This is a genomic window from Bradyrhizobium sp. USDA3010, from assembly GCF_056429065.1.
In genome coordinates, this window is sequence record NZ_JBWJZD010000041.1 from 1 (window position 1) to 51,859 (window position 51,859).

A 51,859-nucleotide genomic window follows, 5' to 3' on the forward strand; every position below is an offset into this window, starting at 1 on the left:
CGCGAAAAACCATCTTGGCCAGCGGTCCGACAAGCCGCATCAATAGGCCGGACATATGGATGCAAGCGATCCGATCAAACCTCACAAAGCTCTTGTGCCACGGGGGCCGTCCACATATGGGTCCCGGGTCGCGCTTCGCTTGCCCGGGACGAGGGGGATGGAGTTAGGCGAACCCCACCTTGCAATCCCGCCGGAAGAATAGTTCTTGCTATGGCCATGACCGTTGACCTGCCCGCGCTGGAACAGACGGCCGCGCCGCGTGCGGCGTCGGCGCGGTCGTCGCGTTATGCGCGCCCCGTGCTCGGGCTCGTGCTGCCGGCCGCGCTCACGCTAGGCTGGGAGTTGGTTGTCCATCTCGGCTATTCCAACGGCCGCCACGTGCCGCCGCCGTCGAAGGTGTTCGAGACCATCGTGGCGCTCGCCGGAAGCGGCGAGCTGTCGCGCCATATCCTTGCCACGCTATGGCGCGTCGGCGCCGGTTTTGCGCTCGGCGTTGTCGCCGGCACCGTCATGGGTGCGATCTCCGGCTATTGGGGGCTGGCGCGGCGGTTGCTTGACCCGACCGTTCAGGCGTTGCGTGCGATCCCCTCGATCGCCTGGGTGCCGCTGTTCATCCTTTGGCTCGGCATCTTCGAGACCTCGAAGGTCGCGCTGATCGCGGTCGGCGTGTTCTTTCCGATCTATCTCGGCGTGATGGGCGCGATCCTGTCAGTCGATCGCAAGGTGGTCGAGGTCGGCCGCGTGTTCCGGCTCTCCGGCTTTGCGATGATCCGCCGCATCCTGTTGCCGGCGGTGCTGCCGGCCTATGTGGTGTCGCTCCGAGTCGGCCTTGGCTTGGGCTGGATGTTCGTGGTCGCCGCCGAATTCATGGGCGCCTCCGAAGGGCTCGGTTATCTCCTGATCGACGGCCAGCAGCTCGGCAAGCCGGCGCAGATCCTCGCCGCGATCGTGATCTTCGCGATCCTCGGCAAGCTCACCGACTGGCTGATCGAGGTCGCCACGACGCCGCTGCTGCGCTGGCAGGATGCGTTCGGCGCGCGGGGAGGGCAGTGATGCTGGCACTGAAGAATGTCGGCAAGACTTATCCGAACGGCGTCCATGCGCTGGAACGCTTCTCGGCCGAGGTCCAGCCCGGCGAGATCATCGCGATCATCGGCGGCTCCGGTTGCGGCAAGTCGACGCTGCTGCGCGCCATCGCCGGCCTCGATCGCGCAAGCATCGGCAGCGTGATACTCGACAATGCGGTCATCACGTCGCCGCACGCCAAGATCGGCATCATCTTCCAGGAGCCGCGGCTGCTGCCCTGGCTCAGCGTCGCCGACAATATCGGCTTCGGTCTCGCCGACCTCCCGGCTGATGTGAGGTGCCAACGGGTCGCCGCGGCGCTGGCCCGCGTCGGCCTCGCCGACAAGGCTGCGGCCTGGCCGCGCGAGCTCTCCGGCGGGCAGGCGCAGCGGGTCGCGATTGCCCGCGCTCTGGTGCCGCAGCCTGAAGTGCTGCTGCTCGACGAGCCGTTCTCGGCACTCGATGCCTTCACGCGGCGCGATTTGCAGGACCATCTGCTCGATCTCTGGGCCGACACACGGCCGACCCTGATCCTGGTCACCCACGACGTCGATGAGGCCGTGGTGCTGGCCGACCGCGTGCTGGTGATACGGCCGCGGCCGGGCCGGCTCTTCGAGGAGATCACCATCAATCTGGCGCGGCCGCGTGACCGCAAATCGGAGCTGTTCGATACCTTCAAGCGCCGCGTGCTGACCGCGCTCGACCGCTCGCTGGACCGTTCGGTGCGTGACGTCACGGACAAATCCAGCGCCGGCGAGGCGATGTGGTGGTGACATCGGCTCATTAAGGCCTTACATCGGCATAAAGAAGAACAGCCGGGAGCAGAACCATGGACTCCGCCGAACTCCGCGCAATGCAGGCTCCGATCAAGGAGCGCTACAAGTCCGATCCCCAGGCCGCCGTGATCACGCTGAAGGCCAAGGGCACGATCGACAGCGAAAGCCTCTCCTGCAAGGTCGAAACCGGCCGCGCGCTCGCGGTCGCCGGCCTGCATCCCGCCACCGGCGGCTCGGGGCTTGAGCTCTGCTCCGGCGATATGCTGCTGGAGGCGCTGGTCGCCTGCGCCGGCGTCACGCTGAAGTCGGTCGCGACCGCGGTCGAGGTGCCGCTGAAGGTCGGCAACGTGTTCGCCGAGGGCGATCTCGATTTCCGCGGCACGCTCGGCGTCGACAAGGAAGCCCCGGTCGGCTTCCGCGAGATCCGGCTCCGCTTCGACGTCGGCACCGACGCGCCGCAGGACAAGCTCGATCTGCTGCTGAAGCTCACCGAGCGTTATTGCGTGGTCTATCAGACCATCAAGAACGGCCCGAAAGTGTCGGTGACGATGCAGCGGGTGTAGCCGCTTTCACCGGTGTCGTCCCGGCCTAGTGCGCAATTGCGCACGGGAGCCGGGACCCATACGCCGTGTCATCTCGATTCAAGCTCCGCTGCCCGACGACTTCGCTCCACACGAATAGTCGTGGTTATGGATCCCGGCCTTCGCCGGGATGGCGCAGAATGTCCCCCGAACTCCACTTCGTCCTGCTCCTCGTGCTGCGCATGGCGGTTGCCGCCGCCTTCGTGGTCAGCGCGTCCATCATCACAGAACGTTCGGGGCCGGTGATCGGCGCGCTGATCGCCACCCTGCCGATCTCGGCCGGGCCGTCCTACACCTTTCTCGCGCTCGACCATGACGCGGCCTTCATCGCCGAGGGCGCGCTGTCGAGCCTGCCCGTCAATGCGGCGACGATCTTTATGGGCCTCACCTATGCCGTGCTGGCGCAGCGCTGCAGCATGTGGATCAGTGCGGGTTCCGCGATCGCGTTGTGGCTCGTGCTCGGCACCATCATCCGTCAGTTCGCGTGGACACTCGCCGGCGGGCTGATCCTCAATGCGATTGCGTTTGCGATCTGCATTCCGCTGCTCAGGCCTTATCGGCACGTCGCGAAAATGCCGCTGATCGCGCGGCGTTGGTACGACATTCCGCTGCGCGCCGCGCTGGTCGCGAGCCTGGTCGGTACGGTCGTCACCGCGTCGACCTGGGTCGGTCCGCGCGTCACCGGCGTGATCGCGCTGTTCCCGATTGTGTTCTCTTCGATGATGCTGATCCTGCATCCGCGGATCGGCGGCCCCGCGACCGCCGCCGTGCTCGCCAACAGCGCCTGGGGCCTGCTCGGCTTCGGTCTCGGCATCGCCGTGCTGCACGTCGCGGTGCTACAATTCGGCTCGCCAATTGGCCTCTGCTGCGCGCTCGTCACCTGTATCGTCTGGAACCTGGCGCTGTGGCAGATCGGGCGGCGGAATGCCGCGAAGGCGTAGAAACGTAGGGTGGGTTAGCCGAAGGCGTAACCCACCATATCTTGCGCAAGAATCGGTGGGTTACGCTTCGCTAACCCACCCTACGAATTCGTAGCCCGGATGGAGCGCAGCGCATCCGGGCTACGCAATTATTGCTTCGGCAGTTTCGCCCGCAACGCATACAGCGCATCCAGCGCCTCGCGCGGTGACATTTCGTCGGGATGCAGTGCCTTCACCGCCTCGACCAGCAAATCCGCCTCGCTCGGCGGCTTGTCCTCGCTTGCGGCGCGGGAGGGCACGGCGAACAGCGGCAGGTCGTCCGCCAGCGCGCGCGCGGTCTGGCCGCGATCCTGGGCTTCGAGTTTTGCCAGCACCGATTTGGCGCGCGTGATCACGGCGGGCGGCAGGCCGGCGAGTTTTGCGACCTGGATACCATAAGAACGGTCGGCGGAGCCCGGCAGCACCTCGTGCAGGAACACGACGTCGCCCTGCCATTCCTTGACCCGTACCGTGGCGTTGAACATCCGCGGCAGCTTGGCCGAGAGCGCGGTCAGCTCGTGATAGTGGGTGGCAAAGAGCGTGCGGCAGCGGTTGCTCTCGTGCAGATGCTCGATCGCGGCCCAGGCGATCGACAGGCCGTCGAAGGTCGCCGTGCCGCGGCCGATCTCGTCGAGGATGACCAGCGAGCGCTCGCTCGCCTGGTTGAGGATCACGGCGGTCTCGACCATCTCGACCATGAAGGTCGAGCGGCCGCGCGCCAGGTCGTCGGCGGCGCCGACGCGCGAGAACAACCGGTCGACGATGCCGAGCCGCGCGCGCGACGCCGGTACGTAAGAGCCGATCTGCGCCAAGAGCGCGATCAGCGCGTTCTGGCGCAGGAAGGTCGACTTACCGGCCATGTTCGGGCCGGTGATCAGCCAGAGCTGGCCGGACTTCTGTCCCGGCGCCGGCGACAGGTCGCAGGCATTGGCGATGAACGGCTGGCCGTCGCGTTTCAGCGCCTGCTCGACCACCGGATGGCGGCCGCCCTCGATCGCAAAGCCGAGCGAGCCGTCGACGTCGGGCCGCACGTAATTGTCGTCGATCGCAAGCTTCGCCAGCGAAGTCGCGACGTCGAGGATCGCAAAGGCATGCGCGGCGTTGCGCAGATCGTCGCTGGCGGCGAGCGCCAGCGCGCTCAGCCGCTCGAAGATCTCGAGCTCGAGATTGAGCGCGCGCTCGCCGGCGTTGGCGATCTTGGCCTCGGTCTCGCCGAGCTCGGAGGTGGTGAAACGAACCTGACCGGCCAGCGTCTGGCGATGGATGAAGGTCGCGTTCAGCGGCGGCGCGAACAGCTTGTCGCCATGCTGCGCGGTGACCTCGACGAAATAGCCCAGCACATTGTTGTGCCGGATCTTCAGCGTCTTGATGCCGGTGTCCTCGGCATAGCGTGCCTGCATCGCGGCGACGACGAGGCGCGAGGCGTCGCGGAGATTGCGGCTCTCGTCGAGCGCGGCTTCATAGCCTTCGCGGACGAAGCCGCCGTCGCGCTTGATCAGCGGAAGCTGTTCGGAAAGCGCGCGCGAAAATTCCCGCGCCAGGTCGCGCGAGGGACGTTGCAGCGACGCCATCACGGTCGAAACCTCGGCCGGCGGGTCATTGAGTTGCGCGAGCAGCTCCAGCGCCTGGTCGGCGGCAAGGATGCCGTCGCGCAGGCTGGCGAGGTCGCGCGGGCCGCCACGGCCGACCGAGAGCCGCGCCAGTGCGCGCGACATGTCGGGCGCCGCGCGCAGCACGGTTCTGATGTCCTCGCGCGCGGCGGAATCCGCGACGAAGGCCGAGACCGCGTCGAGCCGCCGCGCGATCACGGCAACATCGGTGAGCGGCGCGGCAAGGCGCTGCGCGAGGAGGCGCGAGCCGGCTGCGGTGACGGTGCAGTCGATCGCATCGAGCAGCGAGCCGCGGCGTTCGCCGGCCAGCGTCCGCGTCAGTTCGAGGTTGGCGCGGGTCGCCGGGTCGATCGCCATCGTGGTGCCGGCGGCCTCGTGCGCCGGCGGCGACAGCGGCGGACGTTTGCCGACCTGGGTGCGGTCGATATAGGTGACGGCCGCGGCCGCGGCGGTCGCCTCCAGCCGCGACATCGCGGACAGGCCGTCCATGGTCGCGACCGCGAAATAGTCGCACAGCCGCCGCTCGGCGGTGGCGCTGTCGAACACGTCGCGGGTCAGCGGCGTCACCGACGGCAGCTCGCGCAAGGTCGGCGCGAGTTCATTGTCGCTATAGAGCGCGTCGGTGACGATCGCCTCGTTCGGATTGATCCGCGCCAGCGTCGCCGCAAGCTCCGCGGTCGAACACTCGGTCACCATGAATTCCGAGGTCGAGATGTCGATCCAGGCGAGGCCGAGACGATCCGCGCCGGCCGAGCCACGGGCGCGCGCGATCGCGATCAGGTAATTGTTGGTGCGGGCGTCGAGCAGCGTGTCTTCGGTCAGCGTGCCCGGCGTCACCAGCCGCACCACGCCGCGGCGGACCACGCTCTTGTTGCCGCGGGCTTTTGCCTCCGCCGGATTTTCGGTCTGCTCGCACACCGCGACGCGGTGGCCGGCGCCGATCAGGCGATGCAGGTAATCCTCGGAGCGTTCGACCGGCACGCCGCACATCGGGATGTCCATGCCCTGATGCTTGCCGCGCTTGGTCAGCACGATGCCGAGCGTCTTCGAGGCGATCTCGGCGTCCTCGAAGAACAGCTCGTAGAAATCGCCCATCCGGTAGAACAGCAGCAGGCCGGGGTGGGCCGCCTTGATCTCCAGATACTGTTCCATCATCGGCGTGACGCGCGACGGCGCCTCGGCGGCGGGAGCGGGCTCGGGCGGAACGGGGATGGGCTGCTGAATGGTCATGAGGGAGCGGAAACTACAGAATTTCGCCATGCGGTCCTATCCGCGAAGGCGGAGTTTTCCACCCTGTCCACGGTGCCAATTATGTCAGCCCTCACGGTAACGCGTGCAGGGCGCGCAGTGCCGTCAATTGACCTGTCGCGGGCACGCTCCTAAAACTCACCCCAAGTTCCAGCCGATCCAGCGCCTAAGTCGCGGCATTCAGGGAGAGATTCAATGCGTGATGTCTATATTTGCGATGCCGTCCGGACTCCGATCGGCCGTTTCGGCGGTTCGCTCGCCAAGGTGCGCGCCGACGATCTCGCGGCGGCCCCGATCAAGGCGCTGATGGCCAAGCATCCGACGCTGGACTGGAATCAGGTCGACGAGGTCTTTTTCGGCTGCGCCAACCAGGCCGGCGAGGACAACCGCAATGTCGCGCGCATGGCGCTGCTGCTTGCCGGCATGCCGGAATCGGTTCCCGGCCAGACCCTGAACCGGCTTTGCGCCTCCGGTCTCGATGCGGTCGGTGCCGCGGGCCGCGCCATCCGCGCCGGCGAGATCGATTTCGCGATCGCGGGCGGCGTCGAATCGATGACGCGCGCGCCGTTCGTGATGGGCAAGGCCGCGGAAGCCTTCTCGCGCTCGTCCGAGATCTACGACACCACGATCGGCTGGCGCTTCATCAACCCGCTGATGAAGGCGCAGTACGGCGTCGATGCGATGCCGGAGACCGGCGAGAACGTCGCCGAGGAATTCCAGGTCTCGCGCGCCGATCAGGACGCGATGGCGATCCGCTCGCAGCAGCGCGCCGGCGCGGCGATCGCGTCGGGCTATTTCGCCGAGGAGATCGTGCCGATCCAGGTGCCCGGCGGCAAGGCCGGCCCGATCACGGTCGACAAGGACGAGCATCCGCGGCCGGAGACCACGCTCGAAGCTCTCGCCAAGCTGAAGCCGATCGTGCGCAATCCGGGCACGGTGACCGCGGGCAACGCGTCGGGCGTCAATGACGGTGCCGCCGCGATGATCCTCGCCTCCGAGGCTGCGGTGAAGAAGCACGGCCTGACCCCGCGCGCAAAGATCCTCGGCCTCGCCTCGGCCGCGGTGCCGCCGCGCATCATGGGCATCGGCCCGGTGCCGGCGACGAAGAAGCTGGTCGAGCGGCTCGGCATCAAGGTGTCGGACTTCGACCTGATCGAGCTCAACGAGGCCTTCGCCTCGCAGGGCATCGCCTGCCTGCGCCAGCTCGGCGTCAAGGAAGACGCCGATTTCGTCAATCCGCATGGCGGCGCGATCGCGCTCGGTCACCCGCTTGGCATGAGCGGCGCGCGGCTGGTTTTGACCGCGGTGCACGGCATGGAAAAGCGGGGCGGGAAGCTTGCCTTGGCAACTATGTGCGTCGGCGTCGGCCAAGGCGTCGCGGTCGCGATCGAAAAGCTGAACTAGTCCAATGGCTTGGAAGGGCTGAAAACAGCCCTTCCCCAATTTTGTTATGCATTATAATGATCTGATGTGAGCTCACCGGGCGCGTGGGCCGCGGAGGAATTCGCCATGACCCTGTTGTATCCGCTGCAATCGCTTGCGGCCCATCCGGCGCGGCTGTCGCCGGACTATCGCTCCACCGTGAAGCGCTCGCCGCAGAAGCCGCTGATCCCGATGCGGCACACGCTCTCGGAGCTGACCGGGCCGGTCTATGGCCACGAGACGGTGCGCGCGCACGACAACGATCTCACCATCCAGGCCAAGGGCGAGCCGCTCGGCGAGCGCATCATCGTGCACGGTCATGTGCGCGACGAGGACGGCCGCGGCGTGCCCAACACGCTGGTCGAGCTGTGGCAGGCCAATGCCTGCGGCCGCTACATCCATGTCGTCGACCAGCATCCGGCGCCGCTCGATCCGAATTTCACCGGCGCCGGCCGCACGCAATCCGATGCCGCCGGCTATTACAAGTTCGTCACCATCAAGCCCGGCGCCTATCCCTGGGGCAATCACCACAATGCGTGGCGGCCCGCGCATATCCACTTCTCGGTGTTCGGGCATTCCTTCATTTCGCGGCTGGTGACGCAGATGTACTTCCCCGGCGATCCGCTGTTCCCGTTCGATCCGATCTTCAACTCGGTGACGGATGAGAAGGCGCGGGCGCGGATGATCTCGTCGTTCGATCTCGAGAACACCCAACCGGAATGGGCGCTGTGCTATCGCTTCGATATCGTGCTGCGCGGCCGCAACGCCACGCCGATGGAGACCAGGTAAGTGTCGAACCCGCGTCCTGATGGAATCACGCCCTCGCAGACCGTCGGCCCCTACTTCAAGTATGGCCTGACGCCGAACGGCGAGTACGAATGGAACGACGCCTTCACCAACAACCTGCTGACGCCTGACGTCTCGGGCGAACGGATTCGCGTCGAGGGCACCGTCTATGACGGCGACGGCGCGGTGATCCCGGATTGCATGCTGGAGATCTGGCAGGCCGACAGCCAGGGCCGCTTCTCCGACCCGCAGGATGCGCGTGCGCTGCCGAACTCCTCCTTCAAGGGTTTTGGCCGCTGTGGCACCGACAAGAGCGGTGGCTATGCCTTCGACACCATCAAGCCGGGCCTGGTGCCTGACGCCGACGGCAAGCCGCAGGCGCCGCACATCGTGCTCGCGGTGTTCGCGCGCGGCATGCTGCTGCATCTCTACACCCGGATCTATTTCGACGACGAAGCCGGCAACGCCGGCGATCCCGTGCTCGCATTGGTGCCGGCCGATCGCCGCGCCACGCTAATTGCGAAGCGCAAGGCCGGCGCGGGCAACACCTACGTGTTCGACGTCCATCTGCAGGGCGACAACGAGACGGTGTTCTTCGACGTCTAGCCGCTGACCGCGCACCGCGGCGCGCAAATCCAGCATTGAAGGGACGACCCAAATCCGCTGCGCGCCCTCGCCGCAGCGGATTTCGCTTGACTATGCATAATCATTTATATAGCAAGTTAGTTATATAACTGAGATGAGATTGAGCATGCCCAACCTCGACGCCGCCTTCTCCGCGCTCGCCGACCCGACCCGCCGGGCGATCCTCGCGCGTCTCGCCCTCGGCGAGGCGACGGTGATGGAGCTGGTCGAGCCGTTCGAGCTGACCCAGCCCGCGATCTCCCGCCACCTCAAGGTGCTCGAGGGCGCGGGCCTGATCGTGCGGCGCGCTGAGGGCACCAAGCGGCCGTGCCGGCTGGCGCCGACGGCGGTCGCCGAGATCGATCAATGGCTCGGCATGCTCAGGCGGGCGCTGGAAACCAACTACGACCGGCTGGACGGAGTGCTGGCCGCCATGAAGCCTGAGAAGTGAAGGGTATCCCATGAGCAAGTTGACGCTGAAGACCGAAGGCGACCGCTATATCGTTGTCACCAGGCGCTTCGTCGCTCCTCCGGAAGCGGTGTATCGCGCGCATACCGAGCCGGAGCTGCTGCAGAAGTGGCTGCTCGGCCCGGAAGGCTGGGCCATGCCGGTCTGCATCAGCGAGCTCAGGCCCGGCGGCAAGATCCGTTACGAATGGACCGACGGCAGGGGCGGCGGCTTTCATCTGACCGGCGAGTATGTCGTGCTCGAACCGTTCAGCCGCATCGTGCATGTCGAGCGCATGCATCTGCCGGACCCGACGCCGGACAATCATGTCGAGACGCGGTTTGCGCCCGACGGCAGCGGCACCGTGATGACGATGCGGATGACCTTGCCGGATGCCGAGACGCGCGCGGCGATGCTCGCGACCGGCATGGAGCACGGCATGGAAGACAGCTATGCTCGGCTCGACCGCATCAGCTGAGCACTGCCAACGTGGGGGACAATGCGCGACCGTTTCCTGACCGGTCTGATCGGGTATCCGATCGCGCATTCGGCGGCGCCGGCGATGCACGAGCAGGCGGCCGCCGCGTTCGGCGTTCACTGTCACTACCAGCTCATCGAGGTGAAGGGCGCCGGGCGCGACGATCTGCGTGCGATGTTGGAGGGCGTCAGGCGGCTCGGCTTTGCCGGCGTCAACGTCACCTTTCCCTACAAGGAGGCGGTCGTCGATCTGCTCGATGACCTCGCACCCGATGCGCGCGCGATCGGCGCGGTCAACACCATCGTCGCCAGTGGCGCCCGGCTGATCGGACACAACACCGATGCGACGGGGTTTGCGCGTGCGATCGAACCGCTGCTTGCGTCAGCGCCGCGCGGCCCGATCGCGCTGATCGGTGCCGGCGGCGTCGGCAAGGCGATCGCCTTCGCGCTCGCCGGCCTCGGCGTCGCCGGGATCAGGATCTTCGACGCCGATGCCGCCAATGCCGCGCAGCTTGCGGCCCAGCTGCGGGATCACCACGCGGTCCACGCCAGCAGCGTCGCGATCGCGGTGGACGGCGCCGTGGGCTTGGTCAATGCAACGCCGGTCGGGATGCTGCCGAGCCGCGAGACGCCGGTGCCGGATGCGCTGCTGCATCGCTCGATGTGGGTTGCCGACGCGGTCTACACGCCGCTCTGGACGCCGCTGCTGACAGCGGCCAAAGCCAAGGGCGCAAGCGTCCTGACCGGACGGGACCTCGCGATCAACGCCTCGGCCGATGCATTCAAGCTGTTCACGGGACTGGCGCCGTCGCATGCGGCGATGGGAAATGCGTTCGACGCCGTGATGGCTGCACGCTACTCTCCGCCCGCTTGAAGGGCGGAGACATCAATGACAAAAATCAGAATCGGCCTGGCCGGCTGCGGCTTCGTGTCGGAGCTGCACATGGTTGCGTATCGGCGGGTCTATGGCGTCGATGTCGAGGTGAGGGCGGTCGCGGCGCGCGGCGATCACGTGGTCGAGTTCGCGCGCAAGCACGAAATCCCGAACGCCTATCGCAGCTTCGCCGAACTGGTCGCCGACCGTGATATCGACGTCATCGACATCTGCACGCCGCCCAACCTCCATGCCGCGATGATCGTCGACGCCATGCAGGCCGGCAAGCACGTGATCTGCGAGAAGCCGTTCAGCGGCTATTTCGGCCGCGATGGCGACAAGGCGCCGATCGGCAAGCACGTCCCGAAGGCGCTGATGTACCAGCGCGTGATGGAGGAGATGCAGCAGACCCGCGCCGCGATCGAGCGCAGCGGAAATCTGTTCATGTACGCCGAGGACTGGATCTACGCACCGGCGGTGACCAAGACAGCCGAGATCATCCGCGCGACAGGCGACAAGATCCTGTTCATGAAGGGCGAGGAGAGCCATTCCGGCTCGCATGCGGCGCATGCCGCAGAGTGGGCGATGACCGGCGGCGGCTCGCTGATCCGGATGGGCTGCCATCCGCTGTCGGCCGTGCTCTATCTCAAGCAGGTCGAGGCACGCGCGCGCGGCGAGGCGATACACGTTGCCAGCGTCACCTGCGATGTCGGCAATGTCACCGCCGGTCTCAGGCCCGAGGAGCGCACCTACATCAAGGCCAATCCGGTCGACGTCGAGGATTGGGGCACGCTGACCGCGACCTTCTCCGACGGCACCAAGGCCACGGTGTTTTCCGGCGACATGATCATGGGCGGCGTGCGCAATCTGATCGAGACCTACACCTCGGGCGGCTCGCTGTTCGCCAACATCACGCCGAACACGCATCTCGTGAGCTACCAGACCTCCGAGGAGAAGCTTGCCTCCGTCTACATCACCGAGAAGGTCGATCGCAAAACCGGCTGGCAATATGTCTGCCTCGAGGAGGAATGGACCCGCGGCTACCTGCAGGAGATCCAGGATTTCATGGAGTGCGTCGCAACCGGCCGCGCGCCGCTCGCCGGCCTTGCGCTGGCGTATGAGACGACGAAGGTGAATTACGCCGGCTATTGGGCCGCGGATGAGGGCAAGCGGGTGGTGCTGTAGGTGCGCGCGAAAAGCAGCATGATTGCTCTCGTCTCATGTGTGCATATGCCAGCCCCGTCATCCTGAGGTGCGAGCGGAGCGAGCCTCGAAGGATGAATCGGCCAGAGTGGGGCCGCGCATCCTTCGAGGCTCGCCGAAGAGGCTCGCACCTCAGGATGACGGGGCTGGTTCCCAACTCGCCCCAACAAACGCGCGAACGCTACGCCCCGTACACCGAGCCCTTCGGCAGCGGGAATACCGGATCCTGCGTCCTGATGTTGGTCGGCCACACCACGGTGATGCGCTCGCCGGCGTTCTGCATCACGACTGGCGTCGACCGCTCGTTCTGGCCGGACATCGGCGTGCCCGGGGGATAGAATTTCACGCCATAGCCCTGGATGGTGCCGCCGGGCGGGATGTCGACATCGAGCGCCGCCTTGCGGATCGCCTCGGGATCGAAGCCGCCATATTTCTCCTTGGCGACCGGCAGCACATTGTTGAGCAACACCCAGGTCTGGTTGAAGCCCATCGAGCAGTGCGGCGGCACTTCGGTGGCGCTGGTCTTCTCGCGGTAGCGCGCGACCATCACCTTGGTGAGATCGCCGACCCCCGGCGCCAGCTTGGCGGGATCGAGCAACTGCGCCGGAACGGGGTCGATGTTGCAGAAATTGTCGATGTCGGCGCCGAATGTCGTGCGCAGCTTGTCGAGCTGACTGTAGCCGGCGCCGGCACCGAACAGCATCTTGAATTTCAGTCCGCTCTCGCGCGCCTGGCGCAGGAACAGCGTGATATCGGGGTTGTAGCCGGCATGCGAGATGATGTCGGCCTTGGCGCGCTTCAATTTGGTCACCAGCACCGAGAGATCGGGCGCGGAGGCCGAATAACCCTCCTTGAGCACGACCTGCAGCCCGGCCTCCTTCGCGAACATCTCGTCGGCGGCGGCAACGCCGACGCCGTAGGGACCGTCCTCATGGATCAGCGCGACCTTGACGTCCTTCGGCTCAATGCCGAGCCTGGCCTTGGCGTGCTCGGCGAGGAAGCCGCCGAAGGCCTGGCCGTATTGGTCGGAATGGATCTGCGCGCGGAACACGTATTGCAGGTTCTTGTCCTTGAACACGGCGGTCGAGACCGCGGTCGTGATCCAGAGGATCCGCTTCTGCTGCTCGACCTTGGCGGCGAGCGGCACCGCGTGCGAGCTCGCGAACACGCCGTTGAGGATGTCGACCTTCTCCTGGTCGATCAGGCGATTGGCCTCGTTGATCGCGACATCAGGCTTGCTCTGGGAATCGACATTGACCGGGGCGATCTTGTACTTACCACCGATGCCGCCCTTCTCATTGACGAGATCGATCGCGATCTGCGTGCCGATCGAGGAGGCGACCGAGCCGCCGGCGGCAAACGGGCCGGTCAGGTCGTAGATCACGCCGATCCGGACCGTTTCGGCCTGCGCCTGCGCGCGTGTCCAATCGAAGCTGAAAGCAGCGGCGGCAGCCGCTGAAGTCTTCAGCAGCGTCCTGCGTGAAGTCGGCATCGCGTCCTCCCTGAAGCCGTCATTCGCGACGGGTATTTGTTTTTCGCGGAGTATTGGGAGGAGGCCCCGGAAAGTCAACGCGGTTGCGGCTGCGGTTCTTCACTCGTTGGTAGGGGTTCGCCACCAATCCCGTCATCCCCGCGCAAAGGCTTCGCCTTTGTCGCTGGAGGCGCGAGCTCTTGCGAGCCTCGAAGGATGCACGGCCCCGCTGGTGGCCGTCGATCCTTCGAGACGCGCGCAAGAGCGCGCTCCTCAGGATGACGGTTGGATAGTTTGCTCCGGGGCTCGGAGAGAACAGGCCGCAACCTACTCCATCACCGCGGCATGATCCGGCGGCGCCGACTGCGCGCGCAGCGTGGCCTTGGTCGAGCCGATCATCAGTGCGAGCGGGATCGAGACCAGGATGAACAGCATCACCAGCTGGTAGTCGTGCGAGAATGCGATGATCTGCGACTGCGCCGCCACCATCCTGTCGGCCATCGCGCGGCCGGCATCGGTGTTGAGGTTGATCATGCCGGATACGTCGGGCATCTGCAGCGCGTGGTTGAACGGATTGATCTGCTCCGACAGCTTTGCGTAGATCCGCCGCCCGCCTTCCGTCAGCTGCGCGATCACGATCGAGATGCCGATCGAGCTTGCGACGTTGCGGAACAGCGTCAGCATCGAGGTGCCGTCGGTACGCAGCTGGTTGGGCAGCGTCAGGAACGCCACCGTCGACAGCGGCACGAACACGAGGCCGAAGCCAAAGCCCTGGATCACGCTGACGACGATGATCTCGCTCGCCTGCGTCATGTCGGTCCAGCCGGTCATCTGGAACAGCGACGCCGCGGTCAGTGCCAGGCCGGAGATGATCAGCGTGCGCGCCTCGATGTAGCGCATCAGGCGGCCGACCAGCATCATCGCGACGAAGGTACCGGCGCCGCGGGTCGCCAGCAACAGGCCGGCGGTGATGATCGGATAGCCGACCACGTTCTGCAGATACGGCGAGGACAGCGCCATGGTCGAATACAGCACGAGGCCCATCACCGTCATGAACACGACGCCGCCGAGGAAATTGCGGTCCTTGAAGATCGCGAACTGGATGAACGGTTTGTCGGTGGTCAGCGAATGGGCGAAGAAGAAGTAGGCGCCGACCGCCGCCACAATGAACTCGATCATGATCTCGTTGGATTCCAGCCAGCCGAGCTGCTCGCCGCGGTCGAGCGCGAGTTGCAGCGCGCCGATCGCGACCGCGAGCGCGCCGAAGCCGAACCAGTCGAAGCGCAGGTTGAGGTCCTGCCTGGTCTCGTCCATGAACACCGCGAGGCCGAGCACGGTGAAGGCGCCGAACGGCAGATTTACGAAGAACACCCAGTGCCACGAATAGGTCTCGGTCAGCCAGGCACCGAGCGAGGGGCCCATGATCGGACCCATCATCACGCCCATGCCCCAGATCGACATCGCCTTGGCGCGCTCATGCAGCGCGTAGGAATCCAGCATCACCGCCTGCGACAGCGGCACCAGCGCCGCGCCGAACACGCCCTGCAACAGGCGGAACAGCACCATCTGGTTGATGTCCTGGGCCAGACCGCAGAACACCGAGGCGACGGTGAAGCCGGCCGAGCAGATGATGAAGATGCGCTTGCGGCCGAAGCGGTTGGCGATCCAGCCCACCGGCGCGGTCATGATCGCGGCCGCGACGATGTAGGAGGTCAGCACCCAGTTGATCTGGTCCTGCGAGGCCGACAGCGAGCCCTGCATATAGGGCAGCGCGACGTTGGCGATCGTGGTGTCGAGCGCCTGCATGATCGTCGCGGTCATCGCGCAGATCGTCACCATGTTCCGGCGCAGGCCGGGCACGGCGGATGGTGACGGTGCATTCATTCAGGTCGGTCTCGCTTTGTCGAATGTGTCGGGGGTCACCTCTCCCGCTTGCGGGGGAGGTCGGCGCGTAGCGCCGGGTGGGGGCTCTCTCCGCAAGGTGACTCGTGGAGAGAGCCCCCACCCCAGCCCTCCCCCGCAAGCGGGAGAGGGAGCGCACTGTCTCTGCGGTCGATTATCGACCGCATTTCATCCTACTCGTGGTCCGGGTGCGCGGAGGCTGAGCGCAGTCCGAGCAGGCCGGCCAGCGTGCGGCGGTGATTGGTGTCGATCGTCGCGTAGACGCTCATGCCGGCCTTCAGCTTCTTCACGAACGGATCGTTCTCGTCGAAGTAGATCCGCACCGGCACCCGCTGCACCACCTTGACGAAGTTGCCGGTGGCGTTCTGTGGCGGCAGGATCGCGAACTGCGCGCCGGTGCCGGGCGACAGCGAGCCGATCTTGCCCTTGAATTCGTGGTTCGGGAACGCATCGACGTCGAGCGTCACCGGCTGGCCGACCGCGACATAGGTGAAGTCGCTTTCCTTCGGATTGGCGTCGACCCAAGGATGGTCGACGTCGATCACCGAGAACACCGGCGCGCCCGCGGCGACGAAGCGGCCGAGCTGGATCTGGTCGACCTGGGTCGCCACGCCGTCCATCGGCGCGCGCAGCACGGTGTGATCGAGATTGCGCTGGGCGTCGTCGAGCTTGGCCTTGGCCTGGGCGTAGGGCGGGAATCGCTCGATCGGCAAATCGACATCGCCGAGCAATTGCGTCTTGGCGTTGGAGATCTGCTGCCTGATGTATTGCGCCAGGCTCTCGGCCGTGACCTGCGCGTTGGCGGCGTTGTCGAGGTCGAGCTGCGAGCCGAAATTCTGCTTGGCGAGCGTCGATTTGCGATCGACGTCCTTCTTCTTCAGTTCGATGCTCTGCTGGGCGAATTCCAGCATCCTGGTGTTGATCTTGATGTTGTCGACCAGATTGTCATAGGTGGTCTTGGTCTGGTCGAGCGCCGCCTTGGCCTGGTCGACCGCGAGGCGGAACGGCACCGGATCGATCTCGAACAGCTCGTCGCCCTTCCTGACGTGCTGGCCTTCCTTCACGACGATCTTGTCGATCTTGCCGGAGATTTCCGGCGTGATCAGCACCTTCTGCGCGCCGACATAGGCGTCGTCGGTGCCGACATAGCGGCCGCCATTGAGATAGAACACGCCGCCGCCGATCACCGCGACGATCGGCAGCACGACGAGCAGCAGCACCCGGCGATAGCGCCGCAGGCCCGCCATCAGGCGCCGGCGCGGCGCGCGGCTCGCCTTGCCCGACGGCGCTGATACGCCCGGATTGCTCTTCTGTTCAGGGGCCAGCTTGAGGACGGGTTCAGCCATAGCGTTGTTCCTTTCGGGAGGGCTCGCCGGCTGGGTTTTGGATGGCATTGCGAACGTTTTCCTTGATCGATTCCAATTGAGTGAGCAGGCGATGCGCGTCGGCAGGGCTGATGCCCTCGAGCGCGGTCGCGGTGATTTCGGAGCGCAGGCCGGCCAGCTTCCCGAGCAGCGGGCGCGCGGCCTTTTTCAGATAGAGGCGGTTGACGCGGCGGTCGTTCTCGTCGCTGCGGCGCTCGATCCAGTCATTGTCGCAGAGCTTGTCGATCAGCCGCGTCAGGGTGATCGGCTGCATCTCGAGCAACTCGGCGAGCTCGGTCTGTTTCAGCCCCTCCTGGCGTTCCACCTTCGACAGCACGGCCCATTGCGCACGGGTGATGCCGTAGCGCGCGGCCTCCTTGTCGGCGTAGACGCGGATCAGCCGGAACAATTCGCCGAGCGTAAACATGAAGTTCGCGTCCACGGAACTGCGCATCAATGCTGTCTCCATAAGCTTGCAATATAATAAGCTTGCTTATGAATTCTGCATGCCAGGTTAACGGGAGGCTGCCCCGCATGGTGCACATGGCTGCAAGGCGGTGAGGGACTGGCTTAGGTACCGGCCTTGGGTATTGGGCTTCGGTACCGGGCTTGGGCCGGGCTATGGGAACGGGAGCAGAAATGCTACATATCCGGGCAATGAGCCTGGCCAAGCCGACATTTCCTGCCCCCGACCACGATCACGGCCGCTGCGCCGCGGACGCGATGGCGCATGCCGAGCAGGTCTGTGCGCGCCGCGGCCAGAAATTCACCCCGATCCGGCGCCAGGTGCTGCAGGCGCTGCTGTCGAGCCATCGCCCGCTCGGCGCCTATGAGGTGATCGACGAACTGGCCAAGACGATGCCGCGGCCGGCACCGATTACCGTTTATCGCGCGCTCGACTTCCTGATGGAGAACGGCCTCGTTCACCGCATCGAGAGCCGCAACGCCTTCCTCGCCTGCGCGCACGACCACGACGAGACCTCGATGGTGGCGTTCCTGATCTGCGACCATTGCGGCTCGGTCGGCGAAATTCCCGCCGCCCCCGTCGCGCAAAGCCTGACCGCCGCGGCGCGGGCCTCGGGCTTCATCCCGAAGCTCTCCGTGGTCGAGATCGCCGGCACCTGCGCGCATTGCCAGAAGGCGTGATGCGCGGATGGTTCTGGCTCATCGGCGCAGCTTCAGAGTTACCTCGCCCCGCTTGCGGCGAGAGGTCGAAATTCGCGTGAGCGAATTTCGGGTGAGGGGGGCTTTCCACGCGCTCGCCTCCATCGAATTTGCGGAGACAGCCCCTCACCCCGACCCTCTCCCCGCAAGAGCGGGGCGAGGGAGGGCAACCAGTCGATAGCAACAACAACGGCAGCAAGCCGGCCCGCGAGGAAACATGTCGACCCAAGCGATCACAGCCCACGTCACGAGGCCCGTCAGCGTCGGCCACGGGTTGCCGCCCGGCGCCATCGCATTGATGCTGATGCTGTGCGTGAGCTGGGGTTTCAACCAGCTGGCGGTGAAGCTCGCGCTGCCTGATGTGCCGCCGATGTTGCAGGCGCTGATCCGCTCCTCAGGCGCGCTGCCGGTCATGCTGATCGTCGGCCGCCTGCGCGGCGTCAAATTCTTCGAGCGCGACGGCACGCTGCTGCCGGGCGTAATCGCCGGGCTGATGTTCGGCTGCGAGTTCGTGCTGATCTTCACCGGGCTCGTCTTCACCTCGGCCTCGCGCGCCTCGGTCTTCCTCTACACCGCGCCGTTCTTCGTCGCGCTCGGCTCGCATCAATTCCTTGGCGAGCGTCTCTCGACCGTGCAGTGGAGCGGATTGGCGTTAAGTTTTGCCGGCGTCGCGCTCGCGATCGGCGTGCCGCAGCCGAATGTCGATGCCAAGGTGCTGCTCGGCGACCTCATGGTGGTCGGCGGCGGCGCGCTGTGGGCGGCGACCACGCTGGTCGCCAAGGGCACGCAGTTGCGCAAGGCCGCGCCGGAAAAGGCGCTCGGCTACCAGGTCGCGATCTCGATTCCGATTCTCGGGTTCGCCGCCTGGATCGCCGGCGAGCGGATCGAGCACGTGCCGAGCGCGCTGTCGATCTCGCTGCTCGCCTATCAGGCGGTCTGGGTGGTGGGCTGCACTTTTGTCATTTGGTTTGCGATGGTGAAGACCTATTCGGCCAGCAAGCTCTCGGCCTTCACCTTTGTCACGCCGCTGTTCGGCGTGGTCGCCGCCTATTTCATCATGCACGACACGCTGACCCCTGTGTTCGGCGTCGCGGCGCTGCTTGTGATCGCGGGACTTTATCTCGTCAACAAGCCCGACCCGAAGGTGACACCGGATCCGAACGTGCCGGCGTGATCTCCCTATCATTCCGGGGCGCTCTCTCCATGCGTCATTCCGGTGCTCGCCGTAGGCGAGAGTCCGAAATCCATTGAGCCGCATCATTCGTGGAGAATGGATTCCGGGGCTCGTGCTTCGCGCGCCCCGGAATGACGAGTTAGAGAGCGCGCGCCCTCGCAACAAATAACCCGACGAGCAAAAGCGCGGGTGTGTGATTCACAGGGGCGCCAAACATTCAGCGTCGTCCTGGCGAAAGCCAGGACGACGAAGGAGGAGGCTTCACGCCCCATCCACTACCCCACTTCGATCGGCAAAGACTCATCCTTTGCCCATTCGCCCATCGACCCGTCATAGAGCGTGAGATTGTCGTAGCCGAGCCGATGCAGCTGGAACAGGTCGATGGTCGCGGAGATGCCGCCGCCGCAATAGGCGACGACGCGCTTGTCCCTGGTGATGCCTTGCGCGGCGAAGGTTGCCTCCGCCTCCGAAAGCGGCACGAACGTCTTGCTCTTGGGATCGATCAGGGTTGCCGCCGGCACGCTGACGCTGCCGGGGATGCGGCCGGGCCTGCCGTAACGGCTCGGCTCCAGCCCCTTATAGAATTGCGGGCCGAGCGCATTGACGATCACGGTGTCGCGCTCCGTGGTCGCGGCGAGCACGTCGCGCTTGCCGACGAACATGCCGCCCTTCGGCCGCGCCGAGAACGTCGCCTGCGGATAGCCGCCGGCAAGCCCGGTCTCGATGTCGCGTCCCTCGGCGGTCCATTTGTCGATGCCGCCGTCGAGCACTGCGGCGCCGTCAAAGCCCAGCGAATGCAGCATCCACCAGAACCGCGTCGCCCACATCGCCGTGCCGATCGAATAGAGCACCACGCGGCTGCCGGCCGAAATGCCGTGCCGGCCGAACGCGGCCTCGAACTGGGCCGTCGGCGGCATCATGAAGCGCAGCTCGGTGCGGGGGTCGGAGAACTCGGCCTGTAAATCGAGAAAATTCGCGCCCGGGATGTGGCCGGCCTCGAACGTCTGGCGGCCCGAGACGACAATATAGGGAACGCCGCTGCCGGCCGGGGCCGGCTCCAGATAGGTCGTGCAGTCGAACAGGCGTAGCTCCGGTCGGGTCAGGATGTCGGCAAGTTCCGCCGTGGTGATCAGCTCGCTATGGCCGGCCATGTCGCGCCCTCCCGGAATGATCTTAAGGGGATGCTAGAGCATGATCCGAAAAAGTGGGTACCGGTTTTTCGGAAAGATCATGTTCAAACCGGAAGGAGTCCGCCAGGTCACATGAAAAGCTGTCACTTTGCCCTTTGATTCACCCCAATTCGGCCCAATATAGCCAGAGCATGCAGGACGCCGCTGCATGGCTTGCGTTTGGCCTCAATCGGCGCCATAAGCTGTTGAATTCACTCCGAAACATCACCGTTTGGCCCGCCGCGCGCGAGGCCCATCGTCCCCTTGGTGAATGTCACCAAAACCTGATATTCGAGACGCCATGAACAAGCCCGAGATTTTGCCGCAAGACGACGTCGCCGGTCCCGCGCCGCGGCACCACACCACGCAGGTCATGGTCGGCAACGTCGCCGTCGGCGGCGGCGCGCCGATCGTCGTGCAGTCGATGACCAACACCGACACCGCCGATATCGAGGGCACCATCGCCCAGGTCGCCGCGCTCTCTCGCGCCGGCTCCGAGATGGTGCGCATTACCGTCGACCGCGAGGAAGCCGCTGCGGCCGTGCCGCACATCCGTGACGGCCTCCGCAAGCTCGGCATCACCACGCCCCTGATCGGCGACTTCCACTATATCGGCCACAAGCTGCTCGCCGAGTATCCGGCCTGCGCCGAGGCGCTCGACAAGTACCGCATCAATCCCGGCAATGTCGGCTTCAAGAACAAGCGCGACACCCAGTTCGCCGACATCATCGAGATCGCCAACAAGAACAACAAGCCGGTGCGCATTGGCGCCAATTGGGGCTCGCTCGACCAGGAGCTGCTCACCAAGCTGATGGACGAGAACACGGCGTCGGCCAATCCGCGCGATGCCCGCGCGGTGACCCGCGAGGCGATGGTGCAGTCGGCGTTGCTGTCGGCCGCCCGCGCCCAAGAGCTCGGCATGCCCAAGAACAGGATCATCCTGTCGGCGAAGGTCTCCGCCGTGCAGGATCTGATCGCGGTCTATCAGGAAGTCGTGCGCCGCTCGGATTACGCGATCCATCTCGGCCTCACCGAGGCCGGCATGGGCTCGAAGGGCATCGTCGCCTCCTCGGCCGCGCTCGGCATTCTCCTGCAGCAGGGCATCGGCGACACCATCCGCATCTCGCTGACGCCGGAGCCCGGCGGTGACCGCACGCTGGAAGTGCAGGTCGCGCAGGAATTGCTGCAGACCATGGGCTTCCGCACCTTCGTGCCGCTGGTTGCGGCCTGCCCGGGCTGCGGCCGCACCACCTCGACCACGTTCCAAGAGCTGGCGCGCTCGATCCAGGATTTCATCCGCGACGAGATGCCGGCCTGGAAGACCAAATATCCGGGCGTCGAGCAGCTCAACGTCGCGGTGATGGGCTGCATCGTCAACGGCCCCGGCGAATCCAAGCACGCCAATATCGGCATCTCGCTGCCCGGCACCGGCGAGGCGCCGGCCGCGCCTGTCTTCGTCGACGGCAAGAAGTTCCGCACCCTGCGCGGTCCGGGCATCGCCGCGGACTTCAAGGCGCTGGTGATCGACTATATCGACCAGCGTTACGGCAGCGGCGCCAAGCTGCCGGAGCCGGCGGGCGCCGCGGAGTAATTTCACTCCGCGCGTAACCCATACTCAACCGTCGTCCCGGCGAAGGCCGGGACCCATAACCACAAGACGTGGTTATGGCACGAGATGTGAGTTACCAGTCTTCGCAAAACCCGATCCTGTGGTTATGGATCCCGGATCTGCGCTCCGCTTCGCGGAGCCTGTCATCGGGCGGCGCTCCGCGCCGACCCGTTGGCTTGTCCGGGACAACGGGTATGCTTGCTGCGCGGATTGCGCTTCGCTCCATCCGGGCTACGATGCTCCCAATCAAGAACCATCGGGAGAACGCCCATGAGCTCGCTGTCCGGCAAGCAGGGTCCGCGCTACCGCCACCTCGCCGACCAATCCGAGCCCTATGAGACCATCGGCGTCGAGAAGCTGACGCCGATCATCGGTGCGGAAATCTCCGGCGTCGATATTGCGAAGCTGGTTGGCGACGATGCGCGCTCCAACCGGCAGATGGACGAGATCCATCGCGCGCTCGCCGAAAATCTCGTCATCTTCTTCCGCGATCAGCACATCAGCCCCGAGCAGCACCTCGCCTTCGGCCGCAAGTTCGGCGAGCTGCACGTGCACCCGGCCGCGCCCAACGAGGGCGATCCGGCGCTGATGAAGATCTATGCCGACAAGGATTCTCCGCGCGCCAACGGCGAGGGCTGGCACACCGACGTGTCCTGCGACCTCGAGCCGCCGATGGGCTCGATCCTCTACATCAAGCAGTGCCCGCCGCGCGGCGGCGACACGCTGTTCGCCAACATGTACGCCGCCTATGAGGCGCTGTCGGACCGCATGAAGGCCTATCTCGACGGGCTGACCGCGCTGCATGACGGCGAGCAGACCTATCGTGGGCTCTACGCCAATTACGGCGTCGCCGACAAACGGGAATATCCCCGCGCCGAGCATCCGGTGGTCCGTACCCACCCGGTGACCGGCAAGAAATCCCTCTACGTCAATCGCGGCTTCACCCGCTTCATTGTCGGCATCCCGCGCGACGAGAGCGATGCCATGCTGGCCTATCTCTACCAGCATGCGGAGAACCCGCTGTTCCAGTGCCGCTTCCGCTGGACCGAGAACGCGATCGCGTTCTGGGACAATCGCTGCGCCCAGCACCGGGCGATGTGGGACTACTGGCCGCACACCCGCTCCGGTACCCGCGTGACGGTGAAGGGCGAGCGGCCGGTGTGAGGACGGCGCTGGCTCTGCGCTGTCGCGCCGGCCGCGGCTGAGCTCGATGCTTCAATCTGCCCAAAGCGATGCGGTTAACAGGGGTAATCCTTGCGGGTCATAGTATCCGTGAGCCGGTGAGCCCTATGATGCCCGATCATAATGGGCGATATCACCATGCGGCAGGTGATACTGGACGCGCGCAGACATGAGAGCATCGTCATCCGCGTCGACGGGAACTCAGCTTGTGAAAGTGCCGGCTCGCGCGTCAGATCGGATCGAGCGCCATTTGCTCCGAGGATGATACGCCGGGCGGCTCTGCTATGGTTCGCAGCAACCCTCGCCGTGACGTGTCTTTCGGATGTGCCCGGTTCCGGCGGCGGCGCGCACGCGCAGTCCAACGGCATCGCCGGCAATTCCCTGCACCTGGCACAAGCAAAGACGAGCGCTGCGGTTAACGCTGCTGCAGCCAAACAAGCGCCAAGCGCGGACGCGCTCGCCCGCGAACGCGCGATGGCACGGCGAGATATTGAATTGCTGCAGCTCTCGACCTGGGGAACGCATGGAACGCGCGGCGATGCGACCAAGGCCCGCGATCTCTACGCGAAGGCTGAGGCCGAGTGGAATCAAGGAGGCAAAGGCGCGATTCGAGGCGCTGCGTTCGCTGCCTTTATAGAGCAAGAACGAACGCGCTGACGGGATGTCGTGCAAGGGAGCTGGTCGATGAAAAGGTCTGCCGGATTACGTCCACTGTTTCTGCTTGCGGCCCTGGTATCGCTGCTCGTCGCGCCGCAGTCGCCCACAGCGGATGCGCGGCCGCAACATGGTCAGCCTCAAAAGGCTCGCTTGATCCGGGCCGAACCGCCTCCGCCCAAGCCTGAAGTTCTGGCCATGAATGCCTGGGTCGTCGGCCTCGCCGGCGGTCTTCTCGAGGGCGCGCCGATCCGCCTGGCCGCGGAGATAGCCCGTGTGACAGATGACGGCGACAATTTGCACGTTTTGCCGGTGGTGACGCGAGGGGCCGTGGAGAATCTCAACTCGCTGCTGTATTTGCGCGGCATCGACGCGGCGATCATCAATTCCGACGCACTTGAGGAATACAAGAGCCAGGTGCCGGACATCCAGCGACGGATCGCTTATGTCCTGAACCTGTTTCCGTCCGAACTGCATATCTTCGTTCGGCCGGAGATCCAGAGCCTGAGCGATCTCGCCGGCAAGAAGGTGAACTTCAACAACCAGGGCACCGCCGCAGCCTATTCAGGTCCGCTGATCTTCAGTCGTCTCGGCATCGACGTCGAGAAGACCTTCATTCCGCACCAGATCGCACTCGAGCAGATGCGGAAAGGCGAAATGGCGGCCGTCGTCTTCATTACCTCGAAGCCGGTCGATGCCTTTGTGAAAGGTCGGTTTGAATCGGGCTTCAAGTTCCTGCCCGTGCCGTATGACAGCAAGTTCGAGGACTATTATCTGCCGGCAGCTCTTGATGCCGCCGACTATCCAAATCTGATCAAACCGGGTGACCGCATCACCACGATCGCCGTGCCGACCGCTCTCGTTGCCTTCAATTGGCCGGCCAACACCAACCGCTTCGAGCGTGTTGCACGCTTCGTCGATCATCTGTTCTCGCGTATCGACAGGCTGCAAGGACCGGGCTTCGACCCGAAGTGGAAATCGATCAACCTCGGAGCGACGGTGCCCGGTCTCACGCGCTTTCCTGCCGCGCAGGCGTGGCTCGATCGTCAGTCGGCACGGGCATCGCAATGACCAGGCTCGCCGTCCCGCTGCTTGCCGCAACCACCGCCGTCAACGGCGTTGCCCTGGCGCAAGGGATGGAAGACCCCATGGCACAGCTACGCGCCTGTTCCCAGCTGCAACGTGAAGCGCGCCTGGAATGCCTCGACAAGCTGTCGCACGCCACTGCGCCGCCCCGCCGCGAGGCGTCGAGAGCCGGTAATTGGACGATCAGCGAGACGACGTCGCCCGTCGATTATTCACCAATCGCCACTGCGACGACATTCGATTCGGTCGAATCGTCGATCAAGCTGTCGATCCGGTGTCGCGGCGGGCGGACCGAATTGTCCTTCGCGGGACCGGCTATCTCGGGCCGCGGCGACGGCTATGCGATCTCCTATCGCATCAACGACGGTCAGCCGACGCAGGTCGCGGCAACTGTGTCGGCGTTTGGTTCCGGCGTCGCCGTCGCAGGCGATGCGGTTCGCTTGTTGCAATCGCTTCCCGATAACGCGGTCCTTGTTGTCCGCCTCTCACCCGGTACCGGGGCTGCCTATGACGCAAGATTCTCGCTCGCGGGGCTGGACGCGATGCGAGCGAGGATGGCCGCGATCTGCAAATGGCCGCTCGCTGTCGCAAGGCCCAGCAATTGAGAACTGTGTTCGACGATTTTTCGAGATGGAGATGCTTGATGCGCAATTTTAGATCTGCTGCGAAATTCATTGCGATGGGTGCCATCGCTGTGCTGGCTTCGACGTCCCTGGCGGTGGCCGAGCAAGGTGGGAAATACTGGGTGCCGACCGCGCAATCCGCGACTACCCCGGCGAGCGACGCCCGGAAATCTGAAACGCCGCGATCCGCCGCCGAAACGCGCAAGCGCGCCGCATATGCGCGTATGCATGATGCGGAGGCGCCGAAAGGGAAGGAGCATCATCTGGTCCTGCAGGTGAACAGCAATGACCCTGCCGCCATGAATCTCACGCTCAACAACGCAACGAACGTCACCGAATATTACAGGGGCCTCGGCGAAAAGGTGAAGGTCGAGGTGGTCACGTTCGGCCCGGGCCTGCACATGCTCCGCGAGGATACGTCGCCGGTGAAGGCTCGCATCGAGGAAATGGCCCTCAGTTCACCCGAGGTGTCGTTCAAGGCCTGCGGCAACACGCAGGAGAAGATGCAGAAGGCCGAGAACAAGTCGATCCCGATTATCAAGCAGGCGGAAGTCGTGAAGTCCGGCGTCGTGCGCGTGATGGAACTGCAGGAGAAGGGATGGGCCTACGTGAAGCCGTGAGTCGGAGGGCCAGCTTGCCTTGAACCCCGTTGCGGGGGCGCGGACCGGCCGGCGCAGAGAACGGGTGTAAATCCATCAGCGCGCGGGACGGGGCTGCCGGCCGCGCAGCCAATCGCATTGACGCCGCGCATCCGCTACGCCAAGCTCCGGGAAAATCAAAAACAGCTACCGGGGAAACGCCATGCTCCGCGCCGAAGACAACAAATTCCTCACCGAATCCGGTGCCGGAACGGGAATGGGCGAATTGCTGCGCCGGTTCTGGATTCCGGTGCTGCTGTCGGAAGAGCTGCCGGAGCCGGACAGCGACCCGAAGAAGATCGTTGTCATGGGCGAGGAGCTGCTGGCCTTCCGCGACTCGAGGGGTGTGGTCGGCGTCATCGATCAGTATTGCCCGCACCGCGGCGCCAATCTCTGGCTCGGCCGCAACGAGGAATGCGGCATCCGCTGCGTCTATCACGGCTGGAAGTTCGACACCGACGGCCGCTGCGTCGACATGCCGACCTCCTATCCGGACCTCAACGCCAAGGACCTGATCCGCATCAAGTCCTATCCGGTGCGCGAATGGGGCGACATGATCTGGGCCTATATGGGCCCCGCCGATCAGATGCCCGAATTGCCGGCGCTGGAGATGGCGCTGCTGCCGGCCTCGCACCGCTTCGTCACCAAGAAGTGGCAGGACTGCAACTGGGTGCAGGCGGTGGAAGGCTCGATCGACACCGCGCATTTCACCTTCGCGCATCTCTCTTTCGAGAAGGAGGAGAACGAAATCCTCGACATCAAGAAGCATTTCGTCAACCCGCTGACGCGGGTCGCGACCGACCACATGCGCTGGATCGCCGAGGATCCGCGGCCGGTGATCAAGATCAATCCGCATGAGGCCGGCCTGACGGTCGCGGGCGGGCGGCTCACCGGCAGCGACAACATCTACTGGCGCATCGCCCAGTTCCTGATGCCGTTCCACAGCTATGCGCCGAGCTCGTTGCCGGGCGAGAACATGTTCGGCCAGACTTTCGTGCCGGTCAGCGACACCAATTGCTGGATCTACACCTATGCGTGGAATCCGCACCGGCCGCTGACCGAGGCCGAACGCGACGGCTATGCCAATGGCAACGGCGTGATGGCTGTCGTCGACGAGAACTACGTGCCACTGCGCAACAAGGCAAACGACTATCTGATCGACCGCCAACTGCAGCGGACCAAGAGCTACACCGGGATCAAGGGCGTCTCCGAGCAGGACGCCGCGGTGCAGGACAGCCAGGGCCCGATCGCCGACCGCACCCGCGAGCATCTCGGCCCGACCGATCTCGGCATCATGCACTTCCGCAAGCTGGTGATGGAGGCGGCCCGCGCGCTGCAAAAGGGCAAGGCGCCGCCGCACGTGGCGCACCAGGATCGCTACACCGTACGCTCCGGCGCCTGCGTCACCAGCAAGACCAAGGATCTCACCGCCGTGATGGTCGAACGGTTCGGCGATCCCGCGGGCTTCGTCGGCGGCCCCGGTCAGAACGCCGCGGCGGAGTAACTCTCGCCGTCGTCCCTGCGAAAGCAGGGACCCATAACCACCGACGCGAATTGTCGAAGCACGCTGTGGCCCCAACCTTCGCCAAACCGGCAACGGTGGTTATGGGTCCCGGGTCGCGCTGCGCTTGCCCGGGACGACATCGGGGCTACAAAGGAATCCTGCGATACTCCCGGTTGGAGAGGCTGGCCTCCTCGAGGTCTAGATCGCGTTCGATGCGCCGTCTGGTCTCGTCGGTGATCTTGCCGTCGCGCAGCAGCATGTGGATGAACTTGCGCTCGGAGGCGATCAGCTCCCGCGTCAGCGCGGTGCCGGCGGCGGAGACGTCGTGCTTGTCGGGATCGAGCGTATCAGGCAGCTGGTTGATGCGGATTTCGTGGCGCGAGCGCAGCAGTTTGATCACCTCGTCGGAGAGCTCGCGGTCGTCGGTGATGGCGTCGAGCGATTTCAGCGCGGCGTTCAGCGCCTCGCGCCGCGCCTCGATTTCCTGCTCGTGCTCGGCGATATGCTCGCTGCGGCCGTCTTTGGCGAGGCCGAGCACGCGCACCACCGGCGGCAATCCGAGGCCGAGCCCGACCAGGGTCACGAAGATCACGCCGAAGGCGACGAACAGGATCAGGTCGCGATACGGGAAGGCCTCGCCGCCGGGCAATGTCAGCGGCAGCGCAAGTGCCGCGGCGAGCGACACCGCGCCGCGCACGCCGGTGAAGGCGACCACGAACACCGCCCGCCATGACGGCAGCGGATCGCGCTCGCGTACGCGGGCGCTGATCCAGCGCGGCAGATAGGTGCCGGGGAACACCCAGAGGAAGCGCGCGACGATCACGATGACGGCGACCAGCGCGGTGGCGGTCAGGATGTCGTGCAGCGGGAACGCCTTCGACCTCTCGTACAGCGAGCGCATCTGGAAGCCGGTCAAGAGGAACAGCAGGCCCTCGATCAGATAGATGATCAAATCCCAGAAGAAGATGCCCTGCAGGCGCGTCGCGGCCGAGATCAGCAGCGGTCCGTTCCAGCTCATATAGAGGCCGCAGGCGACGGTTGCGATCACGCCGCTGCCGCCGAAATGCTCGGGGATCCAGTAGGCGAGATAGGGCGTGATCAGCGACAGCGTGATCTCGACCTGCGGATCCCTGGCGCGGCGGCGCGCGCGCAGGCTGAGCCAGCCGACCGCCGTGCCGAACGCGATCTCGCCGGCAACGATGACGAGGAACGTGCCGGTCGCCTTCGGCAGCGAGAACAGCCCGGTGGTGATGGCGGCGAGCGCGAAGCGGTAGAGGATCAGCGCGGTCGCGTCATTGGCGAGCCCTTCGCCCTCGAGCACCACCAGGATGCGGCGGGGCATGCCGAGCTTGCGCGCGATCGCGAGCGGCGCGACCACGTCCGGCGGCGCGACGATCGCCCCGAGCAGGAAGCCGATGCTCCAGGGCAGCCCGATCAGATAGTGGGTCGCGGCCGCGACCATGAAGGCGGTGAAGATCACGCAGCCGACCGAGAGCAGGATGATCGGCCGCAGATTGGCCCTGAACTCGCGCCAGCTCATCGCGACGCTCGCCGAATAGATCAGCGGCGGCAGCACCACCAGAAGCACGAGCTCGGGCGGCAGTTCCAGCGACGGCATGCCCGGCACGAAGGCGAGCGCGATGCCGACCAGCAGGAGCAGGATCGCCGGCGCGATGTCGGTCCGCCGGGCAACCAGGGCGGTTCCCGCCAGCACGCCCAGCAAAGTGAGAAAGATCTGAAACTTGGCTTCCATGACGGGCTCAATTCGCCCGGAAACCAGCGCCAGTCAATGCGGTCCGGCCGGAGCCGGACCGCCGGGGCCTGTCATAAAGCCGTTGCAGCGATGCGGTGGGGTCGCCGGTCAGTCCCGCACGTCGTAACGGTACGACTTCGAGACGATCTGCCAGCCGTCGGCGAGCTTCATCGCCACCAGATAGTCGGTGAAATAGCGCGGCGGCAGCTGGCAGCGCACCTTGATGAAGGCGGTGTTGTCGTCGGAGCGGTCGATGGTGACGATGAAGTCCTCGCGCGGCTTGCCTTCGGCCTTCGCCGACGGCCGCTTGCGCACCAAAGCGAGCCAGTCCGGCACGCTGAGGACCTTCAACTCGCCCTTGTCCACCCAGCGCAGGTCGGCGCTGGGATGAAAGGCCGTCGCGAGCTTGTCGGCATTGCTCTCGTAGAGGCCGTCGAAATAGGTTTGCACGACGCTTTCGACGCTGGATCGTTCTTGGGTTCGTTCTTGGCTCATTGGTTGGTCCTCCCGGCAGGATTTGATCTGCTAGAACTTAGCCGAACCGCCGGATTGCGCCATGGCCGGCGATAAAATTCCGCGTGAGGAGTGAGTTGTGACCGCATCTGCAAATTCGAATGCAAGCTCGAACGAAACGATCCTGACCGGCGAATGCTTCTGCCGCGACGTGCGCTACGAGGTGGCCGACGCGTTTGGCTATGCGCTGAATTGTCACTGCTCGAACTGCCGGCGGACCACGGGATCGGCGTTCAAGCCGTTCGCGGGAATCGTGCGCGAAAAATTCACCGTCACCAGCGGCGCCGAGGGTCTTTTGATCTACGGCGACGAGCTCACCCACGACGCGCATTGCGGCCGCTGCGGGTCGCTGCTCTATTCGCGCGTCCGCAACGGCGCCTATGTCCATGTCACGATGGGTACGCTGCGCGATGCGCCGACGATCCGGCCGACCGCGCATATCTTCGTCGGCTCCAAGGCGCCCTGGTACGAGATACGGGACGACCTGCCGCAATATCAGGAGCACGTCACGCAAGGCGGGGAATAAGTCCGCGCCAAGGCAATCCATGTGTCAGTTCTTGTCCGGGGCCTGGTCCGCTTGCGCGGCAACGGTCGTGAGGCGGGCTCTGCCATGCTGCGGACCTTGCCGGCCCTGGCGGATGGAACCGCCGCGCTTGTGCCCTGCATCCTCCGTGGCTCGGTTCTTGTCGCCGCGATCGTGCACGAAATCGCGTGACCAGCCAAATCCGAACCGGCGGTCTGTTTCGTCGACTAACAGTCAGGATGGCATGGTCCACGCCGTCGCGGATCGTGAGGCGCCTCACAAAGCACCTCGGCTGCTTCTGGTAAACGGACCTGCATGCTAGAGCGTTTTCGAGCGAAGTGGATACCGGTTCGCGTGAAGAAAAACGCGTCAAACAAGCAACTTGAGCTCGTCCGCAGCGCGAGCCACAGATCCCGTCCGCGGAAATTCCGCGCCCGCAGGGCCACGCAAGGGCGGAAGCCGGCGGCAGCGGTCAGATCATGTGCGATGCCTATCTGTGCCGTCCGGTCAGGCACGGCTGCCATCTCGAGTATCGCGGCGGCGGCAATGTCGAGGTCTGCAACTAGAGCAGGATTAGCTTGGGTTGAATCGGGACCGCAGACTGGGCTCACCTCTCCCCATTTGGGGAGAGGTCGATTTGCGCAGCAAATCGGGTGAGAGGCCGCGGCTCCAATGAGAAAGCGTAACCCCTCACCGGGCGCTACGCGCCGACCTCTCCCAAGGGAGAGGTGAATTTCCGCCGCGGCTCCAGATCAAGCCTAATCTCATCACCCTCTAGCGCGCAGCGGCTAGATCGCGCTCGCGGCGATGTTCACCATCAGGGCGAGCAGCGCGGTGTTGAACACGAACGAGATGATGCCGTGCACGGTCGCGGTGCGGCGGATGATCTTGTCGGTGATGCCGACGTCGGAAACCTGCGCGGTCATGCCGATCACGAACGAGAAATAGACGAAGTCCCAATAATCGGCGTCGGCATGCGCATCGCCGCTCGGAAACTGCAATCCGCCGGGCGTCTTGGCGCGGTAGAACTCGTGGGCGTAGTGCAGCGCGAACGCGGTGTGGACCGCCGTCCATGACAGCGTGATGGTGACGATTGCCACCGCCAGTCCGGCCGGGCTGCCCTTGGATGCGCCGAGTTCGAATACGATGGCCAGGAGGCTTGCCAGTGCGCCGAACGCGGTCAGCAGCAGGATCAGGAAACGGCCATCGTCCTGCAATATGGCGCTGCGCTTGATGTGGGCGACGCCACAGCGCAGCATCATCACATAGGCGAGCACGAGATACAGCGCGGCGAAGGCGTCCCAGCCGGCCAGCATGCGGGTGACGAGGCGCATCGAGCCGGGGATTAGCAGCGCGACGGCGATGCCGACCGCGACCGAAACGAAGGTGCGTGGCCGGCCCACGACGATGCGGACCGGCAACGGCAGCTTGCGGAAACGAACAAGGCGATCGTCGAGTTCCTTGCTCATTTCGCGCTTTGCTTTCAGCTAGTTCTTGCGCTCGGCGACAAAGCGGGCGGCTGCGCGCAGCACGTCGCCCCGGTTCCCGAACACCGACAGCGCGGCGTCGGCGCGCGCCAAGAGGTCGCTCACGCGCTGCTTGGCGCCGTCGATGCCGAGCTGGGTGACGAAGGTGGTCTTGCCGAGCGCGGCGTCAGCGCCGGCCGGCTTGCCGAGTGCGGCGGCGTCGCCCTCCACGTCGAGCAGATCGTCGGCGATCTGGAAGGCTTCGCCGAGCGCTTTGCCGTAATCGTCGAGCGCCTGGTATTCCTTCTGCGAGGACTGGCCGAGGATCGCGCCGGCGATGCAGCCGAAGCGGAGCAGCGCGCCGGTCTTCATCTGCTGCAGGCGCGCGACGTCGACCGGTTCGCGGTCACCGAAGCGGCCTTCGCCGGCAAGGTCGAGGATCTGGCCGCCGGCCATGCCGCCGACGCCGGCGGCGCGCGCCAGCGCGCGGGTCAAGAGCAGGCGCACCTGGGCGTCCTTGTGGATCGCATCGCGGGTGATGATGTCGAAGGCAATCGTCAGCAGCGCGTCGCCGGCGAGGATCGCGGTGGCGTCGTCATAGGCCTTGTGCAGGGTTGGGCGGCCGCGGCGCAGATCGGAATTGTCCATCGCGGGCAGATCGTCGTGGATCAGCGAGTAGCAGTGGATGCATTCGAGCGCTGCGCCCACCAGCAGGGCGGATTCGCGCGGGATGCCGAACACCGCGGCGCTCTCGACCGCGAGGAACGGCCGCAGCCGCTTGCCGCCGCCGAGGCTCGAATAGCGCATGGCCTCGATCAGCCGCTTCGGGCGCACGATCTCGTCGCTCTCGGTCGCATCGGACAGCAGTTTGGCGAGCAGGGCTTCGGTATCCTCCGCGGTCTGGTCCAGCCGCTTGGAAAACTCTGCAGTACCGGTCGTCATTAAGAATTGCTCCAGATCGATTTTCGGCCGGACAATCGTTGATGGGATCGGCTTCGTCAATTCCCGCCCTGCGACGGATTGCGCCTTAAAAGTGCTGGAAAAACCGTGAATTATCCCATTGACGTCTGATGACGCCGGCCGCGTTCTGGCGGGCGGGTCCGAAATCCTCCCTGGAAAGGTCCTCCCCGGAAACCCCAGCTTTGCGCATTGTCCGGATTTTATTGCTGCTTTTGCTGGCCCTGCTGTTGCTGCCCTATCTGGTGACGCCGTTCTACCGCACCGGTCAGCCAGTTTCGGCCCTGATGGCGTGGCGGACCCTGCGAGGGTCCCCGGTCACACGGCATTGGATCGATTTCGGCGCGATGTCGCCCTCACTACCGCGGTCCGTGGTCGGCTCGGAAGACGCCCATTTCTGCAAGCACCGGGGCGTCGATTGGGGGGCGCTGCGCGAGGTGATCGACGACGCCGGGGACGGTGAGGCGGCCCGCGGCGGCTCGACCATCACCCAGCAGGTGGCCAAGAACCTGTTCCTGTGGTCCGGCCGCAGCGTCGTCCGCAAGGGACTGGAACTGCCGCTGGCGCTCTGGATCGATTTCGTGCTGCCGAAACAGCGGATTCTCGAAATCTACCTCAACATCGCCGAAATGGGGCCATCCGGTCAGTTTGGCGCCGAGGCCGGTGCCGAATATGCCTTTGGCCGGTCGGCGGCAGAGCTGTCACCCCGGGAGGCGGCGCTTTTGGCGGCGATCCTGCCGAATCCGGTCAAAAGGAGCGCCCGGAACCCGGGTCCGGGGGTCCGCAGGCTGTCCGGCACCTACATGGCCCGGGCCAACTCGGTGACGCGTTGCTGGCGCGAAAATCGCGGCTCCTGAGCGCGATTTCGAGCGGATTTTGCTGTCTCCGGGCCTAGATTTACGCGGTCCCTTCCTCTATAAGCGCGGCCTTACCGGCATCGCAGCTTGCGCTTCGAAGCGCTGAGCCCGTCCGCATTTCGGACGATGCCTCCGCAACACCCTAGAGGACACCGTCATGGCCGTTCCCAGAAGAAAAACCTCGCCGTCGCGCCGTGGCATGCGCCGTTCGGCCGATGCGATCAAGACCCCGACTTATGTCGAGGACAAGGACTCCGGCGAACTGCGCCGTCCGCACCACCTCGACCTGAAGACCGGCATGTACAAGGGCCGCCAGGTCCTGAAGGCCAAGAAAGAGTCCTGATCGGACCTTCGGCTTCCGCGCCGCAGGCGGGAGCATGATCCGGAAAAGCGCGTAGCGGTTTTCCCTCGCGACAAACGCCAAAGGCGTTTGCGCGGAGATCATCCTCCAATCAAGACGGCGCTGCGCCTGAATTCGGCCAACGAGTGCGGCCAAGACGGGCGCGTCGGCGGCGAGGCCAATGAGCATCGCCGCATTGCTGGTTCTCCCTGAATAAGGCGCAAGCCCCGATGGTCGGTTTTCCGCTGCTGCTCGTTCCGCTCGCGGTCTACAACATCATCGCCTTCCTGATGCCCGGCGTGTCGTTCACGGACCCGCTGATCAGGCTGACATTGCTGTCGGGCGAGCAGTGGCAGATCACGCTCAGTGACATGCTGCTTGCCGTCGGCGTGCTGTTGTTGCTGCTCGAGGTCATCAAGGGCGCGCGCCCCGGCGCGAAATATCTCACCGACCATCTGCTGTCGTTGATCGTGTTCGGCGCGGCGGCCGCAGAATTCGTGCTCTGGCCGAAATTCGGCAACTCGACCTATTGCCTGCTGACGCTGCTGGCGCTGGTCGATTTCATTTCCGGAATTGCGCTGCGCACCCGCCGCCGTGCGGTGGTCGCGCCCGCAGCACCGGTGCCGGTCAGCAAGCCGCAGCCCGCCGCGGTCGAGACGCCACGGCCCGCACCCGCGGCGGAGCCTGCCCCGCCGCGGCCCGAGCCGGCGCCTGTCGTCACACCGGCGCCCGCAGCGCCGGTCCCTCCAGCGACGTCGGTTGCGGAATCCGTGCTGCTCGATCAGTCCGCGCCAAAGCCCACGGTCAATTCGCCGGATTTGCAGCCGGGCGGCCAGCCACCGTCGGACACGCCGCAGCGCTAGACCCCTTTCGAGGACGATCATGAGCGGAGAAACGGCCCTTCCGATCGCCGATTCAACGACCACTCGATCGATCTTCGACTGGCTGGAACGGTTCGCCGCCTGTGTCAGGGCGGTCGACTATGCTGCCGCTCGTCCGTTCTGGCATTCGGACATTATCTCGTTCGGCACCTATCAGGAGCTCATCCACGGCCGCGCGCGCTGGACCGAGATGCAATGGGACAATGTCTGGCCCCGCACCGCGGATTTCGCCTTCGATCTCGCGCATACGGAGGTGCTGATCAGCGCCGACGGCGGCATGGCGACGGTGATCACGCCGTGGACGAGCACCGGCTTCCATGCGGACGGCAGCCGCTTCGACCGGCCGGGACGGGCGACGATCATTCTTGCGCGTCAGGCCGACGGGCGCTGGCTCGGCATCCATTCCCACATGTCGCTGCGCCGCGGCGTGCCGCAGGACAGCCACGGCAACCGGCCCGTCAAGGCCCATTGATCGCGAGATGATTAGCTAGATGATTTGCCTGGTGCGCCGCGCGACGCTGCGGCGTTCGTCGAGATGCGGGCCGTAGGCGCTCTGCGCGTCGGCCAATGACCCACGCCGCAGCCAGCAGGTCTGCGGCTCGTGGGCGGCGGTGGCGATCAGATGGGTCACAAACGACGGATCGGCATGCGCCAGCGGGATCTTGGGCGCCCAATGGGTGGTCGCGGCCAGCGGCACCAGAGCCGTGCCGGTCGCCCCGGCAGTGTCTGTGAACTCGCCGTCGAGGACTTCTGATTGATCGATATCGCGCATCGCCTGCGATCCGTTGGAACGTCATCATTTGGGACGTTGCGTCCCTCCGCAACACCTTCATGGCAAGGGTCATGCCCGCCATCCCCAGTTCGTTCCGCGGCAGTCGAAAACGTGGTTTCCAGATTATTTATCAAGTTCTCCTAGCGTTGGATTCGCCGGAACCACTATCTTGAGGGTGTGTAGAATCACCGGGCGCCGTCCCAAATCGAGACATGTTCGATGCCCCCTGTCCCGCCAGCTGCCAGCATCCTCGCCTCGCTCGGCCAAGCGACATTCGCCTGGGACCTGGCGACCGACGCGATTGCCTGGAGCGACAATGTGGCGACGGTCTTCCCGGACATTCCGGTCGCTGCGCTTGCGAGCGGCGGCGAGCTTGCAAAGCTGATCGAGCCGACGCGCTCGGTTCGATCGGATGCGCTCGGCCAGACTGGAACGGCGCGGAGCGGGGAGGGCGTTCCCTACCGGATCGAATACGGCGTGCGGGCCGTCACCTCTGCGCCGTTGATCTGGATCGAGGAGACCGGCTGCTGGTTTGCCGGCCCCGACGGCAGGCCGGCGCGCGTGCAGGGCGTCGTTCGCATCAACAATGAGCGGCACGCCCGCGACGAGCAGCTCGTGAAGCTGTCGCGGCACGATCCGCTGACCAATGAGCTCAACCGCACCCATCTGATCGCCTCGCTCGCCGAGTCCATCGAGGAGTGCGCGCGCTTCCGCACCTCCTGCGCCTTCATGCTGATCGGCATCGATCATCTGGCGCGGGTCAACGATGCGTTCGGCTTCGATGTCGCGGACGCCGTCATCGCCGAGGTGGCGAAACGGATTCGTGCGCGGCTGCGCAGCGGCGACATGCTCGGCCGCTTCTCCGGCAACAAGTTCGGCCTGATCCTGCGCAACTGCACCGTCGACGACACCAACGTGGCCGCCGAGCGCTTCCTCGCCGCGGTGCGCGACGAGGTGGTGCCGACCAGGTCCGGCCCGGTGTCGGTGACGGTCTCGATCGGCGCCGTCACCATCCCGCGCCATGCGAAGTCGGCGGAGGAGGCAGTCAATCGCGCCCAGGAGACACTGGACGCCGCCAAGAGCCGCCGCGCCGGATCGTTCGCGCTGTGGAAGCCGAATGTCGAGCGCGATGCCCAGCGCCGCGTCAATATCCGCGTCACCGACGAGATCGTCACCGCGCTGAACGAGCGCCGCATCGTGATCGGCTTCGAGCCGGTGGTCGATGCGCGCTCGCGGCAGCCTTCGTTCTACGAGTGCCTGGTCCGCATGGAGCAGGAAGACGGCAGGGCGCTGCTTGCACCCGATATCGTGCCGGTCGCCGAGCGGCTCGGCCTGATCCGGATGGTCGACCATCGCGTGCTGGAGCTTGCGATCGCCGAGCTCGCCTCCGCCCCCGGCGTGCAGCTCAGCCTCAACATCTCGCCGGACACCACGATGGATCCGGACTGGTGGGCCACCATCGAATCGCTGATGCGCGCCCATCCCGGCGTCGGCGAGCGGCTGATCGTCGAGATCACCGAGACGGTCGCGATCCAGGATATCGACGACGTCCGCGGCTTCGTCACGCGGCTGAAGAATTTCGGCAGCCGGATCGCGATCGACGATTTCGGTGCCGGCTACACCTCGTTCCGCAATTTGCGCAAGCTCGGCGTCGATATTGTCAAAATCGACGGCGCCTTCGTGCAGAACATCGTGCGCTCGGCCGACGACCGCGCCTTCGTGCAAACGCTGATCGATCTCGCGCGCCGCCTTGAAATCAAGACCGTCGCCGAATGGGTGCAGGACGAAGAAGCCGCCGTGATGCTGCGCGAATGGGGCTGCGACTTCATCCAGGGCCGCTTGATCGGCCTCGCCTCACCGGACCGGCCGTGGAACGCTTCGGCGGAGAAGGTTGTGCCCGCCGCGGGTTGAAGCGCGATGTTCGGCTGATCACCGCGCTCCCGCTTCGCTCTCGACAGCGGTTGCTTAAAATATGAGCGCGTCGTGCCCAAGCTTTGACGCGAGTTCATCCAATTTATTGTGCGTTCCCAGACAAGTTTTCCGGCGGAGACCGCCGTTTACTTCTTCGAGGTTTGGACCGTGGCTTGCGCCATGACAACGTCGAAAGAGGATCGAATGGTCACGCTATCTTTTCCGCGCACGTACAAACTGATGCATATCGCGGCGCTAGGGGCCCTGCTGGTTGCGGGCGTCGGTGCTCCAACCAGCGCAAGGGCGGCTGCGCCGGCCGCCTGTGCGGAGCTGCAGACAAAATATCCGGACTGGAAGGGCAAGACCCTCGTCAACGCGATCAATCCGCATACGCCAGGCTACGAGTCGATCGATCCGAAGGACCCGAGCAAATATGTCGGTTTCGATATCGATCTCGGCGAGCAGATTGGTGAATGCCTCGGCTTCAAGCTGACCTACAAGGCGGTGACCTTCGCCGCACTCCTGACCACGCTGGCCAGTGGTCAGGCCGACATTGTGATCTCCGACATCTACGCCACGGAAGAGCGTGCCAAGGCGGCCGACTTCATCACCTATTCGAAGGTGTTCGACGGCGTATTGGTCGCCAAGGGCAATCCGAAGAAGATCTCCGGCATCAACACTTCGATGTGCGGCGCGGCCGCGGCCGAGAACACTGGTTACGTCGAGGTCCCGCTGATCCAGGCGCTGGTGCCGGAGTGCAAGAAGGAAGGCAAGGCGGAGCCGACCATTCAGCTCTACGACAACAACGCCAACTGCATTCAGGCGATCCTGGCCGGACGCGCCGACACTTATGTCAACGACGTCAACACCGTCGACAATGCGGTGAAGGCCTATCCGGACAAGCTCGAAAAAGCTGTCGCTGTGACAATCCCGTATAAAGTCGGCATCGGCGTGCCCAAGGACAAGCCGGCCTTCCGCGATGCCGTGAAGGCGGCGCTGACCGAGATCCACAAATCGGGCGATCAGCTCGCGCTGCTGAAGAAGTGGAATCTCGATCCGGAGAACCTGATCGAGCCTGGTCTGCTGACGGTCAAGTAGGTCCAGCGCTGGCAGAAGGACGGCCCGCTCCATGGAGCTGTTCCTCCACTATCTGACGATGCCGTATATGATCGAGGGCATTCAGGCGACCTTGCAGGTCACCGCCCTCGGTCTACTCGGCGGGCTCGCCCTCGGTGTGATCCTGGCATGGATGCAGCTCAGCCGCTTCAAAGCGCTGGCGTCCTTCGCCCGGGTCTACACCGTGATTTTTCGCGGCACGCCGCTGATCCTGCAGATGGTGTTCGCCTACAACGCCCTGCCGCAGATCGGCATCAAGCTGCCTGCCATTCTCGCCGCCGGCCTCGCGCTGGCCTGCAACGAAGCGCCATTCATCGCCGAGATGCTGCGCTCCGGCGTGCTCGGCGTCGATCGCGGCCAGGTGCTGGCCGGGCAGGCGCTCGGCATGACGCCCGGCGTTCTGATGCGCCGGATCATCGCACCGCAGGCGATCCGCTCGATGATCCCCGCCTTCGGCAACGAGACGGTCAGCGCGTTGAAGAATTCGTCGCTGGCGTCGGTGATCGCCGTGCAGGAGCTGACGTTGCGCTCGACCCAGATGGCGTCGGCAACTTTCGATTTCTTCTCGATCTTCTTTGCGTCCGGCCTGATCTATCTGTTCCTCACTGCGGCGATCGCCGGCATCCAGCTGTTCCTCGAATGGCTGTTTGATCTCGACCGCGGGTCGAAGCAGATCAAGCTGACGCGGATGATGCCGTGGTATCGCGCCCAAGGGCTCGATGATCCGCTGACTGCGGCGGAGGATGCGCCGCCTGAGATATTGCCCGATGCCGGTGTCGCCGAATTGCCGCCGCCGCGTGCGCAGTCCAGGCGTATCGATCGCGCCAAACGCACCGAGATGCTGGCGCGAAACAACGTGGCCGTCGATATCGCCGCGCTGCGCAAGAACTATGACAAGCAGGTGGTGCTCGCAGGCGTCGATCTCACGGTGCGGATCGGCGAGGTGATCGCGCTGCTCGGGCCGTCCGGCTCCGGCAAGAGCACGCTGCTCCGTTGCATCAACAATCTCGAGCTCTGGAACGACGGCAGCATCAAGGTCGGCGGTCGCCGGCTCGGCTTCAACGATCACGGCAAGGCGCTGTCGCCGCGACTGCTGGCGCAGGCGCGCGCCGAAGTCGGCGTCGGCATGGTGTTCCAGCAGTTCAACCTGTTCGGCCACCTCACCGCGAAGGAGAATATCGCCGGGCCGCTGCGCTGGGTGCATGGCGTGTCGCGCATCGATGCGGATCGCCGGGCGACCGAACTGCTCGGGCGCGTTGGCCTCAGCCACCGCGCCGATGCGCTGCCGCGGCATCTCTCCGGGGGCCAGCAGCAGCGCGTCGCCATCGCCCGTGCGATCGCGCCGAATCCAAGCGTGCTGTTGCTCGATGAACCGACTTCCGCGCTCGACCCCGAACTCGTCAATGAGGTGCTTGAAGTCATCCGTCGCCTCGCGGTGGAAGACGGGCTCACCATGATCATTTCAACTCATCAACTGCGCTTCGCCAGCGAAGTCGCCGATCGCGTGGTGCTGCTGGCGGGCGGCGAAATCATCGAGGAGGGCCCGGCCAACGAGGTGCTGAGCAATCCGTGCAATCCGCTAGCGCAGCGTTTCCTCAACGCCATGGAGGCCGAAATCGCATGAATAGAAATCAGTCCGCTTCCATCCGCGTGAGGGCCTTTGCGTGAAACATCATCTGTTGCCGGTATCTGCGAAGACTGTGCATTGGGGCTATTTCAGCAAGGTCGTGGCGCCGGCGCTGACGCTGAAGTCTGGCGATCGCGCCACCATCGAGACGCTGACGCATCACGCCAATGACGATTACGAGCGCATGATCGAGGGCGATCCCGGCGCCGAGAGCGTGTTCAAATGGACGCGCGAGCACAAGGCGGTGCCGCGGCGCGGCTCGGGACCTACCGAAGGCCCGTTCATCCGCGGCTCCGGCGAAGGCGTCGGCGTGCATCTGCTCACCGGTCCGGTCGCGATCGAGGGCGCCGAGCCAGGCGACGTGCTGGAGGTTCGCATTCTCGACGTGCGTCCAAGGCCGGCCTGCAAGGCCTGCCATGCCGGCAAATGCTTCGGCTCCAATGTCGCGGCCAATTGGGGCTTTCACTATCACGACTTGATCGAAGCGCCGAAGCCGCGCGAGGTGGTGACGATCTTCGAGCTCGACACGTTGGGCGAGCCCTTCGCCAGGGCGGTCTACAATTATGTCTGGACGCCGCAGACCGATCCCGACGGCATCGTGCATCCGACCATCGACTATCCCGGCGTGCGCGTTGATCACGCCACCATCGTCAAGCGCGAGAATATTCTGAGCAATGTCCGTGTGCCCGCGCGGCTGCATTTCGGCACCATGGGCCTCGCGCCGTCGGAGCAGGATTTCGTGTCCTCGATTCCGCCGAGCTATACCGGCGGCAATATCGACGACTGGCGCGTCGGCAAGGGTGCCAAGATGTTCTATCCGGTTGCGGTGCCCGGTGCGTTCTTCTCGGTCGGTGATCCTCATGCCGCGCAGGGCGACAGCGAGCTCGGCGGCACGGCAATCGAGACCTCGCTCACCGGCGATTTCGAGTTCATCCTGCACAAGCATCGCGATCTCGGCGGCACACAGCTCGAAGGCCTGACGCATCCGATGCTGGAAACTCCCGACGCCTGGTCGGTTTACGGCTTCACCTATCCGAACTATCTCGCCGAGCTCGGCGCCAATGCGCAGCTCGAAATCGCCAATCATTCCAGCCTCGACCGCGCGATGCGCGACGCCTTCCGCAAGATGCGTCGGTTCCTGATGACGGTGCACAAGCTCAGCGAGGACGAGGCGATCTCGCTGATGTCGGTGGGCGCGGATTTCGGCGTGACGCAGGTGGTCGATGCCAATTGGGGCGTGCACGGGACCATCCGCAAGAACGTGTTCCGGTGTGACTGACCACGTGCCGGCTACAGGCCAGGACGTGTCATCCTTTGGGGTGGCATGGAGATTGCTAGGCTTCGGCTCAGAAGGTCGATGCATGAGGCCGCGTCCGTTCACGAGTGAATCCTATTCCGAAGGCGACCGCCCCGAGGCCTGGCGGGACGTCCTGGCGTCGGTCGGCTTGCAGCCGACGGCCGCCACGACCACTCATGCCGGCCATGCCACCGCGGTGCGGCGCAATTTCCAGGGCGTGACGCTGGCCAGGCTTTCGGCAGGGCCACAATCGGTGTCGCCGCGCACCGATGTTGTGGCCGATCATCCGCTGGTGCTCCTGTCGCTCGAAGACGGGGTGGCACTGAAGACGGTGGCCGGTTATCAGATCGTGGCGGCGCGACATCTTCTGCTACTCCCGCGCGCGGGAGACTGGAGCGTGTCGTTCCAGCGCGAGATGCGCGCGGTGGTGCTGTCGGTGGCTTCCGAACCGGCGTATCGCCGCCGCGCCACGCCGCAAGACGGCGAGATGCGTGTGCTTCCGCCTGGTGGCTTTGGCAGCGTATTTGCGCAGATGATGGAACTCGCCGCGCGCGATCTCGACGCGCTGTCCGATGTCGAATGGACCGCGCTCGCGCGAAGTCTCGCCGATCTGCTGCCGACATTCATGTGTCAGCACAGCGATACGGCAAGCGATCTCGGCGGCGGCAGCGCCTCCAAGGCGGCGACGCTGCATCGCCTGTGCGAGACCGTTGAACGCTGCCTCGACGATCCCGACCTGACGCCGGCGAAAATCGCCGGCGCCGAGGGCATTTCCGAACGCTATCTGCAAAAACTGTTCGAGGGCGCCGGCACCAGTTTCACGCACTACCTGCGCGAACGAAGGTTGCAGCGCACCTGGGCCGATCTGTCCAATCCCGCCGAGGCGCATCACTCGATTTCCGAGATCGCCTTCCGTGTCGGCTTCAACGACTCCGCGCATTTCAGCCGCACCTTTCGCCAGCGCTTCGGTCTGTCGCCGCGCGAATTCCGCCAGCATGAAGCCGAGCGCCAAACCGTATCGACAGCCACAGCCGGCCAACGCGGCTGGCCCCAACGAGCCCTGGCGCAACTGCGCAGCCGGCATGTCGTGCTGGCGCGCAAGACCGCTGCGCCCTTTAGCGCGCATGACGTGGAGATCGCGGCTGCGCCGCGCCATCACCATCTCGCCGCCGACGCTTCGCGCGTGCACTGGGGCTATTTCAGCCATTCGTTGCCGCCGCAGGTCGAGATCGGCTCCGGCGACACCATCACCATTGAGACGCTGACCCAGCACGCCTCCGACGATCCCGAGCGCATGATCAAGGGCGATCCAGGCGCCGAGAGTGTGTTCCACTGGACGCGCGATCGGAAGAACGTCGATCGTCGCGGCGCCGGCCCGCTCGATGCCTCGATCTATGGCCGCGGCGCCGGCGAGGGATTCGGTGTGCACATTTGCACCGGGCCGGTGGCCGTGAAGGACGCGGAGCCCGGCGACGTACTGGAAATCCGCATCCTTGACATCGTGCCGCGCGCGAGCCGCAATCCGGACTTCGAGGGCCGCGTGTTCGGCAGCAGCGTCGCGGCCTGGTGGGGATATCACTACAAGGAGTTCCTCGCCGAGCAGAACGCACATGAGACGGTGACTATCTACGAGATCGTCGACGACGATGACGCGCCGTATGCGCGTGCGCTGTATTCCTATCGCTGGGAACCGCAGACCGATCCCTTCGGGACGCTGCACAAGACTTACGACTATCCGGGCATTCCGATCCCGCCGTCATCGGTGCGGCGCCGCCACGACGTGCTCGACGGCATCCGCATCCCGCTGCGTCCGCATTTCGGGGTCATCGCGCTGGCGCCCCGCGAGGCCGAACTTGTCGATTCCGTCCCGCCCGCATATTTCGGCGGCAATCTCGACAACTGGCGGCTCGGCAAGGGCTCGACGATCTATCTGCCGGTGTCGGTGCCGGGCGCGCTGCTGTCGGTCGGCGATCCCCATGCTGCACAGGGCGACGGTGAGCTCGGCGGCACCGCCATCGAATGTTCGATGACCGGCACATTCCAGGTCATCCTGCACAAAAAGAACGAGTTTACCAATCAGCCCTTCGCCGATCTTACCTATCCACTGATCGAGACTGAATCCGACTGGGTGCTGATGGGCTTCAGTCATCCCAACTATCTCGCCGAATTCGGCGCCAAGGGGCAGAGCGAGGTCTATGCCACTTCGTCGCTCGATCTCGCGATGAAGGATGCGTTCCGCAAGATGCGCCGCTTCCTGATGAACATCAAAGGCTTCACCGAGGACGAAGCGATCGCGCTGATGTCGGTGGCGGTGGACTTCGGCGTGACGCAGGTGGTGGACGGCAATTGGGGCGTCCACGCCATTCTCAGCAAGCGCGTCTTCGATCACGCGCCGCAAAACTAGAGCATGATCCGGAAAAGTGGAAACCGGTTTTCCCTCGCGACAAACGCGGAACGCGTTTGCGCGGAGATCATGCTCAAGCAAAGACATGGGATCATGATGCGATTCCGTAGAAACGCATCATGATCCATCAAAGAGCAGGCGAGGAGACGTCGTTGCAGTTTCACATGATATCCGGCGGCCCGAAGCCGGTCGCGCCGTTCAGCCATGCGGTCGAGACCGATGGCTTCGTCTTCGTCACCGGCCAGATGCCGGATACGCCGGCCGCACCCGGCGTATTACCCGACGGTATCGTGGCGCAGACCCGCGCGGTGATGGAGAATCTGCGCGTGGTGCTTGCAGGCCTGGATCTCGGCTTCGAGCATATCGTGATGTCGCGCATCTATCTGACGCGCTTCAAGGAAGATTATGCGGCGATGAACGAGACCTATCGCAGCTACTTCCGGTCCAACCGCCTGCCGGCCCGCACCTGCGTCGGCGTCACCGGTCTGGCCTATGATGCGTTGATCGAAATCGATCTCGTCTGCCGCCGGCCTGCATAGAAGCGTCCGCAACAGCATGCGCGATCACGCGGCGACCGCCTGACGTCGGCGAGAGCCGCCGTCGCCAGGATTTTATGAAACGACGACGGGCGGTGCGTCCGGCCGATCAGCCAAGGGACCTGCAAGGGATCCGGACGAGACCTACTCGTCCTTCTTCGTCGGCTGCGACATGCGCTCGAGGCGTTCCTGCATGTCCTTCATCTGGCGGCGAAGGTCGTCGATGTTGCCGTCGTCTGCCGCGGGCTCCGGCGCCTTCTCGGCTTCAGTGCCGCTGCGCTGCGGCACGAACGGCTTGAACATCGAGAAGGTCTGCTGGAACAGCTCCATGTTGCGGCGGACCTGTTCTTCCAGGGGGGCAAACGGCGTCCCGCTCAGGGCGCCCGCGATCTGCTTGCGGAATCTTTCCTGTTCCCGGGTCAGCTGATCGATCGACTGCTCGAGATATTTCGGCACCACCATCTGCATGCTGTCGCCGTAGAACCGGATCAGCTGGCGCAGGAAGGTGGTCGGCAGCAGGTTCTGCCCGGCCTTGTTTTCCTGTTCGAAGATGATTTGCGCGAGCACGGAGCGGGTGATGTCGTCGCCGGTCTTGGCGTCATAGACGAGGAAGTCCTCGCCTTCCTTCACCATCGCCGCGAGATCCTCGAGCGTCACATAGGTGCTCGTACCGGTATTATAGAGCCGCCGGTTCGCGTATTTCTTGATCGTGGTCGGTTGTTCAGATTTTGCCATGGGCTCACACTTCAACACCGAAGGACCTGGAACCCGGCAGCATCGCCGCTGGGCTAAATGCAACGCATCGCAGCAAAGGTAAGCATTTTCAAAGCCGTTCGGCTACCGTTTTGTGCTGCACGGTTAATCCCAAAGCAAAGGTATTGCTCAGGAAAGTGCCAAGGACGTCATTTTGAGTGCGTCGCGGCGCGATTTGCGCGTCAGCGCGATTGACATGGCTCAATGAGGTTTACAGGATAGTCATTAAGAGACAGGTCCGCCAACCCGGCCGCCCGCCGTCGAAAAACCCAGCTACAACCCAAAGGAGATGTCCATGTCAGACGATGTCGTCATCGTCAGCGCCGCCCGCACCCCGGTCGGCAGCTTCAACGGCGCGTTCGCCACCACGCCGGCCCACGACCTCGGCGCGATCGCCATCAAGGCGGCGCTGGAGCGTGCCGGCGTCGAGGGTGGTCAGGTCTCCGAAGTCATCATGGGCCAGATCCTCACGGCGGCACAGGGCCAGAATCCGGCCCGCCAGGCCTCGATCGCGGCCGGCATTCCGGTGGAAAGCCCGGCTTGGGGCGTCAACCAGCTCTGCGGCTCGGGCCTGCGCACCGTGGCGCTCGGCTACCAGGCGCTGCTCAACGGCGATTCCTCGATCGTGGTCGCTGGCGGCCAGGAATCCATGAGCATGGCCCCCCACGCGCAATATCTGCGCGGCGGTGTCAAGATGGGCGGCCTCGAGCTGATCGACACCATGATCAAGGACGGCCTGTGGGATGCCTTCAACGGCTACCACATGGGCAACACCGCCGAAAACGTCGCCAAGCAGTACCAGATCACCCGCTCCCAGCAGGACGAGTTCGCAGTCGGTTCGCAGAACAAGGCCGAGGCGGCGCAGAAGGCCGGCCGGTTCAAGGACGAGATCGTCCCGGTCACCATCAAATCCCGCAAGGGCGATATCGTGGTCGACGCCGACGAATATCCGCGCCACGGCGCCACGATCGATGCGATGGCCAAGCTCCGCGCCGCCTTCGAGAAGGACGGCACCGTCACCGCCGGCAACGCCTCGGGGATCAATGACGGCGCCGCCGCCGTCGTGCTGATGACCGCCAAGGAAGCCGCCAAGCAGGGCAAGAAGGTGCTCGCCCGCATCGTCTCGTGGGGCCAGGCCGGCGTTGACCCCAAGATCATGGGCACCGGGCCGATCCCGGCCTCGCGCGCCGCGCTGAAGAAGGCCGGCTGGAACATCGCCGACCTCGACCTGATCGAGGCCAACGAGGCGTTCGCCGCGCAGGCCTGCGCCGTCAACAAGGACCTCGGCTGGGATCCGGCCAAGGTCAACGTCAATGGCGGCGCGATCGCGATCGGCCATCCGGTCGGCGCGTCGGGCGCCCGCGTGCTGGTGACGCTGCTGCACGAGATGCAGAAGCGCGATGCCAAGAAGGGCCTCGCGACGCTGTGCATCGGCGGCGGCATGGGCATCGCCATGTGCGTTGCACGCGACTGAACAAGAGGCAGCGAGGTCGGTTAGGTGATGAAAAGATCATCTGTCAACCAAGGCGCGAGCTGATAGAAAAGATGCCCGGCTTTGTGCCGGGCATTTTTGTTTCGAGAGCATGATCCGGAAAAGCGTGAAGCGGTTTTCCGAAAGGATCATGCTCAAAAGAATGGGAGCTAAAGCGCGATGACGATTCAGCCTATTCTCATCGCGCTTTGTTGAGTGAGTGCGAAGACCGGAGTGATCCGGTTATAAAAGACGGCCAAGGAGGAGACGGACATGGCACGTGTTGCATTGGTGACGGGCGGAACGCGGGGCATTGGAGCTGCAATCAGCAAGGCGATGAAAGCGGCGGGCTACAAGGTGGCGGCGAGCTACGCCGGCAATGACGCCGCGGCGGAGAAGTTCAAGGCGGAGAGCGGCATCCCGGTCTACAAGTGGGACGTCGCATCGTTCGACGCCTGCGCGGCCGGCGTGAAGCAGGTCGAGGCCGATCTCGGCCCGGTCGACGTGCTCGTCAACAATGCCGGTATCACCAAGGACACCGCATTCCACAAGATGACGCTGGAGCAGTGGAATGCCGTGATCAACACCAACCTCGGCTCGCTGTTCAACATGACGCGCCAGGTGATCGAGGGCATGCGCGCCCGCAAGTTCGGCCGCGTCATCTCGATCTCCTCGATCAACGGCCAGAAGGGCCAGTTCGGCCAGGTCAACTACTCCGCGGCGAAGGCCGGCGATATCGGCTTCACCAAGGCGCTCGCGCTGGAGAACGCCAAGGGCGGCATCACCGTCAACGTGATCTGCCCGGGCTACATCAACACCGAGATGGTGCAGGCGGTGCCGAAGGACGTGCTCGAGAAGAACGTGATCCCGCAGATTCCGGTCAACCGGCTCGGCGAACCCGAGGAGATCGCGCGCGCCGTGGTCTTCCTCGCGGCTGACGAGGCGGGCTTCATTACCGGCTCGACGCTGACCATCAACGGCGGCCAGTATCACGCCTGACGCGAGACGCGTCGCAGACGTTCCCAATCAAGTCGTGATGCCCGGCCTTGTGCCGGGCATTTTCGTCGTTACAACCGCGAGGCGCGAAGCAGAGACAGAGACGTGGCCGGCCCGGCCGCGACGGATTGAATTCAGATGACGACCCGAACTGCCACCCTTGTCGGACTGACCGCCATCCTGATGTGGTCGCTGCTGTCGGTCATGACGGTCGCGACCGGCAAGATTCCGGCGTTCCAGCTCGCCGCCATGACGTTTGCGATCGGCGCCGCGGTCGCGTTCGCAAGCTTCCTCTTCCGTCCCGCAGCGTTCGGCGCATTGAAGCAGCCGCTGGTCGCCTGGGTCGTCGGTGTCGGGGGGCTGTTCGGCTATCACGCGCTGTATTTCCTGGCGCTGCGTTTCGCGCCGCCGGCCGAGGCCGGCCTGCTCAACTATCTCTGGCCGCTGCTGATCGTGCTGTTCTCGTCGCTTTTGCCGGGCGAGCGCCTTGCGATCCATCACATCGTCGGCGCGCTGCTAGGCCTTGCCGGCACCGTGCTGCTGTTCGCCGGCAACACCGGCGCCTTCACAAGCGCGCAGATTCCAGGCTTCGCGGCGGCCTTCGTCGCGGCGTTCGTCTGGGCCGCCTATTCGGTGATGTCGCGCCGGCTCAAGGCGGTGCCGACCGACGCGGTGGCGGGCTTCTGCCTGGCGACGGCGGTGCTTGCCGCGCTGGTGCACATGCTGGTGGAAACCACGGTGTGGCCCGCGACACCGCTGCAATGGCTGGCCGTCACGGCGCTCGGCATCGGTCCGGTGGGCGCCGCGTTCTTTGCCTGGGACATCGGCATGAAGCGCGGCGACATCCGCGTGCTCGGCGCCGCATCCTATGCCACGCCGCTGCTCTCGACTGCGTTCCTGATCGCCGCGGGGTTTGCCAAGCCCAGCGCCAACATCGCCATCGCCGCGATCCTGATCGCCGGCGGCGGCCTGATCGCGGCGAAAGATATGGTCTGGAAACGCTAGACGGCTGGCCGCCAGCCAGGCGGCTTGTAAGCGCCTTCCGGAATTTGCCCGAGCACGGAATGCTTCAGCTTCTGGGGCGACAGGCCATAGAACTGCTGAAAATTCATGATCAGCGGTCGCCATTTGTCGGGATCGATGCGGTCGGTTTGGCCGTCCATCAAAATTCCCGGATGAGCGTGCACGCGGGTCACGCGCACCTCAATTGCCATGAGATTGCCGCGCCAGACCTCGTCCTCCTGCGCCATTCTGTGGACGTGGGCGACCTTCGCCTCAATTTGTACCGGGCACTCGGCGGCGCGCGGGGCGGCGACGGTCTCGCCGTGCAATCGCGTCAAGCCGCTGATGTCGAACTTGTCCCGTTCGTGCCGATAACCGCGCTTGATCTTTCCTGCCGGCACTGGGTTCGAGCCGGTGGTGCGCGCCAGAGCATTGACGGCATCGACAAGATCGACCGATGGGAGATTGAGCACGCATTCGCCGGTGCGGATCATGTTCTCGGTGGTCTTGGAATTGCTTGCAAGGCCAAGCATGCATCGCCAGCCAACCCACCATGCCGACGACATCGGCGCCAGATTGGGCGAGCCGTCTTCATTGGTCGAGCCAATCAGAACGACGGGTGTCCCGAAATAGAGTATGGCCGGCTCAATGCTCCGCGATTCCGCAGTACGTGTGATATCGATGGTGCTGAGCATGCTGGCTTCCTCATGTGAAGCCTAGAGCTAGTGGCTTGGTGGCCACTTACCCACCCGATTCCCGAGTAGCTTTTTTCAGTTGCCGGGGAACCAATCGGGCTTTGCCAGCTCGAATTTCGCAAATTCAAATCCCGGCGCGACGGTGCAGCCGACCAGCGTCCAGTCGCCGCTGCTTTCCGCGGCCTGCCAGGCGCCTGCCGGCACGATCGCCTGTGGCTGCTCTCCGTGCGCGACATCCGGCCCGAGCGTGATCGCATGCGGCAGGGCGCTGTCCTGCGCGATCTTCAGCGCCAGCGGCGCGCCCGCGTAATAGTGCCACATCTCCACCGCGTCGATGCGGTGCCAGTGCGAGCGCTCGCCGCGCGCGAGCAGGAAGTAGATCGCGGTCGAATGCGCGCGTCCACTGGCGTCGCAGCGCTCGTCGCGAAACGTCTCGCGATAATGCCCGCCTTCGGGGTGCGGCTGCAGCGCGAGCCGCGCGATGATGTCGGCAGCCGAGAGGTCGGCCATCACGACTTGTTCTTGCGCTCGCGGAGCTCGCCGAACACCAGCGCCGGGTCGGCGCCCTTCATGTGCAGCTTGGCGGCGACCGAAGGCTCGTCGGCGCGCAGGAACACGTTGGCCTTCTTCTCGTCACCCAGCAGCACGGGGATCGTCGGCTTGTTCTCGGCGCGCAGCTTCGTCACTTCCTCGGCGCGGGCCTGCAAATGCGGGTTGTCGCCCTCGATGGTGAGCGCGAACTTCACGTTGGAGGCGGTGTATTCATGGCCGCAATAGAGACGGAAATCGTCCGGCAGCGAACGCAGCTTGAGAAGCGAATCCCACATCATGGGATAGGTGCCTTCGAACACCCGGCCGCATCCGATCGAGAACAGCGTGTCGGCGGCGAACACTGCCTTCTCGCCGTCGAACACATAGGAGATATGGTCGAGTGTATGGCCGGGGGTCTCGACCACGCGCGCGAGCAGGCTGCCGACCTTGATGACGTCGGCATTGGCGGCGCGCAGATCGACATTGGCGATCTTGGCAGACTTGTCGTGCGGCGCGACGACGCGGCAGCCGTATTTCTGTTTCAGCTCGGCGACGCCGCCGACATGGTCGCCATGGTGGTGGGTGATCAGGATGTCGGTCAGCGTCCAGCCTTCGCGCTCCAGCGCCTTGATGATCGGGCCGGCCTCCGGCGCGTCGATCGATGCCGTCGCCTTGGTGGCGGGATCGTGGATCAGGTACCCGAAATTGTCGGTGAGGCAGCTGAAGGTGCGAATTTCGGCGGTCATGATATCTCCACGAACAAACGGGACGAACACGTCAGAGCGTGATCTTTTCGACAAGCCGGCGTCGTCGTTTCCGGATCATGCTCTTACCTCGCCCAATATAGGGGTGAAATATGGCGTTAACGCTCCGGCGGCAACGCAAATTTCGGCGCTCCCGGGCTGCTAGGGGCATGTTAGGCTGGGATCATGGACGTCATCGACCTCCGCGACTTCTATTCGCAGCGCCTCGGCATCGTGGCGCGGCAGCTGATCAACCGCGGCATCCGCGCGCGGTGGCCGAACGCGGAAGGCCTGCGCGTGCTCGGGCTCGGCTATCCGACACCTTACCTCGGCCTGTTCCGTGATACCTGCGAGCGCTGCATTGCCTTCATGCCGGCGGCCCAGGGCGTGCTGAAATGGCCGACCGGCCGGCCTGCGCTGGCGACCCTGATCGACGAATTCTCGATGCCGCTGCCGGATGCCGCGGTCGACCGCGTGCTGCTGGTGCATGCGCTGGAGATGTCGGACGATCCCGAGCGGCTGCTGCGCGAGGTGTGGCGGGTGCTGTCGCCGTCGGGGCGGCTGATCGCGATCATCCCGAACAGGCGCGGCGTCTGGACCCGCACCGATGCCACGCCGTTCGGCCATGGCCGGCCCTATTCGCGGGCGCAGATCACCCAGCTGTTGCGGCAGACCTGGTTCACGCCGGCGTCATGGGGCGAGGCGCTGTTCATGCCGCCGGTGCAGGGCAGCTGGTTCTTGCGCTCGGCGATGGCGTGGGAGCGGGTCGGCGCGGCGCTGTCGATGCCGTTCGCCGGCGTGCATATCGTGGAAGCGAGCAAGCAGGTCTATCGCGCGATCCCGGCGCGCCGCGAACGGACGCAGCTGATCCCGTCATTGCGTCCGGTGCTGGTGCCGTCCTCGACGGCGACGCGCAAATCCAGTTACGCGGAGTCGTGAAACGACGCGACACAAATGATTCACCCTCCCCTTCCAGGGCAGGGCTATCGCATGTGGCCGAGGAGTTCGAAGAGGAATGCATCGTTCCATCCGGCGCGCTTGAGCTTGCCGCGCAGGGAGACTGTCGTGTCCGGGTGGGCTTGGGCGACGTTGAGAGCCAGAC

Annotated in this window: 50 protein-coding genes and 1 pseudogene; 35 read left to right on the plus strand and 16 right to left on the minus strand. The window is 64.9% G+C overall.

Annotated elements, in window-relative coordinates; all coding sequences use genetic code 11:
• The first annotated feature begins 216 nt into the window (after positions 1-216).
• From AC066Y_RS36925 to AC066Y_RS36940, 4 genes are all read left to right on the plus strand, one after another.
• On the plus strand, positions 217-1,053 hold the full coding sequence (locus AC066Y_RS36925; protein ID WP_478278187.1) for an ABC transporter permease: 837 nt from the start codon (positions 217-219) through the stop codon (positions 1,051-1,053).
• Entirely contained in the window at positions 1,053-1,838 is a 786-nt protein-coding gene (locus tag AC066Y_RS36930) for an ABC transporter ATP-binding protein (protein ID WP_478278148.1), read from the plus strand. The genes AC066Y_RS36925 and AC066Y_RS36930 overlap by 1 nt, the downstream gene beginning before the upstream one ends.
• Positions 1,839-1,894: 56 nt before the next feature.
• The gene (locus AC066Y_RS36935; RefSeq protein ID WP_092120317.1) at positions 1,895-2,404 is read left to right on the plus strand and encodes an OsmC family protein; all 510 of its coding nucleotides are present in this window, start codon (positions 1,895-1,897) and stop codon (positions 2,402-2,404) included.
• A 158-nt stretch (positions 2,405-2,562) separates the two neighbouring features.
• A complete protein-coding gene (locus AC066Y_RS36940; protein ID WP_478278149.1) occupies positions 2,563-3,363 on the plus strand; it encodes a hypothetical protein in 801 nt (266 codons plus the stop codon).
• 128 nt (positions 3,364-3,491) lie between these two features.
• On the opposite strand, the gene mutS is transcribed toward AC066Y_RS36940, so the two are convergent.
• Positions 3,492-6,221 carry a DNA mismatch repair protein MutS gene (gene mutS, locus AC066Y_RS36945; protein WP_478278188.1) on the minus strand — a complete coding sequence of 910 codons (2,730 nt, stop codon included), beginning with the start codon at positions 6,219-6,221 and terminating at the stop codon, positions 3,492-3,494.
• A gap of 213 nt (positions 6,222-6,434) precedes the next feature.
• Here mutS and pcaF point away from each other — a divergent pair, with 213 nt between their 5' ends.
• The 7 genes from pcaF to AC066Y_RS36980 all read left to right on the plus strand — a co-directional run bounded on the left by pcaF (position 6,435) and on the right by AC066Y_RS36980 (position 12,055).
• Positions 6,435-7,643, plus strand: a complete 1,209-nt coding sequence (gene pcaF / locus AC066Y_RS36950; RefSeq protein WP_478278150.1) for a 3-oxoadipyl-CoA thiolase — start codon at positions 6,435-6,437, stop codon at positions 7,641-7,643.
• 105 nt (positions 7,644-7,748) lie between these two features.
• The gene (pcaH, locus tag AC066Y_RS36955) at positions 7,749-8,450 is read left to right on the plus strand and encodes a protocatechuate 3,4-dioxygenase subunit beta (protein ID WP_478278151.1); all 702 of its coding nucleotides are present in this window, start codon (positions 7,749-7,751) and stop codon (positions 8,448-8,450) included.
• Complete coding sequence (gene pcaG, locus AC066Y_RS36960) at positions 8,451-9,053, plus strand: protocatechuate 3,4-dioxygenase subunit alpha (protein WP_478278152.1); 603 nt, start codon at positions 8,451-8,453, stop codon at positions 9,051-9,053.
• A gap of 145 nt (positions 9,054-9,198) precedes the next feature.
• Entirely contained in the window at positions 9,199-9,522 is a 324-nt protein-coding gene (locus tag AC066Y_RS36965) for an ArsR/SmtB family transcription factor (protein ID WP_478278153.1), read from the plus strand.
• Between the two features lie 10 nt (positions 9,523-9,532).
• Positions 9,533-9,997, plus strand: coding sequence for an SRPBCC domain-containing protein (locus AC066Y_RS36970; RefSeq protein ID WP_478278154.1), 465 nt, complete (start codon positions 9,533-9,535; stop codon positions 9,995-9,997).
• Positions 9,998-10,018: 21 nt separating this feature from the next.
• Positions 10,019-10,870: a shikimate dehydrogenase gene (locus tag AC066Y_RS36975; protein WP_478278155.1), complete on the plus strand. Its 852-nt coding sequence runs from the start codon at positions 10,019-10,021 to the stop codon at positions 10,868-10,870.
• A 15-nt stretch (positions 10,871-10,885) separates the two neighbouring features.
• Positions 10,886-12,055 (plus strand): Gfo/Idh/MocA family protein, encoded by a 1,170-nt coding sequence (locus AC066Y_RS36980; protein WP_478278156.1) that lies wholly within the window; start codon positions 10,886-10,888, stop codon positions 12,053-12,055.
• A gap of 199 nt (positions 12,056-12,254) precedes the next feature.
• Here the strand turns inward: AC066Y_RS36980 and AC066Y_RS36985 are convergent, their stop codons facing one another.
• The 4 genes from AC066Y_RS36985 to AC066Y_RS37000 all read right to left on the minus strand — a co-directional run bounded on the left by AC066Y_RS36985 (position 12,255) and on the right by AC066Y_RS37000 (position 17,267).
• Positions 12,255-13,565, minus strand: coding sequence for an ABC transporter substrate-binding protein (locus AC066Y_RS36985; RefSeq protein ID WP_478278157.1), 1,311 nt, complete (start codon positions 13,563-13,565; stop codon positions 12,255-12,257).
• A gap of 306 nt (positions 13,566-13,871) precedes the next feature.
• Positions 13,872-15,428 carry an MDR family MFS transporter gene (locus tag AC066Y_RS36990; RefSeq protein WP_478278158.1) on the minus strand — a complete coding sequence of 519 codons (1,557 nt, stop codon included), beginning with the start codon at positions 15,426-15,428 and terminating at the stop codon, positions 13,872-13,874.
• Positions 15,429-15,619: 191 nt separating this feature from the next.
• Positions 15,620-16,792 (minus strand): HlyD family secretion protein, encoded by a 1,173-nt coding sequence (locus tag AC066Y_RS36995; protein WP_478278159.1) that lies wholly within the window; start codon positions 16,790-16,792, stop codon positions 15,620-15,622.
• Entirely contained in the window at positions 16,785-17,267 is a 483-nt protein-coding gene (locus AC066Y_RS37000; RefSeq protein ID WP_478278160.1) for a MarR family winged helix-turn-helix transcriptional regulator, read from the minus strand. Before AC066Y_RS37000 ends, AC066Y_RS36995 begins: the two co-directional genes overlap by 8 nt.
• 200 nt (positions 17,268-17,467) lie before the next feature.
• Between AC066Y_RS37000 and AC066Y_RS37005 the strand changes: the two genes are divergently transcribed.
• Both AC066Y_RS37005 and AC066Y_RS37010 read left to right on the plus strand, forming a co-directional pair.
• Positions 17,468-17,956, plus strand: a complete 489-nt coding sequence (locus AC066Y_RS37005; protein WP_092120279.1) for a Fur family transcriptional regulator — start codon at positions 17,468-17,470, stop codon at positions 17,954-17,956.
• Between the two features lie 316 nt (positions 17,957-18,272).
• Positions 18,273-19,148 (plus strand): DMT family transporter, encoded by an 876-nt coding sequence (locus AC066Y_RS37010; RefSeq protein ID WP_478278189.1) that lies wholly within the window; start codon positions 18,273-18,275, stop codon positions 19,146-19,148.
• A gap of 275 nt (positions 19,149-19,423) precedes the next feature.
• On the opposite strand, the gene AC066Y_RS37015 is transcribed toward AC066Y_RS37010, so the two are convergent.
• Positions 19,424-20,299 (minus strand): sulfurtransferase, encoded by an 876-nt coding sequence (locus tag AC066Y_RS37015; protein WP_478278161.1) that lies wholly within the window; start codon positions 20,297-20,299, stop codon positions 19,424-19,426.
• Between the two features lie 319 nt (positions 20,300-20,618).
• Between AC066Y_RS37015 and ispG the strand changes: the two genes are divergently transcribed.
• From ispG to AC066Y_RS37050, 7 genes are all read left to right on the plus strand, one after another.
• Positions 20,619-21,908 (plus strand): flavodoxin-dependent (E)-4-hydroxy-3-methylbut-2-enyl-diphosphate synthase, encoded by a 1,290-nt coding sequence (ispG, locus tag AC066Y_RS37020; protein WP_478278162.1) that lies wholly within the window; start codon positions 20,619-20,621, stop codon positions 21,906-21,908.
• Positions 21,909-22,196: 288 nt separating this feature from the next.
• The gene (locus AC066Y_RS37025) at positions 22,197-23,090 is read left to right on the plus strand and encodes a TauD/TfdA dioxygenase family protein (RefSeq protein ID WP_478278163.1); all 894 of its coding nucleotides are present in this window, start codon (positions 22,197-22,199) and stop codon (positions 23,088-23,090) included.
• A gap of 141 nt (positions 23,091-23,231) precedes the next feature.
• Positions 23,232-23,765, plus strand: a complete 534-nt coding sequence (locus AC066Y_RS37030; RefSeq protein ID WP_478278164.1) for a hypothetical protein — start codon at positions 23,232-23,234, stop codon at positions 23,763-23,765.
• Between the two features lie 27 nt (positions 23,766-23,792).
• Complete coding sequence (locus tag AC066Y_RS37035) at positions 23,793-24,833, plus strand: TAXI family TRAP transporter solute-binding subunit (RefSeq protein WP_478278165.1); 1,041 nt, start codon at positions 23,793-23,795, stop codon at positions 24,831-24,833.
• The gene (locus AC066Y_RS37040; protein ID WP_478278166.1) at positions 24,830-25,453 is read left to right on the plus strand and encodes a hypothetical protein; all 624 of its coding nucleotides are present in this window, start codon (positions 24,830-24,832) and stop codon (positions 25,451-25,453) included. The genes AC066Y_RS37035 and AC066Y_RS37040 overlap by 4 nt, the downstream gene beginning before the upstream one ends.
• Before the next feature lie 5 nt (positions 25,454-25,458).
• Complete coding sequence (locus tag AC066Y_RS37045) at positions 25,459-26,091, plus strand: DsrE family protein (RefSeq protein WP_478278167.1); 633 nt, start codon at positions 25,459-25,461, stop codon at positions 26,089-26,091.
• A 181-nt stretch (positions 26,092-26,272) separates the two neighbouring features.
• Positions 26,273-27,613: a Rieske 2Fe-2S domain-containing protein gene (locus tag AC066Y_RS37050; RefSeq protein ID WP_478278168.1), complete on the plus strand. Its 1,341-nt coding sequence runs from the start codon at positions 26,273-26,275 to the stop codon at positions 27,611-27,613.
• Between the two features lie 145 nt (positions 27,614-27,758).
• Here AC066Y_RS37050 and AC066Y_RS37055 read toward each other — a convergent pair whose 3' ends face one another.
• Both AC066Y_RS37055 and AC066Y_RS37060 read right to left on the minus strand, forming a co-directional pair.
• A complete protein-coding gene (locus AC066Y_RS37055) occupies positions 27,759-29,366 on the minus strand; it encodes a Na+/H+ antiporter (protein ID WP_478278169.1) in 1,608 nt (535 codons plus the stop codon).
• 108 nt (positions 29,367-29,474) lie between these two features.
• The gene (locus tag AC066Y_RS37060) at positions 29,475-29,861 is read right to left on the minus strand and encodes a nuclear transport factor 2 family protein (protein WP_478278170.1); all 387 of its coding nucleotides are present in this window, start codon (positions 29,859-29,861) and stop codon (positions 29,475-29,477) included.
• A gap of 97 nt (positions 29,862-29,958) precedes the next feature.
• Between AC066Y_RS37060 and AC066Y_RS37065 the strand changes: the two genes are divergently transcribed.
• A complete protein-coding gene (locus AC066Y_RS37065; RefSeq protein ID WP_478278171.1) occupies positions 29,959-30,405 on the plus strand; it encodes a GFA family protein in 447 nt (148 codons plus the stop codon).
• Positions 30,406-31,190: 785 nt separating this feature from the next.
• Here AC066Y_RS37065 and AC066Y_RS37070 read toward each other — a convergent pair.
• Both AC066Y_RS37070 and AC066Y_RS37075 read right to left on the minus strand, forming a co-directional pair.
• The gene (locus AC066Y_RS37070) at positions 31,191-31,871 is read right to left on the minus strand and encodes a DUF1345 domain-containing protein (protein ID WP_478278172.1); all 681 of its coding nucleotides are present in this window, start codon (positions 31,869-31,871) and stop codon (positions 31,191-31,193) included.
• Between the two features lie 18 nt (positions 31,872-31,889).
• Entirely contained in the window at positions 31,890-32,810 is a 921-nt protein-coding gene (locus AC066Y_RS37075; RefSeq protein ID WP_456759572.1) for a polyprenyl synthetase family protein, read from the minus strand.
• Positions 32,811-32,938: 128 nt separating this feature from the next.
• Here AC066Y_RS37075 and mtgA point away from each other — a divergent pair, with 128 nt between their 5' ends.
• The 4 genes from mtgA to AC066Y_RS37095 all read left to right on the plus strand — a co-directional run bounded on the left by mtgA (position 32,939) and on the right by AC066Y_RS37095 (position 35,375).
• On the plus strand, positions 32,939-33,682 hold the full coding sequence (mtgA, locus tag AC066Y_RS37080; RefSeq protein ID WP_478278173.1) for a monofunctional biosynthetic peptidoglycan transglycosylase: 744 nt from the start codon (positions 32,939-32,941) through the stop codon (positions 33,680-33,682).
• A gap of 157 nt (positions 33,683-33,839) precedes the next feature.
• A complete protein-coding gene (gene rpmF, locus AC066Y_RS37085; protein WP_021077536.1) occupies positions 33,840-34,025 on the plus strand; it encodes a 50S ribosomal protein L32 in 186 nt (61 codons plus the stop codon).
• A 227-nt stretch (positions 34,026-34,252) separates the two neighbouring features.
• On the plus strand, positions 34,253-34,885 hold the full coding sequence (locus AC066Y_RS37090) for a hypothetical protein (RefSeq protein WP_478278174.1): 633 nt from the start codon (positions 34,253-34,255) through the stop codon (positions 34,883-34,885).
• Positions 34,886-34,904: 19 nt separating this feature from the next.
• Positions 34,905-35,375 carry a YybH family protein gene (locus AC066Y_RS37095; protein ID WP_478278175.1) on the plus strand — a complete coding sequence of 157 codons (471 nt, stop codon included), beginning with the start codon at positions 34,905-34,907 and terminating at the stop codon, positions 35,373-35,375.
• 15 nt (positions 35,376-35,390) lie between these two features.
• Here AC066Y_RS37095 and AC066Y_RS37100 read toward each other — a convergent pair whose 3' ends face one another.
• Positions 35,391-35,675 carry a hypothetical protein gene (locus AC066Y_RS37100; protein ID WP_478278176.1) on the minus strand — a complete coding sequence of 95 codons (285 nt, stop codon included), beginning with the start codon at positions 35,673-35,675 and terminating at the stop codon, positions 35,391-35,393.
• 219 nt (positions 35,676-35,894) lie between these two features.
• Between AC066Y_RS37100 and AC066Y_RS37105 the strand changes: the two genes are divergently transcribed.
• The 6 genes from AC066Y_RS37105 (at position 35,895) to AC066Y_RS37130 (ending at position 44,569) form a co-directional block, all read left to right on the plus strand.
• On the plus strand, positions 35,895-37,586 hold the full coding sequence (locus tag AC066Y_RS37105; RefSeq protein ID WP_478278177.1) for a putative bifunctional diguanylate cyclase/phosphodiesterase: 1,692 nt from the start codon (positions 35,895-35,897) through the stop codon (positions 37,584-37,586).
• 204 nt (positions 37,587-37,790) lie between these two features.
• On the plus strand, positions 37,791-38,684 hold the full coding sequence (locus AC066Y_RS37110; RefSeq protein WP_478278178.1) for an ABC transporter substrate-binding protein: 894 nt from the start codon (positions 37,791-37,793) through the stop codon (positions 38,682-38,684).
• Between the two features lie 31 nt (positions 38,685-38,715).
• The gene (locus tag AC066Y_RS37115) at positions 38,716-40,326 is read left to right on the plus strand and encodes an amino acid ABC transporter permease/ATP-binding protein (protein ID WP_478278179.1); all 1,611 of its coding nucleotides are present in this window, start codon (positions 38,716-38,718) and stop codon (positions 40,324-40,326) included.
• A gap of 40 nt (positions 40,327-40,366) precedes the next feature.
• Entirely contained in the window at positions 40,367-41,608 is a 1,242-nt protein-coding gene (locus AC066Y_RS37120; protein WP_478278180.1) for an acetamidase/formamidase family protein, read from the plus strand.
• 82 nt (positions 41,609-41,690) lie between these two features.
• The gene (locus tag AC066Y_RS37125; protein ID WP_478278181.1) at positions 41,691-44,030 is read left to right on the plus strand and encodes an acetamidase/formamidase family protein; all 2,340 of its coding nucleotides are present in this window, start codon (positions 41,691-41,693) and stop codon (positions 44,028-44,030) included.
• Positions 44,031-44,182: 152 nt separating this feature from the next.
• Positions 44,183-44,569, plus strand: coding sequence for a RidA family protein (locus tag AC066Y_RS37130; protein ID WP_478278190.1), 387 nt, complete (start codon positions 44,183-44,185; stop codon positions 44,567-44,569).
• Positions 44,570-44,710: 141 nt separating this feature from the next.
• Here AC066Y_RS37130 and phaR read toward each other — a convergent pair whose 3' ends face one another.
• Positions 44,711-45,301: a polyhydroxyalkanoate synthesis repressor PhaR gene (gene phaR / locus AC066Y_RS37135; protein ID WP_478278182.1), complete on the minus strand. Its 591-nt coding sequence runs from the start codon at positions 45,299-45,301 to the stop codon at positions 44,711-44,713.
• Between the two features lie 313 nt (positions 45,302-45,614).
• On the opposite strand from phaR, the gene AC066Y_RS37140 reads away from it, so the two are divergent.
• The 3 genes from AC066Y_RS37140 (at position 45,615) to yddG (ending at position 48,791) form a co-directional block, all read left to right on the plus strand.
• A complete protein-coding gene (locus AC066Y_RS37140) occupies positions 45,615-46,793 on the plus strand; it encodes an acetyl-CoA C-acetyltransferase (protein WP_050630720.1) in 1,179 nt (392 codons plus the stop codon).
• 270 nt (positions 46,794-47,063) lie between these two features.
• On the plus strand, positions 47,064-47,789 hold the full coding sequence (gene phbB, locus AC066Y_RS37145; protein WP_092120223.1) for an acetoacetyl-CoA reductase: 726 nt from the start codon (positions 47,064-47,066) through the stop codon (positions 47,787-47,789).
• A gap of 135 nt (positions 47,790-47,924) precedes the next feature.
• The gene (yddG, locus tag AC066Y_RS37150; RefSeq protein ID WP_478278183.1) at positions 47,925-48,791 is read left to right on the plus strand and encodes an aromatic amino acid exporter YddG; all 867 of its coding nucleotides are present in this window, start codon (positions 47,925-47,927) and stop codon (positions 48,789-48,791) included.
• On the opposite strand, the gene AC066Y_RS37155 is transcribed toward yddG, so the two are convergent.
• The 3 genes from AC066Y_RS37155 to gloB all read right to left on the minus strand — a co-directional run bounded on the left by AC066Y_RS37155 (position 48,788) and on the right by gloB (position 50,760).
• Entirely contained in the window at positions 48,788-49,483 is a 696-nt protein-coding gene (locus AC066Y_RS37155; protein WP_478278184.1) for a flavin reductase family protein, read from the minus strand. The two genes, yddG and AC066Y_RS37155, sit on opposite strands and share 4 nt — an antisense overlap.
• 75 nt (positions 49,484-49,558) lie before the next feature.
• Entirely contained in the window at positions 49,559-49,993 is a 435-nt protein-coding gene (locus AC066Y_RS37160; protein WP_478278185.1) for a cupin domain-containing protein, read from the minus strand.
• Positions 49,993-50,760 carry a hydroxyacylglutathione hydrolase gene (gloB, locus tag AC066Y_RS37165; RefSeq protein ID WP_342725176.1) on the minus strand — a complete coding sequence of 256 codons (768 nt, stop codon included), beginning with the start codon at positions 50,758-50,760 and terminating at the stop codon, positions 49,993-49,995. The genes AC066Y_RS37160 and gloB overlap by 1 nt, the downstream gene beginning before the upstream one ends.
• A gap of 183 nt (positions 50,761-50,943) precedes the next feature.
• Here gloB and AC066Y_RS37170 point away from each other — a divergent pair, with 183 nt between their 5' ends.
• On the plus strand, positions 50,944-51,696 hold the full coding sequence (locus AC066Y_RS37170) for a class I SAM-dependent methyltransferase (protein ID WP_478278186.1): 753 nt from the start codon (positions 50,944-50,946) through the stop codon (positions 51,694-51,696).
• A 44-nt stretch (positions 51,697-51,740) separates the two neighbouring features.
• Here AC066Y_RS37170 and AC066Y_RS37175 read toward each other — a convergent pair.
• Positions 51,741-51,859, minus strand: a pseudogene (locus AC066Y_RS37175) (ISAs1 family transposase); the annotation flags it as partial.

Bases quoted from the DNA above. Each gene is read 5' to 3' on its own strand.
- mutS (WP_478278188.1), bottom strand. From the start codon at position 6,221: ATGACCATTCAGCAGCCCATCCCCGTTCCGCCCGAGCCCGCTCCCGCC.
- AC066Y_RS37090 (WP_478278174.1), top strand. From the start codon at position 34,253: ATGGTCGGTTTTCCGCTGCTGCTCGTTCCGCTCGCGGTCTACAACATC.
- phaR (WP_478278182.1), bottom strand. From the start codon at position 45,301: ATGGCAAAATCTGAACAACCGACCACGATCAAGAAATACGCGAACCGG.
- yddG (WP_478278183.1), top strand. From the start codon at position 47,925: ATGACGACCCGAACTGCCACCCTTGTCGGACTGACCGCCATCCTGATG.
- AC066Y_RS36980 (WP_478278156.1), top strand. From the start codon at position 10,886: ATGACAAAAATCAGAATCGGCCTGGCCGGCTGCGGCTTCGTGTCGGAG.
- gloB (WP_342725176.1), bottom strand. From the start codon at position 50,760: ATGACCGCCGAAATTCGCACCTTCAGCTGCCTCACCGACAATTTCGGG.
- phbB (WP_092120223.1), top strand. From the start codon at position 47,064: ATGGCACGTGTTGCATTGGTGACGGGCGGAACGCGGGGCATTGGAGCT.
- AC066Y_RS37040 (WP_478278166.1), top strand. From the start codon at position 24,830: ATGACCAGGCTCGCCGTCCCGCTGCTTGCCGCAACCACCGCCGTCAAC.
- AC066Y_RS37075 (WP_456759572.1), bottom strand. From the start codon at position 32,810: ATGACGACCGGTACTGCAGAGTTTTCCAAGCGGCTGGACCAGACCGCG.
- AC066Y_RS37060 (WP_478278170.1), bottom strand. From the start codon at position 29,861: ATGAGCCAAGAACGAACCCAAGAACGATCCAGCGTCGAAAGCGTCGTG.
- pcaF (WP_478278150.1), top strand. From the start codon at position 6,435: ATGCGTGATGTCTATATTTGCGATGCCGTCCGGACTCCGATCGGCCGT.
- AC066Y_RS36970 (WP_478278154.1), top strand. From the start codon at position 9,533: ATGAGCAAGTTGACGCTGAAGACCGAAGGCGACCGCTATATCGTTGTC.
- AC066Y_RS37030 (WP_478278164.1), top strand. From the start codon at position 23,232: ATGGGCGATATCACCATGCGGCAGGTGATACTGGACGCGCGCAGACAT.
- pcaH (WP_478278151.1), top strand. From the start codon at position 7,749: ATGACCCTGTTGTATCCGCTGCAATCGCTTGCGGCCCATCCGGCGCGG.
- AC066Y_RS36935 (WP_092120317.1), top strand. From the start codon at position 1,895: ATGGACTCCGCCGAACTCCGCGCAATGCAGGCTCCGATCAAGGAGCGC.
- AC066Y_RS36975 (WP_478278155.1), top strand. From the start codon at position 10,019: ATGCGCGACCGTTTCCTGACCGGTCTGATCGGGTATCCGATCGCGCAT.
- AC066Y_RS37105 (WP_478278177.1), top strand. From the start codon at position 35,895: ATGCCCCCTGTCCCGCCAGCTGCCAGCATCCTCGCCTCGCTCGGCCAA.
- AC066Y_RS37070 (WP_478278172.1), bottom strand. From the start codon at position 31,871: ATGAGCAAGGAACTCGACGATCGCCTTGTTCGTTTCCGCAAGCTGCCG.
- AC066Y_RS37050 (WP_478278168.1), top strand. From the start codon at position 26,273: ATGCTCCGCGCCGAAGACAACAAATTCCTCACCGAATCCGGTGCCGGA.
- AC066Y_RS37025 (WP_478278163.1), top strand. From the start codon at position 22,197: ATGAGCTCGCTGTCCGGCAAGCAGGGTCCGCGCTACCGCCACCTCGCC.
- rpmF (WP_021077536.1), top strand. From the start codon at position 33,840: ATGGCCGTTCCCAGAAGAAAAACCTCGCCGTCGCGCCGTGGCATGCGC.
- AC066Y_RS37015 (WP_478278161.1), bottom strand. From the start codon at position 20,299: ATGGCCGGCCATAGCGAGCTGATCACCACGGCGGAACTTGCCGACATC.
- AC066Y_RS37115 (WP_478278179.1), top strand. From the start codon at position 38,716: ATGGAGCTGTTCCTCCACTATCTGACGATGCCGTATATGATCGAGGGC.
- AC066Y_RS37155 (WP_478278184.1), bottom strand. From the start codon at position 49,483: ATGCTCAGCACCATCGATATCACACGTACTGCGGAATCGCGGAGCATT.
- AC066Y_RS37100 (WP_478278176.1), bottom strand. From the start codon at position 35,675: ATGCGCGATATCGATCAATCAGAAGTCCTCGACGGCGAGTTCACAGAC.
- AC066Y_RS37160 (WP_478278185.1), bottom strand. From the start codon at position 49,993: ATGGCCGACCTCTCGGCTGCCGACATCATCGCGCGGCTCGCGCTGCAG.
- AC066Y_RS36965 (WP_478278153.1), top strand. From the start codon at position 9,199: ATGCCCAACCTCGACGCCGCCTTCTCCGCGCTCGCCGACCCGACCCGC.
- AC066Y_RS37125 (WP_478278181.1), top strand. From the start codon at position 41,691: ATGAGGCCGCGTCCGTTCACGAGTGAATCCTATTCCGAAGGCGACCGC.
- AC066Y_RS37170 (WP_478278186.1), top strand. From the start codon at position 50,944: ATGGACGTCATCGACCTCCGCGACTTCTATTCGCAGCGCCTCGGCATC.
- AC066Y_RS36995 (WP_478278159.1), bottom strand. From the start codon at position 16,792: ATGGCTGAACCCGTCCTCAAGCTGGCCCCTGAACAGAAGAGCAATCCG.
- AC066Y_RS36940 (WP_478278149.1), top strand. From the start codon at position 2,563: ATGTCCCCCGAACTCCACTTCGTCCTGCTCCTCGTGCTGCGCATGGCG.
- AC066Y_RS37010 (WP_478278189.1), top strand. From the start codon at position 18,273: ATGCTGATGCTGTGCGTGAGCTGGGGTTTCAACCAGCTGGCGGTGAAG.
- AC066Y_RS37140 (WP_050630720.1), top strand. From the start codon at position 45,615: ATGTCAGACGATGTCGTCATCGTCAGCGCCGCCCGCACCCCGGTCGGC.
- AC066Y_RS37035 (WP_478278165.1), top strand. From the start codon at position 23,793: ATGAAAAGGTCTGCCGGATTACGTCCACTGTTTCTGCTTGCGGCCCTG.
- mtgA (WP_478278173.1), top strand. From the start codon at position 32,939: ATGACGCCGGCCGCGTTCTGGCGGGCGGGTCCGAAATCCTCCCTGGAA.
- AC066Y_RS36990 (WP_478278158.1), bottom strand. From the start codon at position 15,428: ATGAATGCACCGTCACCATCCGCCGTGCCCGGCCTGCGCCGGAACATG.
- AC066Y_RS36930 (WP_478278148.1), top strand. From the start codon at position 1,053: ATGCTGGCACTGAAGAATGTCGGCAAGACTTATCCGAACGGCGTCCAT.
- AC066Y_RS36925 (WP_478278187.1), top strand. From the start codon at position 217: ATGACCGTTGACCTGCCCGCGCTGGAACAGACGGCCGCGCCGCGTGCG.
- ispG (WP_478278162.1), top strand. From the start codon at position 20,619: ATGAACAAGCCCGAGATTTTGCCGCAAGACGACGTCGCCGGTCCCGCG.
- AC066Y_RS36985 (WP_478278157.1), bottom strand. From the start codon at position 13,565: ATGCCGACTTCACGCAGGACGCTGCTGAAGACTTCAGCGGCTGCCGCC.
- AC066Y_RS37110 (WP_478278178.1), top strand. From the start codon at position 37,791: ATGGTCACGCTATCTTTTCCGCGCACGTACAAACTGATGCATATCGCG.
- AC066Y_RS37095 (WP_478278175.1), top strand. From the start codon at position 34,905: ATGAGCGGAGAAACGGCCCTTCCGATCGCCGATTCAACGACCACTCGA.
- AC066Y_RS37005 (WP_092120279.1), top strand. From the start codon at position 17,468: ATGAGCCTGGCCAAGCCGACATTTCCTGCCCCCGACCACGATCACGGC.
- AC066Y_RS37055 (WP_478278169.1), bottom strand. From the start codon at position 29,366: ATGGAAGCCAAGTTTCAGATCTTTCTCACTTTGCTGGGCGTGCTGGCG.